Below are 57,671 nucleotides of genomic sequence, written 5' to 3'. Positions count from 1 at the left end.
GCGATTTTTACAGCGAAGGCGTGGCGCAGCTGGATCTGTTTGCCGAAACGCAGCCGAAGGCCAACAGCGCGGCGTTAATGACCGCCATTGATACGCTGAACCGCTCCGGCAAGGGGAAAGTCTGGTTTGCCGGCCAGGGCATTGAGAAAAGCTGGTCGATGAAGCGGGAGATGCTCTCTCCCGCCTGGACCACGCGCTACAGCGATTTGCCGACGGCGAAGTAAACCGAGCGACGGGCCAGCCCGGCAAACAGCGCCGACAGCACCAGCAGCGCCAGGCCGAAGGCGAACGGACTCCACCAGCCGGCCGCGTCAAACAGCAGGCCGCCCAGCCCCGCGCCAAGCGTGATCGCCATCTGGATCACCGCCACCATCAGGCCGCCGCCCGCTTCGGCATCGTCGGGCAGCGCGCGGCTTAGCCACAGCCCCCACGCCACCGGCGCAGGCGTCGCTACCAGCCCCCAAAGCGCCAGCAGCACGCCGGTCAGCAGCAGAGAATGCCCCAGCGCGATCAGCAAGGCGGCCAGCAGCGCCATGCCGAGCGGAATGGCGATCAGATAAGCGTAGAGGCGGCGCTCAAGCAGCGTACCGATAAGCCAGGTGCCGATGAGTCCCGCCCCGCCCAGCAACAGCAGCAGCAAAGAGAGCTGGTTGACGTTGGCGCCGGTGACGGTTTCCATAAACGGGCGCAGATAGGTAAAAATGCCAAACTGTCCCATAAACAGAAACATAATGCCCGCCATGCCCAGCGCCACGGGCGGCCGAACAAGCAGGCGCAGCGGGTTGGCGGCTTTGTTGCGGCCGTTGCCGGGCAATGATGGAATGCTGCGCCATTGCCAGATAAAGGCGATAACGGCCAGCGGCACCACCATAAAGAACGCCCCGCGCCAGCCAATATACTGCCCAAGAAAACTGCCCAACGGCGCGGCGACGGTAGCGGCCAGCGCGTTACCGCCGTTGATCAGCGCCAGGCCCTTCGCTACCGCGTGAGCAGGCACAAGGCGCATCACCGTCGCCGTCGACATCGACCAGAAGCCGCCAATGGCGATCCCCAACAGCGCCCTGCCGACCATAAACATCAGGCCATTGGTCGAAAAGGTTACCGTCAGCCCGGAAAGCGTCAGCAGCAGCGTAAAGGCGATCAGCACTTTTTTACGATCGAAACGCCCGGTCAGCGGCGTGTTAAGCAGGCTGGTGAGCACGGCAAAAAAACCGCTGACGGAAATTGCCTGTCCGGCATGGCCCTGACTGATCCCTAACCCCTGCGCGATGGGCGTCAGCAGGCTGACCGGCATAAATTCTGAGGCGATCAGCACCACTACGCCAAGCGCCATCGAAAAGACGGCGCCCCAGGCAGGGTGATGACGAGATTGTTCCGCTACAGCACTATTCATGAACGATTCCGATATTATTAACACTTGCGCTATTTTGCACGCTGGCCGGGTTAATGATTAGACGGGCGTAATCGCATGTAATTGTGAATTTTTTGCATCAATCAACGAACGCAAAGCCTCAGAGCCCCGTGAGCACGCATAAAGAGCGGCACTGCAGGGCTTTGGAGTTTTGTGCGCCGCAGGCAGGCGAAGCGGTAAAAGAGATAGAGTAATGCGATCGGATGGGGTAATTTTTACGCGCTTGTGAAATTTAATCAGCAATTCTGCGTGGATACTATGAACGATATCGTGGCCTTTCTGGCCGTTGCCCGGGCGCAAAGCTTTACCAAAGCCGCCGCCGGTCTTGGCGTCAGCCCTTCGGCGCTGAGCCATACCATTCGCAATCTGGAAGAACGGCTGGGCGTGCGCCTGCTGGCGCGCACCACGCGCAACGTTGCGCCTACCGAAGCCGGCGAGCGTCTGTTGCAGTCGGTTGGGCCGCTTTTCGATCAGATTAACAGCGAAATTGACAGCATTGGCGAGCTGCGCCATACGCCTGCCGGTAATATTCGCATCACCTGCTCAGACGACGCGGCGGAAAATTTGCTGCGGCCGATACTGCCCGCGTTTTTCAACACCTATCCTGATATCAGCGTAGAGATCTGCATTGATTACGGCTTTACCAATATTGTCAGCGAGCGTTTTGATGCCGGTATTCGTTTAGGCGAATCGATCAGCCGGGATATGATCGCCGTGCGCCTCGGGCCGGACTGGCGTCTGTCCGTGGTCGGCGCGCCGGACTATTTCCGCCGCAATCCACACCCTGTCGTTCCGCAGGATCTGACCGCCCATCGCTGTATTAATATCCGGCATTCGGTCGGCGGCAGTATTTACGCCTGGGAATTTGAAAAAGACGGGAAAAAACTGAATATCAAGGCCAACGGCCCGCTGTTGTGCAACAGCAATATTCATATCCTGAACGGCGCGCTGGACGGTATCGGCCTGGCCTGCATCCCGGATTTTATGGCGAAACCCCATATTGAGGCGGGTCGGCTGGTAGAGGTACTGGCGGACTGGTGCCCGACGTTTGAAGGATTTCATCTTTATTATCCCAACCGTCGCAACACTTCTTCGGCGTTTTCCGCCTTTGTGGAAGCGGTCAGGTATCGCGGGCCGCGCTGAGATGCGGTTATCCGGGCAGAACAGGCAAAACCCGTCCTGCCCGGTGATTAACCCTGGTGGCTAAAATGAAGCGCTACGGTTACAGCAGGTTTTTCTCGGCCAGATCCAGCGCAAAGTAGCTGAAGATCAGATCGGCGCCCGCACGCTTGATGGCGCCCAGGCTTTCCAGCACCACTTCGCGCTCGTTGATCGCCCCCGCCTGCGCGGCGAACTTCAGCATTGCGTACTCGCCGCTGACCTGGTAGGCCGCCAGCGGCAGCTCGGTACGTTCGCGCACGTCACGGATGATATCCAGATAGGCACCCGCTGGTTTTACCATCAGCGCGTCCGCGCCTTCGGCCTGGTCGATTAACGACTCGCGGATCGCTTCGCGGCGGTTCATCGGGTTCATCTGATAGGTTTTGCGATCGCCCTTCAGCGAGGTGCCTGCCGCTTCACGGAACGGGCCATAGAAGGAAGAGGCGAACTTGGTGGAGTAGGACATGATAGCCGTATCGGTAAAGCCCGCTTCATCCAGCGCGTGGCGGATAGCCGCGACCTGACCATCCATCGCGGCGGAAGGCGCGATAAAGTCGGCACCCGCGCGCGCGGCGGCAACCGCCTGCTTGCCCAGGTTAATCAGCGTGGCGTCGTTGTCCACGCCATGATCGTGCAGCACGCCGCAGTGCCCGTGCGAGGTGTATTCGCAAAAACAGGTATCGGACATAACGATCATTTCCGGGACGGTCTCTTTACAGATACGGGACATGCGCGAAACCAGCCCGTTTTCCTGCCAGGTATCGCTGCCGTCGGCGTCGGTATGATGAGAGATGCCGAAGGTCATTACCGAACGGATGCCCGCTTTCGCGATGCGCTCGATCTCATAGGCCAGACGTTTTTCCGGAATACGCATCACGCCAGGCATGGCCTGAATCGCTTTATAGTCGTCCAGACCCTCTTCAACAAAGATCGGCAGCGCCAGATCGTTAATGCTGAGCGATGTTTCCTGAAACAGCGAGCGGAAGGAAGGCGTTTGACGCAGGCGTCGTGGACGAAGAATTGGGGATAGAGTCGACAAAACAACCTCGGTTTAGCAGATAGTCAGCGGCAGAGAGGCGCCGCAGGGATAAAAAGAAAGTCCGTTAACAGTATACCCACAGGCGCTTTCTGACAATGTCTGTCGCTTTTCTTCACTGGCGAACGGCACAGAATGCCTGGGTTGTTATCCGCGACGCCGCCTCTGTTGGCCGCGCTGAAATAAGTAACAGACAGGCGGTAATCCTGGTGAGAATTTTCATGATCGGACGCCATGACATCCTGAAATTTTGCCCGGCCTTGTAAAGCCTCTGGCCGCTAACGCTAATCGTTTTTCGGGTGTGGTTCAGCACTCAGTCATTTTGTGGGCTTATCAGTTCAGGCACGGCAAATGAAGGCGGACAAAAAGCAGCCCCAGCCCTGAGCCGTAACGCTCATCCCGGAAATTGCAGTTCCAGACGGACGTTGCGCAGAACTGGCGCTAAAGACGTTTCGCCACGGACGGGTTTCCGCCTGACGGCCCATTTGCGCAAGCGCCCCTTTTTTTAGGTCTATACTCAGTGAGCCAGGTATATGATTTAAGTAGACAATTTGCTGTCACCGGGAAAAGGGAAACCTTAAATTTATAATATATATGCTTGTTTTTGTTGTATTTTTTTCTGTGGCGCTTTGCATGTTAAGTCAGCGTCCATATCACCCCTGACGACTATGGAGGCGTATCGATGGATTTTCTTGGCTGGACAGCCGCAACGGGCGGGCTTTTATTACTGATGTCGCTGGCATCAGGCTGGATCAATCGCGGCCCGATCACCACGTTTTCTCTCTACCTGATTGCCGGCGTAATTTGTGGCCCCTGGGTGCTGGATCTGCTGCATATCGATATTGCCGCTCATGCCGAACTGACCGCTCACCTTACCGAGATCGCAATGGCGGCCTCGCTGTTTATCACCGGGCTGAAACTCAGGCTGCCGTTCCGGCATCAGGGCTGGCGGCTAGGGATGCGGCTGGCTTTCCCCGGCATGCTGCTGACCGTGCTGGGTATGTCGCTGGCGGCACACTATCTGGTCGGCCTTTCCTGGCCGTTTGCCATCGCCTTTAGCGCCATCGTCGCGCCGACCGATCCCGTACTGGCCAGCCTGATTTCCGTCAACGACGCCCGCGATGACGACAACCTGCGCGTGTCGCTCTCCAGCGAGGCCGGGATGAACGACGGCACCGCCCTGCCGCTGCTGATGCTGGCGGTGACGCTGCTGACCACGCAGCAGGAAATGACGCTGGATCTTTTCCGCCACTGGGCGTTAAAGGACGTGCTCTGGGGGATCACCGGCGGGCTGGGCATCGGCTTTGTGTTTGGCCGCTTTGTCGGCCAGTACGTCACGCACCTGCGCTACGCGCATAAAGATGTCGCCCCGAATGATTTCCTGGCGCTGGCGCTGATTGCGCTGAGCTATGCGGCGGCTCAGGCGCTGGACGCCTCCGGCTTCCTGGCCGCTTTTGCCGCTGGCGTGGGTCTGCGTCGGGCGGAAGTCAACGTTATCCGCCGCCAGCCTGCCGATGCGTTTGACGACAGCGACCATCGCCCACCGGCGGAGGTGCTGGTCAATCCGCATATCCGTCATGAATCTCTTGATCCGGATCCGGCGCGCTCGGTAGGCCTGGTCGTCGGCGATGCGCTGTCGTTCGGTGATACCGTGGAACGCCTGTTTGCGGCCGGCATTATTATCGTGCTGGGCGTGACGCTGGCGCATCACTGGGATCCGGACGGGCTGCTGATGGCGCTGGTGCTGTTTGTATTTATCCGCCCTGCGGCAGTATGGCTCGGCACGACAGGCATTAAAGTGCCGTGGCAGCAGAAGATGATTATCGGCTGGCTGGGGATCAGGGGGATTGGCAGTATCAACTATATTGCCTGGGCCTATACGCACGGCGTGGCGGGCGAAGAGATGACGCGCATGGCGAATATCGCCTTTACGTTAATCGTTGCCAGCGTCATCGTGCATGGGATTTCGGTCACGCCGCTGCTCAACTGGCGGCAGGCCAAAATAGCCGCCGCCAAAGAGCAGGACGAATAAGCGTTATAACGCGCTGGAGAGTTTTTTCTTACAGTAGACCAGGCTGCTGTAAAGCGGGTTCAGATACCAGATAACCATCAGTTTGATATTGTTTCGCGTCAGTTGGCGTACCAGCGCGTTTACCCTGGGCTGGTACTCCTTCGGCACGGTCATATCATGCTCGCGCAACATTTTCAGGCAGCCGCTCATCACCGGAAAATAGTAATCATCCACCAGCGAACGTTCCACCGGCACGTTGGCGGCGCGGATAGCCTCTTCGGTACCTTCACGAGCGATAAAGTAGTTCTTCACCCAGGAAAAATCGCGCGTACGGACGGAAAGCGACGTCGTGGTATAGCGCTTAAAGTAGTAGGCTTCTGGCGTCACGAAAACCTGTTTTGCCTGCAAATAGAGGGTAAACATAAAAGGCGCGTCTTCGTGATTCTGGATCGGCAGAAAGCGGCTTTTGGTCCGGACAATCAGCTCGCGAGAGATAATGCTGGACCAGAGCACGCGATGCGCGGAGCCGCTGCTGTTCAACTGCTGAATAAAGGCCGTGCCGCCGCTGTACACCCCTTTCAGGTTACGGGCGTGCGTGATCTCAGGCTTGCGCTCTGCCACCGGCACGTCCATAAACATTTTGGCGGCGAAGCAGAACATCTCCAGCTCCGGACAGGCGCGCTTTTCACGCAGGAAGTCGGCAAACAGCGTCGGGCCGGTGAGATCGTCGGCATCCATAAAGTAGATGAAGTCGCCGGTGGCCAGCTCCAGCCCTTTATTCCTGGCGGCGCTGACGCCGCCGTGCGCGTTACGCACCAGCTGAATGCGCGGATCGCGCTGGCAATACTCTTCAATCAGCCGATCGGTACCGTCGGTCGAGCCATCGTCGATAATAATAATCTGCTGCGGCACTACCGTTTGTTGCAGCAGCGAATCAACAGCCTCGCTCAGATCGGCCCGGCCATTATAGACGGGCATAATCACGGACAGCGTAGGCTGCGCCAGATCGTCCTGGTTACTCATCTTTCACCTCGCAGGTTCAGCCGACGGAAAGTTACGTTTTTAAGGTAGTCGCCTACTTTACTGTGCAGCAGGCAGCAGATAACCAGGTTCACAAAACCAATCAGCCCCAGGTAGAGCAGGTTCAGCCAGCGGTTATCGTTCCACTCGAAAGGGATCGACAGCGTAAGGAAGGTCACGCAGGCGGAAACGGCCCAGATCAGCAGCACATCGCGGGTCAGCCACTGCATATGGATCGTCGGCGCAAACTTCCTGTGCACAATCCATGACCAGACCAGCAGGTAGAAAATGTTTTGCGCAACCCACACGATACCGGTACCCAGCGCGCCATAGTGGATGGCCGCAAAGATATTCAGCGGGATCAGGATAATGGCAAACAGCGTAAAGCCTTTCATATGCAGCGACAGGTTGCCGTTCACATACTGCAAATTATAAAGCAGGCCGACAATCGCCTGCACGCCGCTGCCCAGCGCATACAGCGTCATTACCAGCGACATCTGCTCGCCAATCTGCGCGTTCTGCGTCCAGGCCCAAATCAGCTGGGTTGGATAGAAAGCGATGGTGAGGCTGAGCGGCGCCATAAAGATGCTTACCGCCTGGGTTGTCCAGCGATACAGCTTCAGCGTTTCCTGCTCGCCGTTCTCGCTTTTGGTACGCATCCCCGTCATGCGCGGCACAATCGCCTGCATAATCGGGCTGCTGAGCATCACGATGCCGGTTGCCGCCGTCGCCACCACGGTAAAGGAACCGTAGGTCGCCAGCGGCAGCGTTTTGGACAGCACCAGACGGTCAATCTGCGAGATAAACGTCCAGATGGCGCTGGAAAAAGCCGCGCCGACGGCAAAGCGCAGGAAAGGCTTCAGCACGCCTTTCAGGTTATCCACCCTGGTGTTGCGATCGCTTTTAGGCACCAGCTGGTAGGATTTGCGAATGCAGAAGAAGGCCTCGCCCAGTGAAATCAACAGCTGCCAGCAGAAGAAGAAGATGACCGGGTTCGACGCGAAACGAATAACGAACACCGCGCCAAAGGTGCGCAGCGTAATCACGACCAGGTTCAGCGCGTTCAGCCAGACCTGATGTTCATAGCCGACAATTACGCTGCGATAAGGCCCGATACGCCAGCGGATAGCGGCGGTCAGCACCATGATGCCGACGGCAATCACCAAATCCTGATGCGGGATAGTTTTCGCATGCAGCCAGTGCGAGGCGACATAAGGCGAGGCGAACCAGCCCATCACCACCAGCACGGCGGAAGAGATCAGAAAGAACTTACCCAGCGTAGCGAACAGCGAGGGAAACCACGGGTTTTGCTCCCGATCGGCGCGATAGCGGGCCGCCTCACGCAGCAGCGTGGTGGAAATCCCCACGTCCAGCAGCTGTAGCCAGGTCAACAGGATCGAGAAAAAGCCGATAAGGCCGTAAATCTCCATGCCCAGTTGATGAATATATAAGGGTACGACCAGTATCCCGGCAAGCGTGATATAAATCTGACCGACATAATTCGCAACCGCATTACGCTTAATCGACATAATCTCTTCTATCGTGCTCGGTTTATCATTTATCAATAACGCAGACTAACAAATCGCTGCCCGAACTACATCCGGGAAATAGTCTTAAAAGCGCGATGCGCGGTGCCCGAAGCCACGCCTGAATAGTACCGCCCGGCAACAGGTTGTTATAAAAGAATGCGGCAAGTTTGTATCTTTAACGTCCAATACAGGCTATTAAAAAAATAGTAAGTCTGAGATAAAAAAGGCTGAACAATCATTATCCGCTTTTTACATTCTGCCGGGCCATTTTTATCTGGAGCGATGTCGTGAGCATGGCGAAAGTCATGGCCGACAAGGTTTAGCGGGTGGCCCTGATGCTGAGACAGGCTTTTAGTTTCTTCTGGCCCTTGCCGGCTGCCCGACGCGGCAGCCTCGTCCGCCAACAGAAAAAGGCGGCTTATGGATAGCGAAAAGCTGCGCGGAGTGAAGCCTGAAGCCAACCGGCAGCGCGCGCAAATTCAGCCTCTGGCGAAAAATCCCCCCAATCGGCCCTGATGGGGATCCTGCCCTGTCATAAGCGCGGACAGTTAACCCGTTTTCAGCTCACTATTCCACCGGCTTATTTTCTATTCGGACCAATGAATGCTGAGCGCTTTAAGGCACAGAAAAACCGATGCTAACTCAATCGTTATTTTTTATGCCTCGTTTTATTAATTAGTTTAAAAAAACCTGGACGACCGTGATAAAAAAACACACCAATACGATTAAAGATAAAAATAAATATCATCTTCTTTACTATTTTACCCGCATAAAATAAAAATGACCTGAATAAGAAAATAAAAATGTGAATCAGCTTGTTGTAAGATGGCGACAATAAAAATCACGATCCTTTTAATTTAAGCACCGTATCCGTGCTTTTCCCTGCCGTTCCCGAGGTTTTTTTCTCGCCACGCGGAAATTCTCAACCTACTGTTTTTACTGTGATTTTATCAAAATAACGGTTTTATCCCTGCCAGGAGCTGGCCTGGCGCAACCGTGATGGGGCGCATAAAAAGCGCGGTCGGCCGTCTCTTTTTCCGCTGTTTCTGCCACAGAGAGGCAGGCTGCCACGACTAACGTGACAGAGATCACATTCAATTTTCTGACGCATAATTCCGCCTCTGCCACCTCAGCCAACCGCGGCCGGGATTTATGCTAGCCTCAAAGTAGAGGGAGTGTTGCCGTCCTGAGAGTGGGTTGATAAAAAACATGAAAATATCAGAGAGTTTTCGCAGCCATTTTATCCGCGAAGTGCTTATACCTTTGGTGCTGGTGTTATTAATTATTTTTACTGCGGCAACGTTTACGGTCTGGTGGGCCACGGCGAAAACCAATCGCGACGCCGCTCACCAGCAGCAGCAGATTATCGAGACTTCGCTGACGCAAAGCCTGACGGAAATGATCAAACAGAATCGCAGCCTGGCGCTGTGGCAGCCGCTTGGCCGTCGTCTGGATCGCGCGCTACAGGATACGCCCTGGCTGAACCAGAACGTCGGCACCTGGCTGTCGACCATGTTCGGCCACCAGCTTATCTATATTCTTGATGAGGAAGATCGGCCGGTGTATCGCTGGGAGTGGGATAAAAACGTCCCTGTGGCGCAGTTCGAACATCTGCGTCAGCCGATCAATGAGCTATCGGCCCGGCTTAAAACCCCTTTTGCCAGCGGCGGACACGCCGAAGCGATCGACTTTACCCTGATCGATAAACGGCCCGCTGCGCTCGCCATCAGCGTTATTGACGACGGCTACGGCGGCAGCGGGCGTTTTCGGCTGGTGAGCGTAAAATATCTGGACGCCAGCTATCTCAATTCCCTCTCTCAACGCAGCCTGCTGCACGATCTGCACTACGCCGACGGCAAGCCGATGAAAACGGGCGCTAACTATTTGTTAAAAAATCGCCTCGGCGACGCGCTGGGCTATATCAGCTGGCGCCCGGCCGCGCCCGGCACGCAAATGTTTCAGGTTATCGGCCCGGTCGGGCTGGCAATGGTGCTGATTATCACGCTGATCTGCGGAGTGATGATCCGCCGCCTGTGGCTGTCCTCGCTCAAACTCTCACAGTCGCTGCTTCAGCTGAGCGCCAGCGAGGCGCAGGCGCACCATCTGGCTTTCCACGACGTGCTGACCGGCCTCCCTAATCGCGCGCTGGTTGAGGAACGGCTGACGCAGGCGCTGGGCAAGCTGAACCGCAGTCCTGAACATGTCGCGCTGCTGCTGCTGGATCTCGACCGTTTTAAACAGGTTAATGACACCTATGGGCACCATGCGGGAGACGAGCTGATTATCGACGTGGGGCATCGCCTTAGTCAGGAGGTCAGAGAAGCCGATACCGTAGGCCGGCTTGGCGGCGACGAATTTGTGGTTATCGTGGAAGGGATCACCGCGTTCAGCGATATTCAGAAGCTGTGCGAGCGGATCATTGCCTCGCTGGCGCGGCCTTTTACGCTGCTGGGCAGTGAAACCTGGATAGGCGTCAGTATTGGCGTGGCGATGGCGCCTCAGGATGCGAGCGATCGGCTGGAAATGATGCGTAAAGCGGATATCGCGCTGTACGAGGCCAAAAGCCAGGGGCGCGGTCAGTATCGCGTGTTTGATAACTCGATGGATGAACAGGTCAAAACGCGCCAGCTGATTGCGGCTGATTTACGCGCCGCGCTGCAAAACAAGCGCGATCTGGCCGTTTACTATCAGCCGCTGATGGATATTTCCGGGCAGCAAGTCGTGGGTCTGGAAGCGCTGATGCGCTGGCATCATCCGCAGCGCGGCGTGATTTCGCCCGGCGAATTTATTCCGCTGGCGGAGGAAATGGGCCTGATTATCCAGATTGGCGAATGGGTGCTGCGTGAAGCCTGCCGCGTGTCGCTGGCGTGGCCCGATATCTCCATGGCCATTAATGTCTCCCCTTTACAGTTTCGTTCAGCGGGCTTTGTGGAGCGGTTTAAAGCCATCGTCCAGCAGGAAAAAACGCTGCCTTCCCGTATTGAGCTGGAAATTACCGAAGGCGTGCTGATTGAGGATGAGAAAGGCGCGCAGGAGATTATGCGCGCGCTGCGTGAAGCGGGTTTCCGTATCGCGCTGGATGATTTCGGCACGGGCTACTCCAGTCTGAATTACCTGAGCCATTTCTCGGTGGATAAAATCAAAATCGACCGCTCCTTTACCCAGTCGCTGGGCGTGACGGAGAACTCAACCGCCATCATCGAATCGGTGGTAAGACTGGGCCAGGCAATGGGGCTGACCGTAACCGCAGAAGGCGTGGAAACCAACAGCCAGATGGCGGCGCTGGCGGAGGCGGGTTGTAATGAGCTACAGGGCTACCTTTTTTCGCAGGCCGTATCGGAACAGGAAATTGCTGCGCTGCTGGCTCCAGATAAAGCCAGCTAACGCAGCGTGACAACGTCACCTTCTTATTGACGCCGCGCCCGTTCATTAACGACGCGCGGCGCAGGATGTTAAAAGAAACCCAGCGGTTCGGTGCTGTAGCTGACCAGCAGGTTTTTGGTTTGCTGATAGTGATCGAGCATCATTTTATGCGTTTCCCGCCCGATGCCGGACTTTTTGTAGCCGCCAAACGCCGCGTGTGCCGGATACAGATGATAGCAGTTGGTCCAGACGCGCCCTGCCCTAATCGCCCTGCCAACCCGATAAGCGCGGTTGATATCGCGCGTCCAGACGCCCGCGCCCAGCCCATAGATCGAGTCGTTGGCAATGGCGATAGCTTCCGCCTCATCTTTAAAGGTCGTGACGCCTACAACAGGCCCGAAAATCTCCTCCTGGAACACGCGCATACTGTTGTTGCCCTTGAGCAGCGTGGGCTGAATGTAATAGCCGCCGGCCAGATCATCGTCCAGCTTCTCCACGCCGCCGCCGGTCAGCACCTCTGCGCCTTCCTGCCGCGCAATGTCCAGATAAGAGAGAATTTTATCAAACTGCTGCTGCGAAGCCTGCGCGCCGATCATGGTGTCGGTATCCATAGGATCGCCGCGCCTGATGGTTTTAATTCTTTTTAATACCGCTTCCATAAAGGGCGCATAAATGGATTCCTGCACCAGCGCGCGCGAAGGACAGGTGCATACCTCGCCCTGATTCAGAAAGCCCAGCACCACGCCTTCCGCCGCTTTCTCTATAAAAGAAGGCTCGGCCTGCATGATGTCCTCAAAGAAGATGTTCGGTGACTTGCCGCCCAGCTCAACCGTTGAAGGAATAAGGTTTTTCGCCGCCAGCTCCAGGATATGGCCGCCGGTAGCGGTAGAGCCGGTAAAGGCGATTTTGGCGATGCGCGGATTGCCCGCCAGCGCCTCGCCCGCTTCACGACCAAAGCCATGCACTACGTTCAGCACGCCTTTCGGCAGCAGGTCGGCGATCAGCTCGACAAACAGCGTGATTGACAGCGGCGTCTGCTCCGCCGGTTTCAGCACCACACAGTTGCCCGCGCCAAGCGCCGGTGCCAGCTTCCAGGCCGCCATCAGCAGTGGAAAGTTCCACGGGATAATCTGGCCGACCACGCCCAGCGGTTCGTGAAAATGGTAGGCGGCGGTAAACTCGTCGATTTCCGCCGCCGTGCCTTCCTGCGCGCGCAGGCAGCCCGCGAAATAGCGAAAATGATCGACCGCCAACGGCAGATCCGCCGCCAGCGTCTCGCGTACCGGTTTGCCATTGTCCCAGCTTTCGTTGACGGCCAGATATTCCAGCTTCTCTTCCAGCCGATCGGCGATTTTCAGCAGCGTCAGCGAACGCGACTGGACGGAAGTTTTGCCCCAGGCTTCCGCCGCCGCGTGCGCCGCATCGATGGCGTTTTCAACATCCACCTTATCTGAACGTGGGAACTCGCCGATGGTCGAGCCGTTAACCGGTGACGTATTGGTAAAGTAATTACCGTTTACCGGCGCAACAAACTCGCCGTTGATAAAATTGCCGTAGTGCGATTTCAGCACGATTAAGGAATCCTGACTGCCCGGATATGCGTAGCGCATGATCGTCTCTCCGCGATAATTAACAATTAAACAACTTGAAATTAACATTAACAGAACAGGAGAAATTGACAGCCGGGCCGGGCGGAAAGTGTGACCGCGCCGAAAGGAAAGCGCTAAAGCGAGGAAAGAGGACGGCAAAGCCGCCCCGTTGCGTCAGGCGAGGCGCGCTATCGCGCGCGGCTGCTGACAAAAATTCTGCAAAAGCCGCAGCGGCCAGCTGGGTTCGGGGAGCGCTTCGCCAGCGGCTTCGGGCCTTGAGCTGTTTTGCTGACAGACCGCCATAATCGCCGACGTAAACTCGGGATGGAACTGCACCGAGAGCGCCTGTGGGCTGTAGCGAACGATCTGACACGGATCCATCACGGAAGAGGCCAGCACCCGCGCACCGGTCGGCGGTCGCAGCACCGACTGACGATGGGAAAGCCACGCGGAAAACTGCCCCGGCAGCGCGCCCAGCAATACATCTTCAGCGCCCTCTTCGTGACGGGTGATCTGCTGCACTCCCCCTTCCCAGCCACGCGGATTATCGCCCACCTTGCCGCCCAGCGCATAAGCCATAAGCTGATGACCATAGCAGACGCCCAGCAGCGGCAGCTGATGATCCATAGCGCTGCGTATCCAGGCGGCCGTACGCTCGCTCCACTCCGCATGATCGGTGACCATCGCCCAGGAGCCGGAGAGAATGGCCCCCGACAGCAAAGCGGGATCGGGCAGCGCTTCGCCCAGATCGGGACGCACGATTAGCCAGGCATCCGGCTGTAAACCCGCAGCGGCGATAAACCAGTGCTGCTGCTCGCCCACCTGCGCCATGACGCCCGCAGGCGGCGTTTCAAACTGGATAATAGCGAAAGGAAGCGCGTTCATTGTCTGGCAATCTCCTTATGCGGCTGATTCGGAATCTTACAAGAAAAAAGAGCCTTCACGCTTAACATCATGGCGATTCGTGCCATCATAGGCTAATGATTAAACACACTAAAGGATTGCGTTGTGGCTGTACGTCATTTTTTCCTGATTTTGCTGGTGGTCACCACCTGGGCTTTCAATAACGTTGCGGTAAAATGGGGGCTTGGCGAGGTGCCGCCGCTGTTTCTGACGCTGATGCGCTTTGTGGTGGTGGCGCTGATCCTGGTTCCTTTTACCCGCGTTACGCGTGAACAGCTGCGCTATCTGGTGCCGCTGGCCTTTACCTTTGGCTTTATGCACTTCTCGCTGCTGTTTCTCGGCCTGAAATATACCGACGCGGGCACAGGCGCCATCGTGGTGCAGCTGGGTACGCCTTTCGCGATGATCCTGGCGATGATTTTTTTGCAGGAAAAACTGTCGCTGGTACAGATGTTGGGCATCGCCATTTCGCTGAGCGGCGTGGTGGTACTGGCGGGCAGCCCGACCATTCCAACATGGTGGGTGCTGTGCCTGCTGCTTTGCAGCGCGGTGGGCTGGGCCGTCAGCAACCTTATTGTGAAGAAATCCCCGTCGATCAAGCCGCTTACCATGACCGGCTGGCTCTCTTTTCTGGCGATCCCCATCGTGGGCCTCTCGTCCTTCTTTATGGAAAGCGGTCAGCTGACCAGCCTGGTTAACGCTTCATGGCGAGGCTGGTTCGCGATTTTGTACAGCGCAATCTGCTCTTCCATCGTCGCCTATTCGCTGTGGTATGGCCTGCTGCGCACCTATAACGTCAATCTGATTATGCCCTATTCGCTGCTGACGCCGGTGCTGTCGGTGATTATGGGCGTGCTGGTGCTGGGCGACAGCATGAATATCTTTAAGGTTTTCGGCTCGCTGCTGGTGGTGGCCGGCACGGCGATTGCGGTGATCAACCTGCGCAACCTGAGGATGCACGCCCGCCTGCCAAAGCTGAAGCGGCTGCGCTAGCGACCGCCGATCTTCATTGCTATGGTTAAATTAAAGGAGGAAGCAATGACGACCCGGTTAACCGCACAATGCTGGCAACAGCTCTGGCAGGCATTACGCAATGACGACGCGCCCGATGTCCATTTTATCGGCGAGCAGCGTCTCCCTTCCGCCTTTCCGGTCACCGAGCTGGCGGCCACCAGCATGGCGCTGGCGATGCAGGCGGCCGCAGCCCTGACCGGCAATCCCGCCCGTCAGCGCGTCGATATGCGCCTGGCGTCCCGCTGGTTTCAACACAGCTTTCAGCCCGTAAACCGCTCTGCGCCCTCGCTGTGGGATGCCTTTGCCGGAGACTACGCCGCCGCAAACGGCTGGATCCGCCTGCACACCAACGCGCCGCATCACCGGGCGGCGATGGAAAACGTGCTGGGCACGCACGCCAGCCGCGCCGATTTGGCGCAGGCCGTCAGCCGCTGGGACAAAACCGCGCTTGAACAGGCGGTGATTGACGCGGGCGGCTGTGCGGCAGAGATGCGCAGCGTGGAAGCCTGGCGGCAGCACCCACAGGGGCAAAGCGTACGGCACGAGCCGCTGATAGCGCAAAGCGTACAGCCGCAGGCCGCCGCGCCGGGCTGGGCGCTGCCAGGGCTGCGGCCGCTGCAAGGCGTCAGGGTGCTGGATCTGACCCGAATTATCGCCGGGCCGGTCGCCACGCGCTTTCTGGCCGGGCTGGGCGCCGACGTGCTGCGGCTCGATCCGCCGGGCTGGCAGGAGCCGACGCTGGAGGAGGAAGTCACGCTGGGCAAACGCTGCGCGCGCCTCGATTTAAAGTCGGCGGCAGGCAGGCAGATTTTTGCACAGCTGCTGGGCCAGGCGGATATTCTGATCCACGGCTATCGTGCCGATGCGCTGAGCGCGCTGGGGTATGATACGGAGGCACGACAAAAGCTTTCTCCTGGCCTGATCGACGTCAGCCTGAACGCCTGGGGCTGGACGGGGCCGTGGCGCAACCGGCGCGGTTTTGACAGCCTGGTGCAGATGGGCTGCGGCATAGCGGAAACCGGCAGTCAGTGGCAGCACAGCGAGAAACCGGTGCCGCTGCCGGTACAGGCGCTCGACCATGCTACCGGCTATCTGATGGCCGCCGCCGCGCTGGAAGGCATGCGGCTCAGGCTGCAAAACGGCACGGGCTTCAGCGCCAGGCTGTCGCTGGCCCGCACTGCCTGCCTGCTGACCGATAATCCTTATCCCGAGGCGATGCAGCCCAAAAGGCTGGTTAGCGCACAACCGCATGATAACAATGTCGAAACGGAGATAAACGCCTGGGGGATCGGCCTGCGCCTTAAACCGCCGGTGGAGCTGCCCGGCACGCCGCTGGTTTGGTCTGCTTCCGCCTCGCCGTTGGGTTCTGCGCGCGCAGCGTGGCGGGATTAACCCGCTGGCTACGCGCCTGTTAGCTAATAAAGTAAAGCCAGATGACCGGGCCGTTTCGCGCACCTGTTAACTGACAAAGTACAGCAAGACGATCGGCCCGCTTTGCGCACCTGTTAACTGATAAAGTAAAGCCAGTATCGCCGGGCGCGGTACTGGCTTTACTCAGTGACTACCGGCAGGCCAGCCGGATTGTCCGCAGCTTTACGCTTCGTCTTCTTCCGCCAGCTCGTCGCGCATCGCCTGAATCGCTTCGCGACTTAGCGCGGCCAGCGTACGGTAAAACGGCGTATCGGCCCAGGCTTCCACCTTGCCCAGGAACTGACCGCACCACGGCAGCAGATAGTCGTCGAACAGCGTAATTTGCGCCTGTACCTCATCCTCCTGCGACTGATCCTCCAGCCAGGAAGCGGCCAGCAGCAGCGAGCCAAACCGATCGGCCGGGCCTTCGCCAAGCGGCATGCCACGGCTCTGCAAAAACGCCCGCACTTCGCTCTCCTGCGGGCCGTTTTCCCACTTTGAACCCTCCGGCGACACCTTGCAGTCGCTGCCGACAAACAGCGCGTTATAGTCAGCGGCCAGCGCCTGCGGATCGCTGTTCTGCTGCAAACGCGTCAGCAACTCGTCCTGCTCCAGCGGCCACTGCTGCTGCAGCTTACCCTCGCGCAACAGCGTAAACAGCGGCACCAGCAGCGGATCCTGCGGCTGGCGGTTATAGAGCGAGCCAAGGATGCGGCAGATAATCGAAAATTCATTCATCGGGATGGGTCCATAGCGTTAAGCGTGACAACGTCACAGGTCAGCAAATTCTGTAATGGTCGTGCCGGTTCTGCGCTGTAAAAAATCCAGCAGGCGGCGCGGCGTGACATTTAATACGCGTTCTTCAGGAAAATCCACTTCCTTCATGATCCGCAGACAATGCTCAAAATTGCCCAGCGTAAAGGCAGTATGGGAATCCGAGCCGCAGGCAATCCAGCCGCCGGCATCGCGTACTGCGGCTGCAATAGCACGACAGTTAGGCTCGCTGCCCTTGCGCGAGTGGGTAAAAGAGGAGTTGTTCAGCTCCAGTGCCACCTCATATTTTGCGGCGGCCTTGGCAATAGCAGGAATATCAACAGGGTATTTCGGGTTGCCCGGATGGCTGATGATATGCACGTTGCCGCTGGCCATAGCAGCGATCATCGCTTCGGTATTGGTCGCCTTGTCGCGCGGTGCGAAAACCGGCTCGTGAAAGCCTGCCACCACGATATCCATGGCCTCCATCATCGGCCCGGTACAGTCGATATCGCCCGCCAGGTTTTTAATATTGGCTTCAATACCGCGCAGGATGCCAATGCCGTCCACCACGCGCGGCCAGACCCGCATATTGATAAAATGCCAGTGGTGCGGCGCATCGGCCATATCGGGGCCGTGATCGGTGATCGCCAGCAGTTTGACGCCGCAGGTTTGCGCCTGCTGGACGTAGTCACGCAGCGTGCTATAGGCATGGGTGCTGGCAACGGTGTGCATATGAAGATCGACAGGGTACATAATTTCTCCTTGTTGACGGGCACTCGGCCCGGACGAGTTAGTAGCCTCGCGCCAGATCGACCTGACCGGCGGGCATATCACCCGCTTCACGCTGGCGGATGGCGTCAGCAATGTAGTCCATAGCTTCCTCCGGCAAGGTGACAGCCGCATTATGCGGCGTGATGGCGATAGCCGGATGCGTCCAGAAAGGATGATCCTGCGCCAGCGGCTCCTGCGCAAAAACGTCCAGCGCCGCCGCCTTGATTTCGCCCGCCGCCAGCGCCGCCAGCAGATCTTCTTCCACCAGATGCGCGCCGCGCGCCAGATTAATCAGATAAGCCTCCGGCTGAAGCTGACTCAGTAAACCACGGTTCAGAATGCCGACGGTTTGCGGCGTGTTCGGCAACAGGTTAATCAGCACGCGGGTGCCGGAAAGAAACTCGCTCAGCTGCGCTTCGCCGTGGAAACTGGTGACGCCCGGCAGCGTTTTCGGCGTACGGCTCCAGCAGCGCACCGGAAAACCCCAGTAGCGCAGGCTTTCCGCCACGCTGCGCCCCAACACGCCCGCGCCCAGAATGCCGATGGTAAAGGCGTCCCGGCCAGGGTTGCGCAGCGGCTGCCACAGCGCCTGGCTTTTCTGCTGCTGGTAGTCGTTAAAGCGGCGGAACCAGCCCAGCACGTGCCAGACCGCATATTCCTGCATCTGGCGACCCATGCCGGTATCCTCCAGACGAAACAGCGGCACGCCAGCCGCCAGCATCTGCGGATGTTCGCGCAGCTGGTTGAGAATATCATCAACGCCCGCGCCCAGCGCAAAAACGCCTTTTAAATCCGTACGGCCCTGCAGCATCGCTACCGGCGGCTGGCGCACCAGCGCGTAATCCGCAGGAGCCCGATCGCCCGGCGTCCATTCACGCACGCGGGCCTGCGGCAAACGCTGCTCTAATCCGGCCTGCCATTTTTTTGCATTAAAGGAAGGATGATAAAAAATGATATCCACGCGGCTTCTCCTGTTTTTCCTTCAGGCTCAGGGAAAATGCAGCCCGTGGCAAGCAAAAAATAAGGGGGCCGTTATGGCCCCCCTGGCTAGCGTGTCGTCTGGATAAGCCTGCGCAGCAGCGGCATCAACAGCAGCAGGATCAGACCTGTGGCGACGCTGCCGCAGCCCAGCAGCATGAAGATATGGCTGTAGCCAGGGTTGGTTAGCGCAGGCGAACTGCCGCTGTTCTCCGGCATCATGCCGGAAACGTGACCGGCCAGCACCGACGCGACGCCTGTTACCATCATCCAGCAGCCCATCATCACGCCCTGATAACGTAGCGGCGCCAGTCTGCCGATCATCGCGTAGCCAACCGGCGAAATCAGCAGCTCGGCCAGGCTTTGCAGAATGTAGCTGATCGCGATCCATTTGAACGCCACCATGCCGTCGCCGCCGGCCAGCATAATACCCACGGGCAAGACCAGCATCCCCAGCCCGATACAGAACAGCGAAGAAGCGAACTGCAAAGGAATATCGATGCGCCAGCCACGCTCGCGCATGTTACGAAAGCCCATTGCCAACAGCGGCCCGCCGAAAACAATCACCAGCGTATTGATGTTTTGCACCCACTGCGGCGCAACCCGGATGCCCCAAACGTTCAGCATAATATTGTGTTCGGTAAACAGCATCAGCCCCATCGGCGCCAGCTGGTAAAGCGTCCAGAACACCAGCGCGCCCAATGCCAGGATCAAGTAGGCGGCCATTCGGCGCTGTTCTTCCCGTGGGCGATGTCGCAGCGTAGTGGCGGCAAGCAACAGGAAAACAACCGCGCCAAGGATCAGGACAAAAGTGCCGGTAAAATCAGCATGGGTCAGCATCAGGCGGATAATCGGCACCAGCACCACCAGGATCAGCAGGCCCGCCAGCATCCGCAGCCGCAGCTGCGATTTGTTGACGTGCAGCAGCGGCGTATCGATATCCGCCAGCGTTTTCCAGCGCAGCAGAGAAATAACGATGGCGACGGCGTTGCCCAGCGTGGCGAACAGGAACAGCGCCTGGTAATGCTCCTGTAGCTGGAAATAGCCCGCGCCAGTGAAGCCGATAAAGAAGCCCAGGTTCATCCCGGCATAGTTCCACAGGAAGGCGCTTTCGCGACGGCTGTCTTCCGGCGTAAAACGCTGGGTCAGCATCATATTGATACAGGTTACGTTCAGGCCGCTGCCGGTGAGGAACATCGCCAGCCCCCAGTACAGCCCGTCCGCGCTTTGCCCGGAGAGGATCCAACAACCAATGACCTGCAACACCATACCCAGCACAAACAGGTTACGGTTGCTGAGGTAGCGTCCGCCGAGGTAGCCGCCAAACAGATGCAGCCCGTAGTTGAAAGCGCCGAACACGCCCATCATGGCGTTGGCCTGCGCCTCGCTGAAGCCGAGTCGTTTGGTGGCATAAAGCACCAGGGTGGAATAGAGCACGGCAAAGCCAAGGGTGGCGAAAATCTGGATAAAGAAAAGCGCGCGCGTACCTTCCTGCCCTGTCGCTCCACCGTTTTTAGTCTGGATAGTCACTGTGGCCTCGTGATTTTTTAGCCTGATAAAGCGAATCATTATGCACATTGTTCGGCCAATTGCGCTGATACCGTTGCGTTTTACTTAAGTAAAGGGTTCTTTTGCCGAATTTAGCAGCAGCCTGCTGCAAAAATGAGTAAACGAGCGGAAAAGTGCAGAAAGGGTGTTGACCCGCGCACGACTTTTCCCTACATTACCGGCCACGCAGCAAGCTTGCGTAACAATATGGTGAGGTGTCCGAGTGGCTGAAGGAGCACGCCTGGAAAGTGTGTATACGGCAACGTATCAAGGGTTCGAATCCCTTCCTCACCGCCATATTTAAAGAAAAAGCCTGAACTCACGTTCAGGCTTTTTTTATGCATGTTCCCCACGAGGAAGGGTGAGAACCCTTGACCGGGTTCGACAACCGGCTTCAGCCGGTTGGACAGTTCGGACGTCCCGCGGCCGAACTGCCCGCAGGGCGAGCAAAGCGAGTCAATCCCTTCCTCACCGCCATATTCAAAGAAAAAGCCTGAACTCACGTTCAGGCTTTTTTTTATGCATGTTCCCCACGAGGAAGGGTGAGAACCCTTGACCGGGTTCGACAACCGGCTTCAGCCGGTTGGACAGTTCGGACGTCCCGCGGCCGAACTGCCCGCAGGGCGAGCAAAGCGAGTCAATCCCTTCCTCACCGCCATATTTAAAGAAAGAGCCTGAACTCACGTTCAGGCTTTTTTTTATGCATGTTCCCCACGAGGAAGGGTGAGAACCCTTGACCGGGTTCGACAACCGGCTTCAGCCGGTTGGACAGTTCGGACGTCCCGCGGCCGAACTGCCCGCAGGGCGAGCAAAGCGAGTCAATCCCTTCCTCACCGCCATATTTAAAGAAAGAGCCTGAACTCACCTGCAGGCTTTTTTTATGCCCAACTTATTTATTGATGTCTGACGGCAGTTGCCACAGCTCGCCAAGCCGGTAATCCCATATTCTTGGCGAAAACTTTATCTTGCCTCTCTCTGGCGTAAAGGTCATTTCACTAAACCAGATATTTTCTTTATGCATAAAGAAATCCACCCGGCAGTAATCAATACCCTCTGCGAGCGTTTCCGCCAGTTCAAGCAGCCTGGCATAGCCAGCGGGCCGGGGAATGTCGCGCGGATTATTGCTCTGCCCCATAGTAAACGGCTGCAGGCGCCAGCCTTCATCATAAATATTGGTCAGCTTATTTCCGGCGGCATCCGTAAAATCCGCCTCTGTAAATTTCGCTTTTTGATGAAAGCAGTGAACGCGGTAAAGTTCCGGTGTAATATCCGGATTGGCGTTCGCAAAAATATCTATATACTGCTCGGCCAGGATAAAGGGTGGGATGTTTTTGTATTGCCATTCCAGCGAGACATAGTAAAAGTTACGATTAAGAAAAAAATCGAGCTTTTTATTATAGCGCGCTATTGCTGCCGCATCTTTGGCAAACACCATCTGGCAGCTGCCGCTATCATGGTTGCATTTGAGTACAAATTTATCGGGTAATGCAGCATAGTCAATATCCGCCGTGCGCCGCCACACGCCCAGCAATGGGATCAAATAGTTTTCGCCGATTTTCTTTGCAACGTAGTCACGGGCCAGGTATTTATCAGCCAGTTGGGTATAAAGATCGTTGCTGGTGTAGAGCATACGGTGGATAATTTTTTCATTCAACGACTCAGGATTGCGGAAAACATCTGCTCCACAGTGTCTTTTGCGGTAGGTCGTTAGCAAATATTTTTCTTCTTTCTGTAAAAGGTGACGAAAAATTTTACCCTGATGCTCAATCTTCTTAAATAAATACACTTCCCCGGCCCCTTATTAACAACCTGTCCTGATACAGGAATAATGGAGCCAGCCTGGTCATTATTACGCCAGGAAGAAATAAACCCTAAGTAAACAAGGCAAATAAAAAAGCACCGTTACCTTTCAGCAACAGTGCTTTTATATAATCAATCAGTTTTTATAAAGACTACTTAATTTCCATCGCGGCCTTCATGGTATAAAACAGATCGGTCTGATCGGTCAGCCCGACCACGTTAGCGGCGTGTGGCCCATAAGCGGCGATGCGCAGCTGCGTGCCGGTATGCTCCTGCGAGTCCTCTTCCGAGTTACCGTAGCTGATAGTCATCAGGCCGCCCTCTTTAGTTGCCAGCTTTTGCGTCAGGCCGGGAGCCTTACTGTCATTAGGGATAATCTGGCTGGAATGCGCATGGTCCGCCGTGACAATAACCAGCGTGTTGCCGTCTTTACGGGCAAACTCCAGCGCTTTCTGTACTGCCTCATCCAAATCTACCGTTTCGCCAATCTGGCCGCAGGGGTTTGCTGCATGATCCTGCTTATCGATCGACGCGCCTTCCACCTGTAAGAAGAAACCGTTCTGATTTTTGCTCAGCAGCTGGATAGCCTTATCGGTCATCTGCGCCAGCGTTGGCGTGGAAGCAGAACGATCGCTGTTTACCTCGCAGCTGATGGGGTTGCCTTCCAGATTACCGTGCAGGGTCGCTTTCGGCCCTTTCCAGCGCACCGACATATTGCCATCCGCGAACAGGCCCAGCACGGGTTTATCCTGCGTGGCTTCGGTAATAGCGTTCATGCCGTCAAGGTTATCAATCAGCTGGTAGCCGCGCAGCTTCGCCTGCTCGCTCAGCGTCTTGCCCTGCCACTCGCCTGCCTTAGCGCTTTCGGCAAAGGTTTTGCCGCCGCCGCCGAAAGTGACGTCAACACGGGCGTTCAACAATTGTTCGGCAATAGATCCTTTGCCGCCCTTTTCCAGCGCGTTGCCTGCGCACAGCTCGCTGGTTTTCTCCGGGCCATAGCATTTACGGGAGGTCACATGCGCCATCTGCGCGGCGGGCGTAGCGTCTTCCAGCTCTGCGGTAGAGACGTTGCCGGTCGCTTTACCTGCTGCCTTTGCCCTTTCCATAATCGTCTGATGATCTTTACCGTTCACATCCACGCCGATCGCCCCGTTATAAGATTTTACGCCGGTGCTCCACGCCGTTGCCGAAGCGGCGGAATCCGTAACGTAATCGGGCTTATGCGTTTTTTTGTCCAGCGAGTAATGCGTATACTGACCGGTCAGCGGCAGCGCATCGATGCCTTTGAAAAAGCCACCTGCGCCTTCAGCATAGTTACGCGCGGCGGTAATTTCGGAGTCGCCCATACCGTCACCGATCAGCAGGATAACGTTTTTAGCTGTTTTACTGCTCAGTGAAGCTTTCAGCGCTTCGGTCTGATCCTCGCTTAAACGGCGAGCCCCGCCGGGCTGTGTAATATCTCCCTGTGCGGCACGCTGATAATCGGCGGCCTGGGCGCAAAGCGTGATGGATAACAGCGTGGCGGTAAAGGAAAGCGTAAACAGGCTTTTTTTCATCAGACGGCTCCATGAGAAAACGTTTCTAAAAATTTCAGGCGTTTAGTTTGCGACACAATCGTGACGCTTTTGTGTCGGCCGCATGGCAACTTGATGACTACACCTGTGCGTTTCTCAATCGACAGCGAGCGCGGCCTGCTTACCGCTTAACCTGCCAGAATAAAAAGAGAAAATTCCCTTGACCGTTCGGCCCGGACTCCCTATAGTAGCGCCCCGTCGCCCGAGAGGGGGATGAAGTTTACAATATGGTGAGGTGTCCGAGTGGCTGAAGGAGCACGCCTGGAAAGTGTGTATACGGCAACGTATCAAGGGTTCGAATCCCTTCCTCACCGCCATATTCAAAGAAAAAGCCTGAACTCACGTTCAGGCTTTTTTTTATGCATGTTCCCCACGAGGAAGGGTGAGAACCCTTGACCGGGTTCGACAACCGGCTTCAGCCGGTTGGACAGTTCGGACGTCCCGCGGCCGAACTGCCCGCAGGGCGAGCAAAGCGAGTCAATCCCTTCCTCACCGCCATATTCAAAGAAAAAGCCTGAACTCACGTTCAGGCTTTTTTTTATGCATATTCCCCACGAGGAAGGGTGAGAACCCTTGACCGGGTTCGACAACCGGCTTCAGCCGGTTGGACAGATCGGACGTCCCGCGGCCGAACTGCCCGCAGGGCGAGCAAAGCGAGTCAATCCCTTCCTCACCGCCATATTCAAAGAAAAAGCCTGAACTCACGTTCAGGCTTTTTTTATGGCCAATCTCTTTTTTACCGCCTGGCCATATGGCATCAGGCAACTTTAAATACGGCAATAGCACGAGTCAGCTGCGCAGCCTGATCTTCCAGCGAAGCGGCCGCAGCGGCGGCTTCCTGCACCAGCGCGGCGTTCTGCTGGGTCACTTCGTCCATCTGGCTGACCGCAATGCTTACGTGCTCAATACCGTTGACCTGCTCGCCCGACGCTGAAAAAATCTCCGACATAATGCCGGAAACATTGCCGATGGAAGCAACGATGTCATCCATAGTTTTTCCGGCATTGGCCACCAGCTGGCTACCTTCTGTAATACGCAGGCTTGATGTTTCGATCAGCGTTTTAATTTCTTTAGCGGCTACCGCGCTTCGCTGGGCCAGCGCCCTGACTTCCGAAGCCACGACGGCAAAGCCCCGGCCCTGTTCACCAGCGCGAGCAGCTTCCACCGCGGCATTAAGCGCCAGAATGTTCGTCTGGAACGCGATGCTTTCTATCGTGCTGATGATTTCAGCCACGCTGTTCGAGCTGTCATGAATAGCGGACATGGTGGACACGACTTTTCCTACCACTGCGCCACCATGCTCCGCCACGCGTGACGCGTCAGAAGCGAGGCTGCTGGCATGTTGTGCGTTAGAAGAGTTCTGGCGCACTGTGGCGGTCAGCTGTTCCATACTGGCTGACGTTTCTTCAAGCGACGCGGCCTGCTGTTCAGTTCGGCTGGACAGATCGGTATTGCCCATAGAAACCTCTTTTGCGGCGCTATCGATAGAAGCGGCGGCGTTCTGGATCTCCGAAACGACTTTTCTTAGCTGCTCCTGCATCTCTGCAAAAGTAGCAATCAGCACGCCGGTTTCATCTTTTGACTGCGGGATCAGTACCGATGTTAAATCGCCATCCGCGATAGAGCGCGCCGCTTTAACAGCCTGGCGCAGAGGGACGGTAATCGCACGCGACAGCAGATAGCCCAGCAGAGAGGCGATAGCCAGCCCGGCAAGCGCGCCAACGATCAGGGTCAGCTTGGTTTGCGCTTCGGTAGCATCAACGGTGAGTTGCCTTTCCGCCAGTAAGCCCTTCTCTTCGGCAGCAAGTTCATCGATGATCTTCCGCATTCCGTCCATCTGCGCTTTGCCCGTGTTGGCATTAAAAGCCGCCAGAAACGTTTCATAAGAGAGCGCGCCGGTGTTCAGCGCCTGGCGATTTTTCATCAGCGGCGTAACAAAAGAGGCTTCCCACGCCTGTTCCTGCGCGGTCAGTTTGCTCAGCCTATCCTGCTGTCTTTCATTATCCGACGTCAAAGAGCGCGCCTTCTGCACGTGCTGAGAAAAGGCTTTCTGACCTTCCTGCCACGGCGCCAGCATCTCTTCTTTACCGTTTACTGCATAGCCGCGCAGCCCGGTTTCCATATTCACCAGGCTTTGGGTCAGCGATCGGCTTTCATCGATGACACGCCAGGTATGCACGTTCCAGTTATTGGAGTTTACAATGCGCGAAAAGTTAACGTAAAAAGTGCCGCACAGCAGCAGTAATAAGGCCGCCACGACGCCAAAAGCCGCTATAAATTTCGTACTGACCGAAAAGTTTTTAAACATCTTTTCCACGCTCTCAGAAGATTAAAGGTGCAAACATCGTTTCTGTTATACCCGTGCTTTATCGGCCTGCCTTTCGTAAGCTTTAGTAAATCTGCTTATTTTTTTGCTGTTGAACACGCAGACATTCATATAAGTGATTAATAAAACAGTTAAAAAACAAGAAGGCCGTTAAAAACAGAAAAAAAGAAAGCAAAAAACCCTTTTTAATTATGATGATAGCGATTTAATTCATAAAAAAACCGTTTCCGGTGCAAGGTGAAAAGCTTGAGCCACGCTAAGGTATTTGCAGGAATTTTGAAAAAAGCATCAACCATAAGGATATAAAACAAAAAGGACCCGGCTGATAAGGCTGTATCCCGACCTTAGCTTTTACCCTTCAGTAAGACTGTCGCTTAACCATGGTCATGCAGTCGATCGCAGGCAGCACCACTCCGCCAGCGTGGTGCTGCCTGCGATCGACTGCTTCCAGGGATAAAACCCGATGCCGTCATCAGCAAAGCAGCAGCCTGCCTGTACGTTAATAAAATTTTACAGTTGGCGATAAGCCAAATCCAACAGGCTATATAATAAAAGTCGCGGCGGAGTTTTCCGCCCGGTATCTTTATTTTAAAAACAGCAGACCTGACACAAAATATTAACTCGATTTTTACCCGGCAAATTCTGCCATCCGCATGTCAATTTTTAACCTTGAAGAAATACGTCACCTGTAACACTATAAAACAGTCATCTTAATAGTTTAAATTTAAATTCCGCTGACCATAAGATAACCCGGAAATATTCTGGCGTACTACCATGGAAATTTTCAGCTGACAATAAATAACGACCACCTTATAAAGGTTCTAAACGACTAATAAATAAGACCATCCGTATATAAATCCAATAATAACTCCTTTGACTAATAGCAGGAAAACATGAAGCGAATTTTATCGCACCTTGTCAGGTGCATCACTCTTATATTATTTATGTGCGGCAGCGCCTCGCATGCAGCAGTGCTTAAGCTTGCTGTCTTACATAACACCAACGAAAAATCGATTGTATCGCACAACCGTTATTTACGTAATTTATCCGCCTCCCCCATTACGGAAAAAATGGCGCTGCTTAAGAGTACGGACAATATCCCCCCGCAGGATATTGACAGCGTCAGCCTGACGCTGCCGGATGGCGGGCACGTCACTTTTCAACGCTGGTCTGAAAAGAAAGACGAAGACGGCAGCCTCACCTGGACAGGTGAAATTGCCGCCCCTATTACCAATCGGTTATCCAACGGCAATCCCGATCCGGAAAATACGGCGATCCTGATTATCAAACAGGGCAAAATCTATGGTTCGCTAACGTTCAAAGGTGACACCTTTCAGATCCTGCCGCTGGCTCAGGAAAAAAATTCACTGGTTATTATTAAAGTGGATGCAAATAAAGTCGCTGAAAAAGAAAAGCATGACGAGGTCTTCAGCGCCCCGGAAACCAGGGTTAACTGCCCGGCACCGGGAAATTATGAGGATCCGGCCCCTTCGCAACAGGTGGTTATCCGGGTGGGTCTGGTGACCACCAATCAGTCCCGTGCGGCTTTCTCTTCATTAGATTTTGATGCGCTGGCCAAACTTGCTTTTGAAAAAGTAAATCAGGGTGCCTTAAACAGTAACGTTCGCATCACTTTTGTTAACGCTGGCGTACTGAATCCTGATTACAACGAGAAAAGTACCCAGAGCCAAATGCTGCGAGATATGAATGGCGAATTGCGCAACGCTATCCTTGCCTTCAGACAACAGCACGAGGCCGATCTGGTAGTTCTGTTGGCAGTTCGTAGAGATCTCAACGGCATAGCCTGGGTCAATGCGACCAGAGAAAGCGCTCATGCCGTAGTCAACTATCTTGCCTTCACCGAAACCAATACGTTTGCCCATGAAATGGGTCACAATATCGGGCTGCAACACGACAGAGCCCAGAATGGCGGTAACCCTTATGGTTCCCCTTGCTATCAACATGGCTACCGGCGTCTGGGCACAGGGATGGACAGATGGCGCACCATCATGGCCTACAACTGCTCCCCTAACTGTAGCCAGGTCAATATGTTTTCCAACCCGCGCGTTCTCTTCCGCAATACGCCTACCGGAACTGCACAGTATGAGGACAACGCTCGTCGGCTCAATGAACGGCGTGGAATGATCTCAAGGTTTTACAGCAACGTAACGCCGAAAGCCGTGGTGCCGGGTAATTTCAGCATCCTTTCGCGTAGCAATACTACGTTAATCCGCGAGCTGGACGGCAGATCCAGTGACGGTTACGGCCACGTCTGGAAAGTATTAAGCGACGGCCCCATGGGCTTGCAGGAAGTCCCTTCTGGTCCTGTCGTCAGAGAAATCCACAACGTCGCGAACGTCAGAGCCGCCTTCCCTGCCAACTCTTCCGGCCAGGCTGTTTATGAACTGACGGTGCATGGCTCCAACGGCCGGGTGGATAAAAAAATTGTTACCGTTACCGTTACCGCTCCACGTGCGCAAATTCAGGGTGCGGCCAGCGTTAAACAGGGCGATACCGTTACCCTGAACGGTCAGGTAAACTTTACCGCTACCCGCTGGCAGTGGCGCCTGATAAACGGCAGCCAGACGATTGCTCAAAGTACATCGCGCCAGTTTACTCTGAATACACGGGGCTATGCGCCTGGGAACTATGCGGTCGAGCTGGAAGCGACCAGCGCAGACGGTATGCATACCGGCAGAAGCACCCATGTGTTAGAGATCACCTCTACCACACCAGTCGTGAAGCCGGTTGCCGTAGTACCTGACGATTTCAGCCTTATCTCCCGTTCCACCACCGCCGCCATCCACCAGCTGGACGGCAGCAGGAGCACAGGTAAAAGTTTTGTCTGGCGGGTGACCAGCGACGGCCCTTCCGGCCTGCAGGAAGTGGCGTCAGGCCCGATCGTAAGAGAAGTACAGGGTGCCGTGGCCCGCGCCGCTTTTCCTCGCAATACCTCAGGCATAGTCACCTATGAGCTGACGGCAACCGGTTCAGACGGCTCGGTGGATAAAAAAACCGTGACCGTCACCGTAACTGCGCCGCACGCGCAGATCCAGGGCCCGGCCAGCGTTAAGCATGGCGACAGCGTAACGCTGACAGGCCAGGACAACTTTACCGCCACACACTGGCAGTGGAGCCTGAAGCAGGGTGAAAAAACCGTGGCGGAAAGCAATGCGCGCGAGTTTGTCCTTGCGACAAATAACCATGCCGCCGGTCACTATCAGGTGGTGCTTGAAGCCACCAGCGCAGACGGCCTGCGTACGGCAACCAGCACCCATGCTTTAGAGATTATCGCTCCCGAGCCTGCCGTTGTGCCGGTAGCCGTGGTGCCTGAAGACTTCAGCTTCGTATCTCGTTCTACTACCGCCACCATCCATATACTGGACGGCAGCGGAAGTACCGGGAAAAGTTTTGTCTGGCGGGTGACCAGCGACGGCGCTGCCGGTTTGCAGGAAGTGGCGTCAGGGCCGATCGTAAAAGAAGTACAGGGTGCCGTGGCCCGCGCCGCTTTTCCCCGCAACACCTCAGGCATCGTCACCTACGAGCTGACGGCAACCGGTTCAGACGGCTCGGTGGATAAAAAAACCGTGACCGTCACCGTTACTGCGCCGCACGCGCAGATCCAGGGCCCGGCCAGCGTTAAGCATGGCGACAGCGTAACGCTGACAGGCCAGGACAACTTTACCGCCACACACTGGCAGTGGAGCCTGAAGCAGGGTGAAAAAACCGTGGCGGAAAGCAATGCGCGCGAGTTTGTCCTTGCGACAAATAACCATGCCGCCGGTCACTATCAGGTGGTGCTTGAAGCCACCAGCGCAGACGGCCTGCGTACGGCAACCAGCACCCATGCTTTAGAGATTATCGCTCCCGAGCCTGTCGTTGTGCCGGTAGCCGTGGTGCCTGAAGACTTCAGCCTCGTGTCCCGCTCCACAACCGCCACTATTCACCAGCTGGACGGCAGCAGCAGCACCGGTAAAGGCTTTATCTGGCGGGTAACCAGCGACGGCCCTTCCGGCCTGCAGGAAGTGGCGTCAGGCCCGATCGTGAGAGAAGTGCACCAGCAGAAGATAGTCAGGGCCGCTTTCCCTCGTAATGCCTCAGGAAAAGTGACCTATGAGCTTCTGGCTACCGGTACAGGCGGCGTTGTGGACAGAAAAACCGTCACCGTAACCGTGAGCGCCCCGCACGCGCAGATCCAGGGCGCGGCCAGCGTTAAACAAGGTGAAAGCATCACGTTGACGAGCCAGAGCAACTTTACCGCCAGCCACTGGCAGTGGAGCCTGAAGCAGAACGGCAAAACGCTGGCGCAGAGCACGGCGCGCGAGTTTACAATCGCGGCGCAAAATTATGCAGGCGGTCATTACCAGGTCGACCTGGAAGCAGCCAGCGCGGACGGAATGCGTTCAGCCATCAGCACTCATGCTCTGGAAATTATTTCCGTTACGCCGCCGCCGGCACCGCCAGCACCGCCAGCACCGCCAGCACCGCCAGCACCGCCAGCACCGCCAGCACCGCCAGTCTATCCGGCCTATGTGGAAGGCACAGCCTATAAAGCAGGCGAACGGGTAAGCGCAGCGGGCGGCATCTATGCCTGTAAATCGGCACCTTACACCGGCTGGTGTGCGGGCGCGGCCTGGGCCTATGCGCCGGGCACGGGCCTGCACTGGCAGCAAGCCTGGGATAAGGTGGAATAAGGCATGATACTCAGGCGTTTTTCGCCCGGGAGATCCCTCTGAAAAGGGAAAAACCGGCCTCGCAGGAGGCCGGTTTTTTATTATCAAAATGAGCGGTTAATTAACTGCGTTGTCTTCAGACGATATTTACATGCACCCGTTTTAGCCGTAGGCCATCAGCGTATGCTGGCACAGCTCCGAGCGCACGCAGTGTTGTTTACCAAAACGCACCACCCCAATCATCTCGTCCTCTTTAAAACGGGCCAGCGCGTCGCTAAGGCCGGACTGAACATGCGATGGCAAATCACATTGCGTGATATCGCCATTGACGATGACGGTGACGTTTTCCCCGAGGCGGGTCAGAAACATTTTCATCTGGGCGGCGGTGACGTTTTGCGCCTCATCAAGGATCACCACGGCGTTTTCAAAGGTACGTCCGCGCATATAGGCGAAAGGCGCAATCTCCACCTTGCCGATTTCGGGACGCAGGCAGTACTGCATAAAGGAAGAACCAAGACGTTTAACCAGAACGTCATAGACGGGTCGAAAATAAGGAGCGAACTTTTCTGCGATATTACCGGGTAAAAAGCCCAGATCTTCATCTGCCTGTAGTACCGGCCTGGTGACGATGATCCTGTCGACATCCTTATTGATCAGGGCTTCGGCCGCTTTGGCGGCGCTAATCCAGGTTTTTCCGCAGCCCGCTTCGCCGGTAGCGAAAATCAGCTGTTTACTCTCTATGGCTTTAAGATAGTGCGCCTGAGCTTCATTACGGGCCTCAATGGGCGAATGGTCGCGGGTATCGCGCGCCATGCCGATTGCGTCCAGCCCACCCATCTGCACCAGCGAGGTGACCGATTCTTCTTCACGCTGACGATGACTGCGTGAATCGCTACGAAGCACGCGCTTGGCTTCACGACGAGCTTTGATCACTGCTTTCTGTCTTCCCATAGTGGCACCTTACAGTTGGTTTCATTTCCCGCACCTGGAACGGCAGTGCGATTACGTGAACGCTTTAGAGGTTTTGCTGGCTTCCTTGTAAGCCTTGTCTGGCCGTAGAAATGGTACGCGGAGTGACGATGCCGGGCACCGGAGGGTGTTAATAAACTGGCTGAAATGGCAAAGGGAAGAGGAAGTCATTGGGGCGATAAAGCCCTCGCGCCGGGAAGCTGTCACGCTATTTGTCTGACGCTTATGTCCGTAAAAGGACTTGTCCATTCGCGATCTCCGTGTTGCACACTGGAAACAACTGACGCCTGATAATTAAATTTCAACAGATTCCTGGAATAATGCAACATTAATTTTACCTGACGGCAAGCGAAAAGTACCAAATAAGCGAACGCGTACGCGGCAGGTTAATTAGGATCCTAACAGGATCAAAGAGATAACAATTTATTTTATGCTGAGTGCGGTAATCTGAAATGTTTAACAGCCGGCTGAACGCCTCTGGTTAAAAAACAACCTCCCGCACGAGGCGCGGGCGGGAGGCTGAAGAAAGGCTCAGGCCTGAAGTAAAGCCTGCCCGAGATAATGTTTTTCGTCAATGACGCCAGGCAGCACAAAGAAATATCCGCCGCCGACGGGTTTGATATATTCCTCCAGCGCCTCGCCGTTGAGTCTTTTTTGTACGGTAAGAAAACCCTTTTCCAGGTCGTGCTGATAGCAGACAAATAACAGGCCCATCTCCAGCTGACCGGCATTGGATACGCCCAGCGAGTAGCTGTAGCCACGGCGGAGCATCAGGCTGTCCTGCGTTTGCGACGTGCGCGGGTTAGCCAGGCGAATATGCGCGTCTAACGGCGTAACGAGGCCATCGGGATCGCTGGCATAGTCCGGTACATCATGTTCGTGCGTCATTCCCAGCGGCGCGCCGCTCTGCTTCACCCGGCCAAAGATCGTTTCCTGCTCGCGCAGTGGCGTTCTGTCCCAAAACTCTACGTGGAACTGAATGATGCGCGCGGCCTGATAGCTGCCGCCGATCGCCCAGGCAGGTTCATCCTGATCCGCCGTGACCCACAGGATTTTATCCATCATCGCCGCGTCGGCCGTATCGGGATTGGCCGTGCCGTCCTTAAAGCCCAACAGATTGACTGGCGTCTCCCTGCCCTGACTGCGCGCTGCATGATCGGAGATAAAGCCTTCCCGCCGCCAGCGCACGCTCAGCAAATCCGGCGAATGCTTGATGATATCGCGCAGCGCGTGGATCACCGTATCGTTGGTATTGGCGCAGATTTGCAGCAGCAGATCGCCGTGGCACAGCCCGGCATCCAGCGCATCATTGGGAAAGCGCGTCATGGTTTGCAGCCTGCGCGGCTTTTGCGCCTGCAATCCGTAGCGATCGTCAAACAAGGCGCGGCCGACCGATACCGTAATGGTCAGATTATCCGGGTAGATATGACCGCCCAGAATGCCGGAATCCATCGGCGGCAGACGCGGATTAACCGTTTGCGGCGCTTCTCCTCCCCTGGTCAGAAAAGCGATACGGTCGGTCAGCAAACGAAATAACCGCTCCAGATCGGCCTTGTCCGTTGCCAGTACGTCAAAAGCCACCAGCATCATCGACGCCTGCTGTGGCGTGACGATCCCCGCCTGGTGCGGCCCGTAAAAAGGCTGTCTCTGCTGGCGGGCATTGGGCGACAGCGCGCCGGGCGAAAAGGCCGCCGGCGCGCCATGCGCCGGACAGCCTCCTGCTAACGCCAGCGCGCCGCCAAGGAGGCCCATCCCCTTCAGCAGACGGCGGCGTGAAGGCTGAGCCGCCTCGTCATCAGCTTGCTTCATAACTCAATCCAGCCCCAGCGTTCCGCGCAGCAGAGCGAGATCTTCCGCCAGCGCCGTGATCGGGCCTTTCATCGCAGTGCGATCGGCATCGGTAAGCTTGTCATAGGAGGCAAAGCCGTCGCCGCTGCGGTATTTCTTCAGGATAGCGTCTACCTTTCTGAAATTACGGTCGATTTTTGCCAGCAGCGCCGGATCGGCCTGTTGCAGCATCGGACGCAGCAAATTCACGATCTTCTGCGCGCCATCAACGTTGGCCTGAAAATCCCACAAATCGGTGCGGCTGTAGCGGTCTTCTTCGCCGGAGATTTTGCTGGAAGCCACTTCTTCAATCAGACCGGCCGCGCCGCCGACCACTTTACCCGGTGGAAATGCCAGTTCGCTGACCCGCTTTTGCAGCGCCTGCACGTCTGCATAAAGCCTGTCGGCATAGGTTTCCACACCTTTGGTCGAGCCGTCGCCCCACAGCGCTTTTTCCAGACGATGGAAGCCGGTGAACTTAGGATCGGCGGCTTTCTGCTCATAATCATCTTCGCGAGCGTCAATGCTGCCGTCCAGATCGGAGAACAGTTCCGCTATCGGTTCGATACGCTCATAGTGAGCGCGCGTCGGCGCATAGAGGGCTTTCGCCTTATCGATATCGCCCGCTTTTACCGCCCCGGTAAAGGCTTGCGTGCTGGTAACCAGCGCGGCGACTTCCTGCATCACGTAAGCTTTGTAGTCGGTAACAGGGCCGGTCAGCTGCATCAGCGTTGGCTGCGCGCTTGCTGCATCCTCTGCGCCCTGCACAATCAGCTTACCTTTGGGATTGCTCAACAGGCCGCAGGTCATCTCATACTCGCCCGGTTGCAGACTGGCCGTCAGCTTTTGCGTGAAGCCCGGCGCGATATTTTCGCGCTCCTCCACTACCATCACCCCTTTCAGGATCTCCCACTCCAGCCCTTTCTGGCTGTGGTTCTGGATCACAAACTGCGTTTTACCGGCTTTAACGGTAACGCTCATCGGCTCGCACTGTTTGTCGTTAACGACAATTTTTACCTGCGGCACGTCGGCAGCCTGCACGGCAGAAAAGCTGGCCAGTAACGCCGCCGCCAGCGGTAACATTGAAAAACCACGAATCATGATAAATCCCTTAAATAAGAAAGCGGAAAAGCGTTAAAGACGGACTGCCGTCGTTGGCGGGCGTCCGGGCAGGAAAAACAGGATCAGCGCAGGAATGAGATAGCAGAACCAGACCACCACTTCACTGACGCTGGGCGCTTCCTGATAGCCGAAAAGGCCTTCCAGCAGCGTGCCCATCAGCGTGCTGGTGGAGAGCACCTCGCTGAAATCGAACGCCTGGCTCTGGAAGGCGTTCCACAGTCCGGCCTCATGGAAAGCACGGATGGCGCCAGCCGCCAGGCCCGCTGCGACCAGCAGAATAAACAGGCTGGTCCAACGGAAGAAGAGCGCCATATTCAGCCGCACGCCGCCCCAGTAGATCAGCATACCCAGCACGATAGCGGTAGCGAGGCCCAGGATGGCGCCGACCGGCGGCGCAATGCCCACGTCCTGCTGGAAGGCCGCCAGCAGGAAGAACACGGACTCCAGCCCTTCCCGCGCGACGGCCAGGAAGACCATAAAAATCAGCGCCCAGCCGCCGCCTTTGCCGCGCTGCAGCGCGTTATCCACCGCGCCTTCCAGCTGCGCTTTAATATTGCGCGAGACTTTGCGCATCCAGAACACCATCCAGGTCAGAATACAAACGGCCACCACCGCCACCATGCCTTCGAACAGCTCCTGCTCTCTTTGCGGGAATTCGCCGGTGGTTTCATTAATCACATAGCCCAGCACCAGGCAGAGCGCGGCGGCGATGAAGACGCCAAGCCACATTGCGCCGAACCACTCGCTGCGCTGCGTGCGCTGTAAATAGCTGGCAATCAGGCTGACGATCAGCGCGGCTTCCAGTCCTTCGCGTAACATAATCAGGAACGGCACAAACATAGGCACCTTCAGACATATAAGGCGTTTTCACGCGGGTAAAGAAGTGTAAATCTAAACGATACCGATTATCATTATCGCCAGAAGAAATACAAGAGGCTGGACGGTTATTTTCATCGGGCGTGGCAAGGGATTAAAGGAAAATGCGCTATCAAAGGGCGTCGGAAACTTCCCTACCTGTTTATTTCTGTACCCGAAGACTATCCGAAAGGAAAGGAGCTGGTTTTGGCAGAAAGCCCCGCCTGGACGGGGCTTTTATTATGCGTGTCTGATTCGCTCTTCCAGCGTTTCAATGATGAAAGTATTTACTGACATATCGTTTTCAGCTGCCACATGACTTAATTTTTCAGCAAGCGTCTCGTTATAGCGTAAAGTAAATGTCTTCGTTTTTTCCTGTCGGGCATAAGGATCTATCCCCTCTTCCCGACAATCTTTCAGATATTCCTTTAAGGAAATTTCGCCTTCTCTCCGCAGCCCTTCTACGCTGTCAGCAACAAAATCACAATAACCACTGAGCCCCAGGAATTTGCCGCGAAACGCGTTCAGTTCAGGTACGAAGCTGACAACAACCGGCTGCCCGGCTATCTCATATTTGTTGGGTTTTGCTTTGCTCATGGTTCAATCCCTATACTTTCTAACCATTCTTTAACGCTGTTAACTGCGCCTTTGTCGGTATCAGGGGCAGGATGTGGGCGGTGGAATCTTGCGATACTGCCATTTAGTTTGAATCGGCACCGGGATCCGCTACCTTCGGTAACTTCACCACCTAAAGCCCGGATAAGCGACTCGATTTCTGCCCACTTAATGTTGGCAGGAACAGGCAGCGCAAAAATTTTAGTCAGTATGAGTTTATGCTTCTTCCTTAATGCAACCATAGCTTTATCCCTGCCATAGCTTCACTCTATGAAGTCATTTTATTAACCCTGGTTTTCGAAGTCAATTTATGAAGTCATCGAGAAGATTATTTGTAATCACGTTATTGGCCGATGACGACAGACAGTTTGGGGCTCAATCACCAACTAAAACCAATTGTCCGATCGCCTGTCTGGACGTTCGTCCGGCCCCGAAACTGATGCGTGCCGCATGTCAGGACGTTCGCCTCCCATTGATGCGTAACACGTTTATTGCAACGGCTCAGCCAGCGTATCGTCCCAGGGCCCAGGCGGTGCGCTCAGATCCGCCTTATCGCCACTGGTAGCAACTCACGTCCCGTTTTTATTCCTGTTGCGGTTTGTTTGCCGTGGGGACAGTAATTGCCACGAATCGAACAGCAGAAAATTTAAGATAACCAAATATGCGCGCCGTTGTACCGGGGCCAACTCAGGCAGCGTCGCTGGCTTTTTTGGCCGGGAAATGTGCGGTGTGGATAACGAACTCGGTGTAAAGCGCCACCGGTTTCATACAGTTTTTCCCTTTTACTTTTTTCACGAAGCCGTGTTTTTCCAGCGTCGACAGCGTGGCGGAAAGATTGCTCACCGCCCGCCCGGCCAGCCGGGCCAGCTGAGAGATGCTTTCCGGTTTCTCCCGATCCATCATATCCAGCAGCGCCAGATTTTCAGGACTTAAAATCTGCGCGACCGCGTTTAGCGAGGAGAACCAGATTTTGGGTTCGTTTTCTTCAGGAAGGTACTCATTGCTGACAATCGCCATGACCCGCTGGCGAAACTCATTTTCTGGCATTACGCCGATCAGTGCTTTCATCATCATCCCTTTTTATCTGGTTGCTTCAGCCACGATTTTATCTACCGCGGTGAAAAAATGATCCATAATTTCATACCAGTAGCCGCAGGCATAAATATAGCGGGTGCCGTGCAGGCTCAGCAGGGTCGCTAATCCATAATCCATTTAACTCATCCTTGATTTATGAGCAGATCATAACCTTATCGCAAGAGGATGACAAGCCATGATGGCTTTATGCCGTCCTCCCTGACCAGGTTTTCCGTTCTTAAAAAAAAGGCCCGCCGAAGCGAGCCTGTCGTAGTTATCAGCGTGATTAACGCGAATGGAACTCGGCTTCGGCTGCCTCAAATCGTTTTACGGCCGCAGTGGAAGGCTTGCTGCCCACCAGGCTGAACAGCACGATGGCGATGCTGGCAAACAGGAAGCCCGGAATAATTTCATACAGATCCAGCCAGGCGTACTGTTTCCAGATCAGCACGGTAGCCGCGCCTACGATAATCCCGGCCAGCGCGCCGTTACGGGTCATACGCTTCCACACCAGCGAGAAGATCACTACAGGCCCGAACGCCGCACCAAAGCCGGCCCAGGCGTAGCTTACCAGCCCCAGTACGCGGTTGTTCGGATCGGAAGCCAGCGCGATAGCTACGACCGCCACCAGCAACACCATCAGACGCCCTACCCATACCAGCTCACGTTGGCTGGCACCTTTACGCAGGAAGTTTTTATAGAGATCTTCCGTCAGCGCGCTGGAGCAAACCAGCAGCTGGCAGCTCAGCGTCGACATCACCGCCGCCAGGATAGCAGAAAGCAGGATACCGGCGATCCACGGATTAAACAGAATACGAGCCAGCTCGATAAAAATACGTTCGCTGTTGTCGGTGACGCCTGTTGCCTGCTCGGGATGGTTCTGGAAGTAGGCGATACCAAAGAAGCCGACCGCTACCGCACCGCCCAGGCACAGGATCATCCACGTCATGCCGATACGGCGCGCGCTGCGGATAGAATGGTGCGAATCCGCCGCCATAAAACGCGCCAGGATATGCGGCTGACCAAAGTAGCCCAGTCCCCAGCCGAGCAGCGAGATCACCGCGACAAAGTTCAGGTTTTTCAGCATATCCATATTTTCAATGCTCTTCGCCTGGATAACCGCCAGGGAATCGCTCAGGCCGCCTACTGCAATAATAACCATCACCGGCGTCAGGATCAGAGCGAAGATCATCAGGCTCGCCTGCACGGTATCGGTCCAGCTTACGGCCAGAAAACCGCCGACAAAGGTATAGATAATAGTGGCGGCTGCGCCAGCCCACAGCGCCGTTTCGTAGCTCATGCCGAAGGTGCTTTCAAACAGGCGGGCGCCGGCTACGATGCCGGAAGCGCAATAGATAGTGAAGAAAACCAGGATGACGACCGCAGAGATAACGCGCAGGATTTTGCTTCTGTCTTCAAAACGGCTGGCGAAAAAATCGGGCAGCGTCAGCGCATTATCATGGTGTTCAGTCTGCACGCGCAGGCGTCCGGCGACGATTTTCCAGTTAAGGTAAGCGCCCAGCGTCAGGCCGATAGCAATCCAGCTTTCGGAGATGCCGGAGATGAAAATGGCGCCCGGCAGGCCCATCAGCAGCCAGCCGCTCATATCAGATGCACCGGCGGAAAGCGCGGTGACCACGCTGCCCAGACTGCGTCCTCCCAGGATATAGTCATCAAAATTTTTGGTTGAGCGCCAGGCCAAAAAGCCGATAAACACCATGCCAAGAATGTAAACGCAAAAGGTCACCATCATAGGTGTGCTTACTGTCATTCAGGTTCTCCACTTATTATTGTTAATGCGCAACCCTGCCCCGCCGCCGGAACGTTGCGGCGCCACTTTTAACCACCCAGGGCGGGGTATCCTGCCGCAAAGCACTGACGGGCACAATACTCGCCAATGGTTTAACACAATCGTTACATTAATTTCACCTTGCATCTGGAAAGAAGATTCGACAGGTTGCACTGGATCACAGTGTCACCGGTTACACCTCTCAAAAAACCTTTTCAGAACCCAGTTTTACTGCAATCTGTAAAGCTGGCCGGATTTTTGCAGCAATATCCATGCCGCTTTTTAAAAAAGCGTTTTTACACTCTGCAATCAGCCTCACATTTAACAAGGTTGCACAAAGTTGCAACTTAAGTGATATTGCTTGCCAGATCTGTTTTGACTATTTGCAAGGAGTTTTAAGGCATGGGCACAACCACTATGGGCGTTAAGCTGGACGAGGCCACGCGTGACCGCATTCGTCAGGCTGCGGGCCAGATCGATCGCACACCTCACTGGCTGATCAAACAGGCTATTTTTAACTATCTGGAACAGCTGGAGAGAGGCGACGCCCTGCCGGAATTCCCCTTGCAGGCTACGGCTCAGGAGAGCGAAGACGCGCCGGTCGAGGAGCTGCATCAGCCTTTTCTGGAGTTTGCCGAACATATTCTGCCGCAATCGGTAACCCGCTCCGCCATTACCGCCGCGTGGCGTCGCCCGGAGACGGAAGCAGTGCCGATGCTCCTTGAACAGGCACGTCTGCCGCAGCCGCTGGCGCAGCAAACCCAACGTCTTGCCCACAAGCTGGCTTCGGCGCTCAGGCACCAAAAAGGGGCAGGCGGCCGCGCCGGTATGGTGCAATCGCTGCTTCAGGAGTTTTCACTTTCTTCACAGGAAGGCGTTGCGCTGATGTGCCTGGCGGAAGCGCTGCTGCGTATTCCAGATAAGCCAACCCGTGACGCGCTGATCCGCGATAAAATCAGCAACGGCAACTGGCAGTCGCATCTGGGCCGCAGCCCTTCGATGTTTGTTAACGCCGCCACCTGGGGCCTGCTGTTTACCGGCCGCCTGGTCGCCACGCACAACGAGGCGAATTTGTCGCGCTCGCTGAACCGCATCATCGGTAAAAGCGGCGAGCCGCTGATCCGCAAAGGCGTGGATATGGCGATGCGCCTGATGGGCGAGCAGTTTGTCACTGGCGAAACCATCGCGGAAGCGCTGGCGAACGCCCGCAAGCTGGAAGAGAAAGGCTTCCGCTACTCTTACGATATGCTGGGCGAGGCCGCGCTGACGGCAAAAGACGCTGAAGCCTATCTGGTTTCCTATCAGCAGGCGATCCACGCTATCGGTAAAGCCTCCAACGGTCGCGGCATCTATGAAGGGCCGGGCATTTCCATCAAGCTTTCCGCGCTGCATCCGCGCTACAGCCGCGCGCAGTACGAGCGCGTGATGAACGAACTTTACCCCATTTTGAAATCGCTGACGCTGCTGGCACGCTCTTACGACATTGGCATCAACATCGATGCGGAAGAAGCGGATCGCCTGGAGCTGTCGCTGGATCTGCTGGAAAAACTCTGCTTTGAGCCGGAGCTGGAAGGCTGGAACGGCATCGGCTTTGTTATCCAGGCCTATCAGAAGCGCTGCCCGTTTGTGATCGACGCGCTGATCGACATGGCCCAGCGCAGCCGTCGCCGCCTGATGATCCGCCTGGTGAAAGGTGCCTACTGGGACAGCGAGATCAAGCGCGCCCAGATGGACGGCCTGGAAGGCTATCCGGTGTTCACCCGTAAGGTTTACACCGACATCTCTTATCTGGCCTGCGCCCGTAAACTGCTGGCCGTACCGAACCTGATCTATCCGCAGTTCGCGACGCACAACGCGCATACGCTGGCGGTTATCTATCAGATGGCGGGCAATAACTACTACCCTGGTCAGTACGAGTTCCAGTGCCTGCACGGCATGGGCGAACCGCTGTACGAGCAGGTGGTCGGCAAAGTGGCGGATGGCAAGCTTAACCGCCCGTGCCGGATCTATGCACCGGTCGGCACGCACGAAACGCTGCTGGCCTACCTGGTGCGCCGCCTGCTGGAAAACGGTGCCAACACGTCGTTTGTGAACCGCATTGCCGATAACACGCTCCAGATTGAAGATCTGGTCGCCGATCCGGTCGATGAAGTGGAAAAACTGGCCCGCACCGAAGGGGCGATTGGTCTGCCGCATCCGAAGATCCCGCTGCCGCGCGATCTCTATGGCGCAACGCGTCAGAACTCCGCCGGTCTGGATCTGGCTAACGAACACCGCCTGGCTTCGCTCTCCAGCGCCCTGCTGAACAGCGCTATCCAGCCGTGGTACGCCGCGCCGGTTATCGATGGCGAAACGGAAGCCAGCGAACAGCTGCCGGTGCTCAATCCGGCGGAGCCTGCCGATATCGTGGGCTATGTGCGCCACGCTACCGGGAAAGATGTTTCGACCGCGCTGGACGCCGCCGTCAATGCCGGCCCGATTTGGTTCGCCACGCCGCCTGCCGCCCGTGCGGAGATCCTGACCCGTGCCGCCGAGCTGATGGAAGCTCAGCTACAGCGCCTGTTGGGGATCCTGGTGCGTGAGGCCGGAAAGACCTTTAACAACGCTATCGCCGAGGTACGCGAAGCGGTCGACTTCCTGCACTACTATGCAGGCCAGGTTCGCGACGATTTCGATAACGAAACGCACCGTCCGCTTGGCCCGGTGGTTTGCATCAGCCCGTGGAACTTCCCGCTGGCAATCTTCACCGGTCAAATTGCCGCAGCGCTGGCAGCAGGCAACAGCGTGCTGGCCAAGCCTGCCGAGCAGACGCCGCTGGTGGCCGCTGCCGCCGTCGCTATTCTGCATGAAGCGGGCGTGCCGGTTGGTGCCCTACAGCTGCTGCCGGGCCTGGGTGAAACCGTCGGCGCTCAGCTGACCGGCGACGACCGCGTACGCGGCGTGATGTTTACCGGTTCGACTGCCGTAGCAACGCTACTGCAACGTAATCTGGCCGGTCGTCTGGATCCGCAAGGCAGACCGACGCCGCTGATTGCGGAAACCGGCGGCATGAACACCATGATCGTGGACTCCTCCGCGCTGACGGAACAGGTCGTGGTCGATATCGTGGCTTCTGCCTTTGACAGCGCCGGTCAACGCTGCTCTGCCCTGCGTCTGCTCTGTATTCAGGATGATGTTGCCGACCACACGCTGCAAATGCTGCGCGGCGCGATGGCCGAATGCCGTATGGGCAACCCGGAGCGCCTGTCTACCGATATCGGGCCGGTGATCGACAGCGAAGCGAAAGAAAATATCGAACGCCATATTCAGGCGATGCGCAGCAAAGGCATGAAAGTGTATCAGGCGGCGTTTAACGATAAGCACGACAGCAAAGAGTGGCAGACCGGCACCTTTATTCCGCCAACGCTGATTGAGCTGGAAAACGTCGCCGATCTGGATAAGGAAATTTTCGGGCCGGTGCTGCACGTGGTGCGCTACAACCGCAGCACGCTGCCGAAAATTATTGAGCAGATCAACGCTTCCGGCTACGGCCTGACGCTGGGCGTGCATACCCGTATTGATGAAACCATCAATCAGGTCACCAGCCGCGCCAAAGTCGGCAACCTGTACGTCAACCGCAATATGGTAGGGGCCGTCGTAGGCGTCCAGCCGTTCGGTGGCGAAGGCCTGTCCGGCACCGGTCCGAAAGCGGGCGGCCCGCTCTATCTCTATCGTCTGCTCTCGCATCGCCCGGAAGGCGCGCTGAAGGTTACGCTGGATCGCCAGGACGTCGAGCGTCCGGTTGATGCGGCGCTGCGTCCGGTGCTGCTGACCACTCATCAGGCGCTGACGGAGTGGGCGAAAGACAAGCCGGAGCTGGCTGCGGTCTGCAAACAGTTTGCCGAGCTGGGCCAGAGCGGCACCGTTCGCCTGCTGCCCGGCCCGACGGGCGAACGCAACACCTTTACCCTGCTGCCGCGCGAGCGCGTGGTCTGCCTGGCGGATAACGAGCAGGATGCGCTGGTGCAGCTGGCGGCGGTCACCGCCGTGGGCAGCCGCGCGCTGTGGCAGGATGATGAACTGCATCGCGCGCTGGCGAAGAAACTGCCCACAGCCGTGCAGAGCCGTATCGACTTTGCGGTCGAACCGCTGGCGCAGCATAACGAGTTTGAGGCGGTGATTTACCACGGCGATGCCGATCAGCTCAGAACAGTTTGCGAAACGGTGGCCGCTCGTGAAGGCGCGATTGTTTCCGTCCAGGGCTTTGCCCGCGGCGAAACCAATCTGCTGCTGGAACGCCTGCTGATTGAGCGCTCGCTGAGCGTCAATACCGCAGCGGCAGGCGGCAACGCCAGCCTGATGACCATCGGCTAACGCGCCCGTCGGCCTGCCCGACAGGCTTAAAGCAGCGGATTCCGTACAAGGGGCGAAGCAGTTCGCCCCTTTTTTGGTTTAGCCGCGCGGCTGACCGGAAAAAGTAGCCACCTGATGCGTTTAAAGTCATAAGAAAAAGGCCGCTAATAAGCGGCCTTCTTACGCCTGGTGTTTTCTGTCAGGCATCAACTTTGACGCGCAGCAGCCGTGGATAGATAAACAGATTTTTGCCGATGCCCCGATTAAGCAACGTCCACACGCCTACCGAACAGCCCGCGCACAGCGCCACCATTACCACCGGGAAAGCTGTCGCCCACAGCATGGAGAACGCTTTGTTAGCGAACAGCTGATGATGTTCCGCGAACAAAATGGCGGACATGCCAAAGAATTCGATAAAGATGCGGTGCAGCACGTAAATTTGCAGCGTGTTTCTGCCCAGCCAGTTTAGCCAGCCCAGCGTAAAGTAGCGATTCAGCGTCCGGCAGGCGGCGACGGAGATTAAAACAGCGAGCGCACACAGGAACAGGCTATGGGGAATACCGAGCTTAGCGTGGATCAGCGACAGCGCTATCAGCGCGGCCCAGGGCACCAGATTGCTGCGACGCCATTCGCTCCAGCGCAGCAAAGTGCTGCTGTAAAAGGTACCCAGCAGGAAGAAGATCAGATACTGCGCGACGCTTTCCGGTCCCCAGCCTGGGATGATTTTCATGACGGCGGCGTAATTCAGCAAAACCGCAATGGTCATCATCGCAAGCCGCTGCTCGCGGAACAGTTTGGCGAACACAAAAAACAGGCCAAGCGCATAAAGATACCAGGAGGAGCTCATCGCCAGCAGCATTAATTTAACCGACTCCACCGGCGTGGCCGCCCAGGCCGCGTTGGTGTTTTTGGAGAGCTGTTCGCCCATCACCTCATTGGAGACGCCCCGGATCATCAGCCATTGGATCACGCCCCAAAGGAAATAGAGATAGAAAAGATTGGTAACGCGACTGGTAAAAACCTGCTTCCATGGACGGTTAATAATGCCGTTGGTCGCCAGCAGGCCAGAGACAAAGAAAAAGGCGGGCATCCTCAGCGGCGAAAGATAATTATTAAAGGCCAGCCATAATTTAGCAGGCATAAAGCCAGCAACCAGATGGCCAATCATTTCGGCATAGCCTGGCAGGACAACATGATATAAAACCACGAGTAAAATGCAGAGGCCTTTTAAACTGTTTATCCAGGCAATATCCTGCTTTTGAGTCGTATTCATTATATTACTCCGACCGTCATAAACTGGGATAACATGAGGTAGCGATACCTCCCCGTAGCCGAGATATTTAATATTATCTGGCCCTGACCGTACGCTGACAAATATATACAATGTGGCTGCTGCTGGCCCTGAATACTTAGTCATGCCCGGCATCATGCATATTCAGAACATTCCTCTTCTCGCGAAGCGAATTTACCTTACCCTGGAAATTTGCAATAAGTTAATAAATTATTCCTCTTTTAAGAGACTGACGTCTTAAGCAACTTCTCCAAAACGAAGGCGGGTAAGGGAAAGCACAGGCGGGAGAGCTGTTTACGCAGGAAGAACGGCTATTTTATAACGAAGCGGCATGAAAGATATTTAAGAAAAAGCTTATTCAGCTGGCGCGCTGAAAATTGCCGGAATTAACCGGCAATTTTACAGGGTTATTGCGAAAGAAACTTTTCCAGGAACTGACGGGTGCGCGGGTGTTCGGGATGGCTGAACAGTGCTTTTGCGCTGCCCTGCTCCACGATGCGACCCTGATCCATAAAGATGGCGCGATCGGCAACGTCACGCGCAAAGCTCATCTCATGCGTGACGATAACCATAGTGCGCTTCTCCTGCGCCAGCGCCCTGATGGTATTGAGCACTTCGCCTACCAGCTCGGGATCCAGCGCGGAGGTCGGCTCATCGAACAGGATCACCTCCGGGCGCATCGCCAGCGCACGGGCGATAGCCACGCGCTGCTGCTGGCCGCCGGAAAGCCGACGCGGATAGCTCTCTTCCCTGCCCGCCAGCCCAACCTTCTCCAGCAGCTGACGCGCACGCGCCACCGCTTCGGCTTTTGGTTCGCCTTTCACGATGGTTGGCCCTTCAATGATGTTTTCCAGCACCGAACGATGGGGAAACAGATTAAAGTTCTGGAAAACAAAGCCTACCTGCTGGCGCAGACGGCGTACCTGCTCTTTCTGACGGTTCATGCCGGCGGCGGCATCAATACGGATATTGCCCACTTTAATGGTGCCGCTGTCCGGGGTTTCCAGCAGATTGATGCTGCGCAGCAGCGTGGTTTTGCCCGAGCCGCTTGGGCCGATTATCGCCACCACTTCGCCCGAAGCGACCTCCAGATCGATATCGTGCAGCACCGTGTGGCCGTTAAATTTCTTCACCAGCCCGCTGACTTCAATGGCGCTCATTTTGCCTCCCGATCCTGGCGGTTAACGTGGTTTTCCAGCCTGCTTTGCAGCATGGAGAGTAAAGTCGCCATCACCCAGTAAATCAGCGAAGCCGCCAGATACATGGTAAAAACTTCCAGCGTGCGCGAGGTGATCAGCTGCGCCTGGCGGAACAGCTCCGGCACCTGAATGGTGGCGGCCAGCGAGGTATCTTTCACGAGGCTGATAAAGCTGTTGCCTAACGGCGGCAGCGCGGTACGGGCGGCCTGCGGCAGAATAACCCGGCGCAGCGTCTGCCAGCGCGTCATGCCGATACTGGCCGCCGCTTCCCACTGGCCGCGCTCGATGGCGGCGATAGCACCGCGCAGCGATTCGGAAGCGTAGGCCGCCGTATTCAGCGACAGGCCAATCATGGCGGAAGGGATTGGATCCAGCTCAATGCCGAACTGCGGCAGGCCGTAGTAGATCATAAACAGCTGGGCGATCAGCGGCGTGCCGCGAAATATCGACACGTAGAAACGCGACAGCCAGGCTATGGGCCAGAAGTGGGAAAGACGCATCATCGCCAGCACGAAGCCCAGCAGCAGCCCGAAGAACATGCCGCCGATGCTGAGCTGGAGGGTGAAAAGCGCGCCTTTCAGTAAAAATGGTGCTGAATCCAGCACCAGTTGTAAACTTTCCTGCATTATTTAGTTACGTCCACGCCAAACCATTTGTCGGAAATCTTAGCCAGCGAACCGTCTTTCTGCATGTCCGCAATGGCTTTATCGACCGCCGCCAGCATTTCCGGGTTGTCTTTGCGCAGCGCCACGCCCGCTTCCTGACGAGAGAAGGCCGGGCCGGCTACCGCCAGCGTTTTACCGGTTTTCTTCACCAGATCCAGCGCGGCCAGACGGTCAACCAGGATCGCATCAATTCGGCCAACGCGCAGATCCTGATATTTAGTTGGATCGTCGTCATAAGTACGGATATCGACGTTCTTCACGTTTTCACGCAGCCACTGCTCGTAGTTGGTGCCCAGTCCCAGCCCCACTTTTTTGCCGCTGAGATCGGCAGGCTTAGTGATGCTGTCGGCCTTATCGGCTTTGGTCAGCGCCTGGATACCGGAAACGGTATAAGGCGTAGAGAAGTCATACTTCTTTTTGCGCTCGTCGGAGATGGTGACCTGGTTGATCACCACATCGATGCGCTTTGAGTCCAGCGAGGCCAACATGCCGTCCCACTTGGTCGGTTTCAGGCTGGCCTTGACGCCCAGATGCTGTGCCAGGGCGTTGGCGAAATCGACCTCAAAACCGGCCAGTTTGCCGTTTTCGTCCTGGAAGCTGAATGGCGGATAGGTTCCTTCCAGGCCCACCAGCAGCGTGCCGCGTTCTTTTACTTTATTCAGCAGGTTTTCCGGGGCAGCAGTAGCCTTGGTGGCAACGCCAGCCACCAGCGCCAGCGACATCATTCCCGTTACCAGTTGGCGACGAACCAGAGAAAAATTCATAAGCGCTCCATGTTGAGATGCAGATTAATAGTGTGTAGTCAGCTTTCTTTCCGAAGGCCTGCGGATCACCGCAGAGGATGATAAGCAAACAGCGCCGGCGAACCACCCGTGTGAACGAACAGTAGCGGGCCTTCGCGGCGAAAACGCTTTTGTGCGATGCCGTCAATCAATCCGGCCATTACCTTGCCAGTATAGACCGGGTCCAGAAATATCCCTTCAAGCCTGGCCAACAGTTTGATCGCCTCCGTGCCCTCTTCGCTCGGCATCCCGTAGCCCGGCGCGAAATAGTCGTCCCAGAGCGTCACGGGCGCCTGCGCTGTTAGCTCAAGCTGCGCGGCGAGCGCCTGTTGAATAGCGACCACTTTAGGCTGCTGTTCAGCAACGCTGCGCGAAACGGTTACGCCAACCAGCTCGGTGTCCGGCAGCAGCTGCTCCAGTCCTACGGCGAGACCGGCATGGGTTCCGGCACTGCCGGAGGCAACAACGACAGCGGCAAAATCTACCACGCCTTCGCTCTGATGAGCAATTTCCTGAGCACATTCTACGTATCCCAGCGCGCCCAGCGCGTTGGAGCCGCCAACCGGCACTACATAAGGCCGAAAGCCCTGCGCTTCCAGCCGCGTGCATTGTTCAGCCAGCTGCGCGGCGGGATCGTGCAGCGCATCGACCATCACCACTTCCACATCCATCAGATCCAGCAGCAGGCGATTGCCGTTAGTGGCGTAATTTTCAAGATGGGTAATGCCCGGATTTTCCAGCAGCGCCACGCACTTCAGGCCCAGCTTTGCGGCCACGGCGGCGGTTTGACGGACATGGTTAGACTGGATAGCGCCGGCGGTCAGCAGCACGTCCGCGCCCTGGCGCAGCGCATCCGCCGCCAGGAACTCAAGCTTGCGCAGTTTGTTGCCGCCCAGGGCTACGGGCGTGAAGTCGTCGCGTTTGATAAAAATATCGCGCCCCAGATAGTCGGAAAGACGAGGCAGATGCTCAAGCGGCGTCGGCGCGCCAAGCAGTTCCAGCCGGGGAAATGAGTGTAAAAGATGTAAGGACAACGTAGCCTCCACAGCAGCAAAAAGTCATCCTTACTGTTGCGAAGGCAAGGATAACATATTGAAAAAAATGGTTTTAAGCCAATACCACACACTGACTATATAAAAAAAACCCGCTTCCAGGCGGGCTTGTATATTATAAGCTATCAGGGATCGCAAAGCGCTAACGCTCTCCTCTCAACAGTCCAGGTCCAGGTGAAAGCAAAGCGCTAACGCTCTCCTCTCAGCAGTCCGAGTCCAAGTGAAAGCAGGTATCCCAAAACAAAGAAGCCGACAAAGCCAACTGTTTTCATTACACCACCCTCCAGCAGAAACAACGACAAAAAAGCAGCTATTGAGCAAAGTCCGGTAATCATGGCCTCAAGAAAATGAGAAGCGCCCCAGCTGGCAATTTTGCCCAATTTACTTAGCGAGGATTTTGCAGAGTTCATGCTGAACCGCCTTACAAATCATTGGGCTACTGTTGATATATTTCAGATAAGGTTCAAGCGCAGGCTCGACCAAAAAATAAACCATATCAAGATTTTCATCAGAAATTTTATAGTACGTTTGCGGGTAATCGCGTCGCAGGCACCGCGAAGCTTTAGCCGCCTCCTCTATTAATCCTTGCGTCATCAGCATGTTTAATGAGAATGACGTACCGTAGCGGATAAATTTTTTCCAGATATACGTTGACGTTGATTTGCGCAATATAAGATTTGCGGCCGCATGGGCAACTATAAATTGCGTTGCCGTTTTGCCTGCCAGCCGCCCAGCGCCATAATTTAGTTTTTTATTCACAGCGCCTTGCCCGTTATCGTCCAGCTTTTCATAAAAGTCTGTCATAACGATGGTGATCAGGCGGCGCAATGGTTCCTCCTTGTTTCCCAGCGATTTAACCACCCTAAAAAATCTTTCCGTCTCCCTTTGGTTTCGATCTTTTAACCGCTCGCCAGCCAAACCACTCCCTTGCCAGGTTCTGATTACGCCGTCATACATCCCAGAAGGTACTGACGAGATACCGTCAACCACCCCACGGGCAATAGATTTTGCATCCATACATTTTCCCTTTCGTCCAATAAACCGTGTCAAGAATAACTAATAGGGATAGCTATTTCTATCCGTAAGGTATTTAATTTAGCCAGAACACCCAAAAAATAATTTTTTAATTTTTAATAACTTACTTCAGCATTAGCTTATAACCTGATGCCAGTTCATCCCGGATAGTTTGCAAAAAATGAAAATAATCCCTTTTTTATCCACGTGTTATGTCTTTAAACAATCTTTACCCGATCCTTTTTCTGAAAAATGAAATTTGCTTTGGCTGTTTGCCTGGGGGATCCGCCAGCGGCGCGGGCTGCTGATACCGATTGAAGAAAATCCAAACTGGGAAGTTTTTTCGAGCTGAATCGTGCGGGCGGGTGCGGTGTAGCGCCGATTTTGTCTGCGGGATAGTAGTGATGCTGTAATGCCATGCCGCCAGGCCAATCACTCCACATATTGCGGCATATATTTACTGGTCACGTCATGATGAACGAGGGAAATATCATGTTTTACAGCAAATGTGTGGGCTCGCAAGCATAGCGCTGACGATAAGTTATGCGCATATAGCTTTGAGATCGGGAAAATACCATCGCGCTGGGGCCGTTGGCTGGCAGGTTAACAGTTCAGGACTGCTGATACTGTAAATTCAGGGCAGCGATATTGCGCTGCCCTGATGTCCACGTCATGCCCACATTCAGACATGTCAGAAACCGTTACAAACCGCTGTAACTTTTTCAGAGGTATATTTTTTATAAGTTTATCTTGTAAGCCTTTACTTAACCAATCCCTTAACAACGCAGGAAAAGTTATTACAGTTTTACAAAACATAGCTAAAAGGTAACGTAAAAGAGGCTGTCGTCCCAATCTAATTGCGCTGCCAGCCTAAAAACTGATCGTATTTGCGCAGGGCGATGCGGTAATTATTGTTGCCCGCATCGGGAAGATCGTTTTCCAGACATTCGTGCCAGCTGTTGCCGGCCAGTCTTTCCGCCGGAAAATTACGGGCCGACAGCATCCCGTCAAGGCGACGCAGGCGAACAACATATTCGCGGATCGTGCTGTGGCTCATCTCGGTCTGCTCAAACAGATACTGTTTAAACGCCATGATGTCAAAATAGGTAGGATTCGTATTGCAGTAAATATCACTGCAAAAACGACACAGCGCGGTCAGCTCAAGCTGGAGCTTTGACCAGACCTGGTCGTCAATCGGCTGGTCCATGCGGGCGATCGCCTCTTTATTGATGATCTGCCCGCGGAAAACCAACGCCATACGATCGAGAACTTTACTACAGTGTGAACAGTTAGTCTGGCTGTGCTTAAAATCTTTCAAATAGCGGCTCAGCGGCCTCATTTTAATTTTGGATCCCATTTGGAGTCCCCGGTTGGTGTTGAGAGTGCAAAACTGACTCCGTCAGCGCGCTCCCGTTAACCGGGCGCGCAGGCGTTTTATCGCCTGACTGTGCAGCTGGCTGACACGGGATTCCCCGACCTCCAGCACTGCGCCAATCTCTTTCAGATTCAGCTCTTCCTGGTAATAAAGCGTCAGCACCATTTTTTCGCGTTCGGGCAGCGCCTCGATCGCTTCAATGACGCGTTCGCGCAGATTCCCTTCCATTAACTGGTGTAGCGGGTTAGCCTCTTCGTGGCCTTCCGTCACCAGCTCCGCGCTGTCGCCATGTTCCTCACGATATTCGTCGTAAGAGAACAGCTGGCTATTATTGGTATCCAGCAGGATCTGCCGGTACTCTTCTAATGACACGTCAAGCTGTGCCGCGACTTCCTGCTCGCTGGCCGGCCTTCCAAGACTTTGTTCGACGCGATGCATGGCGGTGGCAACTTCGCGCGCGTTACGACGCACGCTGCGAGGCGCCCAGTCACGGCTACGTAATTCATCCAGCATCGCGCCACGTATGCGCTGTACGGCATAGGTAGTAAATGCCGTGCCCTGCAGCGCATCGTAACGTTCGACGGCATTCAGCAGCCCAATGCCACCCGCCTGCAGGAGGTCGTCCAGTTCAACACTGGCTGGCAACCTGACCTGTAAGCGCAGCGCCTCATGACGCACCAGCGGCACATAGCGCTGCCACAGCGAGTTTTTATCCATCACGCCACCGACGGTATATAGATCGTTCACTATGACTATCCTGCGTTAGTTAAGTTATCGGCATGATTATCTGTTTCTGTAGTGCGGATTGATTGGAGGAATAGCGGTAAAAAAGGCGGGTTATTTCATTTTTGTGGAAAAAAGCGGCGTCGGGCACCGCTTTTTACGGAAAGCTAACGCAACCTTAGCAGTCTCTGCCGTGTCGCTGTGGGCACCTGCTCCCATAATGCACAGGTTTTACCGGCAAGATCCTGATAAGCAGAGCTTAACTCTTCATCGGCTGGCAGGCTGTGTCGAAAAGAGATCCTGCCCGTCTCGCCATCAATCAACAGCAGATGGCTGGCGAACAGCCGTTGCAGGTCGCTACGCAGAAAAAGCCCGTTATCCACGTTATTGTCTTTCAGAAAACCGCTTTCGTTCTCTTCCGTCACAATATGGCAGGCCTCTACCCACGGGTAGCTGGCATTTTCATGCACTTTGGTGCCGGTGATCACGCAGGCGCCGTAGCGTTCACGCACCGCCGTGCTGAAAGACTGCTGGCTGATGCGCTGCCAGAGACGCGCTTTGACGCGGCGCCCTACCTGCGTGCCGGGCATTACGCCTGCCGTAGGCGGCAGCAGCGGCGAGCTGAGCACCACCAGGAACTGGAGCTGTCTCGCATATTCAAAACAGGGCCGCGTCTGGCTGTCGTACAGCTGCCAGTACTCGTCTTCCTCATCGGTGCGCAGCAGGCTAAGCGTAAAACCACGCTGTGCCATCAGGCTTTGCGCCATAATCGAGGCCGGATCCAGCATCGCCACCACCTTGCTCTCGCCCATCACCTTCCAGACGTTCCACGGCGCGGGTGCGGGCGGGCGACGAAAATAGAGAAAGCTCTCCTGTTTTTGCAGGTAGTGCTCAAAGCGCTGCAAATAATTTTTACGTTCGTTATCGTTAGAGATAAAAAGCACATCCTCCAGCGCGCCGTGGATATCCCTGCTGGCGAAAATCGCCCGGATAATCCAGTTCTTGCTGGAGGTAGAAGGACTGAGTAATCCATGAGGGGTTAGCGATTTATCCTCAGGGTATTTCTGGCCATAGCGTTCGGCAATTTCATCGAACGGCAACAGTTCGCCAGGCAGCAGGTCGTAATTGAAGCGCATGTCACACTCCGCAAGAGGATCAAAATGAATTGTTATAAAAAAGAGTTATCGGCCTGGCGCATTTTTTCTCCAGTGCCGCAAGGGCAAAACCTGAGTGTGATAACAAAATAAGCGGCTTTTGGATACGGGCCAGACGGCAAGTTTCAGGCAAAAAAAACAGGCGAGATAAAAAGACACGCTTCGCCAGAAAAGCGAAGCTTGTCAGAGAAGCAGAAGTGAATAAAGCAGAAAACGGTTAGCTAACCAGGCTGGCGCTAATGGCATAACGCTTTTTCAGCGTAGCCAGCTCTTTTTTCAATGCCTCGGTCGATACCGCAGGAATTTTCGGCGGCAGGCAGCCATGCTTTTCCTGGAAGTACGTTGCGGCGACCAGGCTTATGGCCCGGGAAGAGAGCTTGCCGGAAATCGTTGACTGCTGCGGGCTCCAGCCTTCATCGCCCAGATACTGGCCTGAATTATCCAAATCCGGGAAATAGTGATAGGACGGATGCAGTCCCGCTTTAATAACGGCATAGGTGTGGTCGAGATGCTCCACGGCGTTATAGTAAATTTCATCCATCAGCCCGACTTTTTCCAGGCAGGCTCTGGAGTAATAGCAGAATGCGCCCACGCAGGCCGGATACAGCGGCATAACAAAATCGCCGTAATCCATAATATAGCAAGGACGCGGCGTACCGTCCGGCTGCACATTTTTATCGCCATGCTGGCTAAAATTAAAATGTTGAATGCCGGTGCGGGCAGATAATTCGATATAACGGGCAAAAACGGACGGATCCTTAACGAAAATATCATCTTCGATCAGAAAGAAATGGTCGACTTCCTGAGCCTGAAGATAGCGCAGCGCAATATTTTTGCTGCGGCCAACGCCCTGATTCACTTCGTTATGGTGAAGATGGCAATCCAGCTCGCCGAGTTCGGGATAATAAGCGCCGTCGTTAACCACGACTAACGCGTCGATAATATCGCGAGGCAGCGACTGATAAAGTTTTATCAGTCCGGCTTTGCGATTATAGGTCACGATGCCTACGCCAATTTTTTTTCCGCCAATCATCCTGCCCCCTTGCGAGCCGTACTTTTTAATTAGAGCGGGCTGACCAGGCGCTCCCGGTCAGCCATAAAAATCACCTGAAACTAGCCTCGCGGCAGCCAGGCGTTCTGCCAGTCCGTCAGGCCTTCGTCACGCAGCATCCAGTCGCGGAATACGCCGGCGCGCAGCGCGTCGCCCCTGGCCGCCAGCGCGTCCATATCGGCCAGATGTTCGCGAATGGCGTTCATCCAGTCTTTGTAGCGGTTGGTTACGCGGGTGACCGGCAGATCGCAGCGGTAAGGCTCAATATCGGTACAGATCACCGGCACACCGCAGGCGCCAAGCTCCAGCAGACGCAGGTTACTTTTACACTCGTTAAAGAAGTTCATCTCCAGCGGCACCAGCGCCAAATCCAGGTTCAGCGTCGCCAGCTTTTCGGGATAAAACTCGAACGGCACGCCGTAGTGGAATTCGCACTTCACGTTCTGCGGCTTCATGCCCATAAAGACCCACTCGACCTCGTTCTCCAGCTCTTTCATAAAGGGCAGAAGGATTTCCAGGTCGCCGGTATGGCTGCTGCCGCCCGCCCAGCCGACGCGCGGCTTTTTCCCCTGACGACGCAGGCTGTTAAGCGCGGCCCACTGATCGTCCAGGCGGTTCTGCGCCACGCGAATGTCGTGATGGAACGGCGCATAGGCTTCGGCCAGCGGCACGGTGGAGACCACCAGCCAGTCCGCCTGCTCTACCGAACGGCGCAGCTGGCGCACGATATCCTTCGGCAGCTGCTTGCGGAAGACGCTTTTCAGCGGCAGGTTTGGAATGTAGTCATCGTATTCCATAATGATTTTGGTATTGCTGACCTGACGATACTGCTTCACGCGCTCGGGGATGGAGACGTCGGTCACCAGCTCCAGCAGCAGCGTATCGGGTTGTATTTCCGCCACCTCCATCACCGCAGGCAGGCCGTGCGTCAGGCCGCCTTCCAGTATCAGATTGCCTTCCAGCGCCTTGAACGGCTTGATCACGCGATAGTTGCCGCAGCCGGTCAGGTTTTTATGACAGGCCATCATTACCGGCAGCGGTCGGCCCGGCAGCGGCTGATGATAGCGCGACTGACGCGTGCCCAGCTGGAAGTTGCCGCCAACCTTGGTGAGTTGACGGTTATAGCTGACATCCACGCTGAGCTGCCCGCGCCATTTTTCACGCAGCGTATCAAACATCTCCGGCCCGACATGGGACGCAATGCCGACTTCTTCGCCCAGCACGCGGGTTGCGCCGCCCATATGCAGCAGACGCGCATAAGGCGTCCATACGGTGAGATAGCCGCTGGCACGCGCCTTCAGCGCAAAATCCACGTCGCCCAGGTAGACCGGGAACTCATCGACGCTGAAGCCGCCCAGCTCGACAAAGACCTCTTTCGGCACCATCATGCAGGCCGCGCTGACGGCGGTCACGTTCAGGATCGATTGCAGGCGCTGCATATAGCCGGTGTTATCCACGCTGACGCCGTCGTAAACCGGCGAGACGCCGAGGCCCACGCCCGCGACGATGCCGGCATGCTGGATGCGCCCGTCGTGGTATTCCAGCCGCGCGCCCACAATGCCCACTTCGGGACGCGTGGCGTGTTCGACCATCGCCGACAGCCACTCGCCCTCGACGATTTCGGTATCGTTATTTAAAAACAGCAGCAGATCGCCGCGCGCCTGCTCGGCGGCAAAATTATTGATCGCGGAGAAGCTGAACGCCTGCGGCCAGCGCAGCACGCGCAGCTGAGCGATATTCAGCGCCTCAAGCTGCGCCAGATAGTCACAGGTTGCCTCGTCCTGAGAATTGTTGTCCACGATCAGCAGTTCATAATGTGGCCACTGCGTTTTTTCCATCAGGCTTTCGATGCAGCGGCGCAGCAGCGGCAGGCGATCGCGCGTCGGGATGACGATGGAGACCAGCGGCTGCTGCTGATGAGTAAAGCGTACGCGATGCAGCCCCGGTAGCAGGCCCGGCTCGACCACGGCGGGCAGATTGCAGCGCGCCAGATGCGCAGCGGTCACGGCCGCGCTTTCCGCCACGATTTCCGGCAGCTGTAGCCAGCTTTCCGCCGTTTCCGGCACCAGCATCAGCGCGTCGGCGATATGGCCGATGGACTGCGCGCCGCGGGTTTCAATAAATTTCCACGCCAGATCGATGCCGCCCAGGCGCGTAAAACCAGCGTCGAAACCGCCCGCCTCACGCGCGGCCGCGACGTTAATCAGCATCTGTTCGCCAATATAGGGCTGGCTGCGCAGTAGATCGATATTCAGATCGGGTTTAAACAGGCTTTCGGCGGCCAGCAGGGTTTCGCCCGTGACGCTGTCGCAGTACCAGAGCGCGGCGTCAGGCTGGCGCAGACGGTGCTCGGCAAAGACCAGCAGCGCCCACGGCATCAGCTCGCTGCCGGCGGTGACCAGCAGCAAGGAATCGGCCTGCGTCTGGCTGAACAGCCCGGCCAGCTGCTGGCTGTCGCGCACTTTTTCCACCAGGGCCGGCTGTAGATACTGAGCCTCCAGCGAGGCAAGCGTCTTCTCAACGGCGGCGCTGTCGCCGTGCGGATCGAGGATCGCCAGGCCGATATTGCCGGTTTCCGGCATCTGGTTAATAAAGGAGAGCAGCACGCTGATGCGCGCTTCGGAAGGCTGGCGCGTTTTCAGCCAGCTTTCCAGCACGCGGGATTTTTCGGCGTCGTCGGCAATCACCTTGCGGTGCAGCGTCAGGCTGGCGGCTTCGGCTTCGGTAACCTGCAGCCTGTCCGCTTTCGGCAAGCGGGCCAGCACGGCCTCGATCTGCGCGCTGAGCGACCACTGCCGGAAAGCTTCTTCGCGGAAGTCCTGCGTCCACTGCCAGGCATCGGCATAAGGCTCAACGATATCCTGTACCCACTCTTCAGGGCTTTGATGCGGTGCACTGCCGTAATCGGCAAGGAAATGCGAATCCAGCCCCGCTTCCAGCGTTTCGCCGTTTACATAGCCCGCGCCGGAAACCGTATCGGTAAGATAAACAGGGACACCGGCAGCCAGCGCCTGGACCACCGGACGAGTCTGTGCCATCACCAGCTGATAGGTGGAAAGGAATTCAGGCGTCAGCTCAACCTCACGACGTCGGGCGTTGATATGGTCAAGGCTGATGCCCTTCGCGGCCAGCAGCGTCCGCAGCTCGCCAATGGCGTCATTTTGTTCTTCAGAGATCAGCAAAATGCGCGACAGCGGCGGCATAGCCTGCGGTTGTACCTGAGCGAAGCTGTCGCTAACGGAAAGAGGAAATATATGGAGTTTGCGTTGATCGATGCCTTTCAGCGCGAGTTTCGCATAGGAGATGGCGGAAACGGCCAGGCTGTAGGCCGCCAGTTTGTTTTCCAGCGCCGCGCCATAGGGCAGGTCCTGGTCCGCATAGGCGTAGTAGTGCTGAAAAACGCAAACGCCAGATATTTCGCCTTTCTGCAGAGCCGAGATCATTTTCAGACTCATGTAGCCCTGGCAAATCCAGATCAAATCGTAGTGGGCCGCCAGCGGATGCTCATCTTCCATAAAGCACTGCACGTTGCCGCTTCGCTGCAACGCCTTCAGCCGCCGTAAATAGGTGCCTTCCACCAGCCGCGTGACCAGGTCAATCTGCCAGCCCTGCGCGTGAAAATGCTCGACCACATCCATCAGGGTCGTTTCTGTATCAGTTAACCGGTTAAGTTGATCAATAGTAATTAAAAGACGATTCATACTTTTTCTCCGCGCCATCTTATGTGGGCAAGACAGAAAAAACCCGGCCGTAGCCGGGTCGACGAAACGTGTCGTGCGAGATTACTGCAGCAGAGACAGAACGCCCTGTGGAACCTGGTTGGCTTTTGACAGCACGGAGGTACCAGCCTGCTGAAGGATCTGCGCCTTCGACATGTTAGAAACTTCAGTTGCGTAGTCAGCATCCTGG

43 protein-coding genes and 2 tRNA genes (1 of these 45 running past the window's edge) are annotated in these 57,671 nt (G+C 55.9%); 10 read left to right on the top strand and 35 right to left on the bottom strand.

All coding sequences use genetic code 11. The features are described 5' to 3' along the window. Positions 1-224: the 3' portion of a translesion error-prone DNA polymerase V subunit UmuC gene (gene umuC / locus QZH36_RS00225; RefSeq protein WP_301729428.1), read on the top strand. It extends 1,039 nt beyond the left edge of the window; only the last 224 of its 1,263 coding nucleotides appear in the window; its start codon lies beyond the left edge, outside the window; the stop codon is at positions 222-224. Here the strand turns inward: umuC and QZH36_RS00220 are convergent. Then, complete coding sequence (locus tag QZH36_RS00220) at positions 197-1,393, bottom strand: MFS transporter (RefSeq protein WP_301729427.1); 1,197 nt, start codon at positions 1,391-1,393, stop codon at positions 197-199. The two genes, umuC and QZH36_RS00220, sit on opposite strands and share 28 nt — an antisense overlap. Positions 1,394-1,669: 276 nt before the next feature. Between QZH36_RS00220 and QZH36_RS00215 the strand changes: the two genes are divergently transcribed. Further along, the gene (locus tag QZH36_RS00215; RefSeq protein ID WP_253461292.1) at positions 1,670-2,554 is read left to right on the top strand and encodes a LysR family transcriptional regulator; all 885 of its coding nucleotides are present in this window, start codon (positions 1,670-1,672) and stop codon (positions 2,552-2,554) included. 79 nt (positions 2,555-2,633) lie between these two features. On the opposite strand, the gene hemB is transcribed toward QZH36_RS00215, so the two are convergent. Next, positions 2,634-3,611, bottom strand: coding sequence for a porphobilinogen synthase (gene hemB, locus QZH36_RS00210; protein WP_253460606.1), 978 nt, complete (start codon positions 3,609-3,611; stop codon positions 2,634-2,636). A 679-nt stretch (positions 3,612-4,290) separates the two neighbouring features. Between hemB and QZH36_RS00205 the strand changes: the two genes are divergently transcribed. Next, positions 4,291-5,640: a cation:proton antiporter gene (locus QZH36_RS00205; protein WP_253460603.1), complete on the top strand. Its 1,350-nt coding sequence runs from the start codon at positions 4,291-4,293 to the stop codon at positions 5,638-5,640. A 3-nt stretch (positions 5,641-5,643) separates the two neighbouring features. Here the strand turns inward: QZH36_RS00205 and QZH36_RS00200 are convergent, their stop codons facing one another. Further along, the gene (locus QZH36_RS00200) at positions 5,644-6,642 is read right to left on the bottom strand and encodes a glycosyltransferase (protein ID WP_301729426.1); all 999 of its coding nucleotides are present in this window, start codon (positions 6,640-6,642) and stop codon (positions 5,644-5,646) included. Further along, the gene (locus QZH36_RS00195) at positions 6,639-8,168 is read right to left on the bottom strand and encodes a lipopolysaccharide biosynthesis protein (protein WP_253460597.1); all 1,530 of its coding nucleotides are present in this window, start codon (positions 8,166-8,168) and stop codon (positions 6,639-6,641) included. Before QZH36_RS00195 ends, QZH36_RS00200 begins: the two co-directional genes overlap by 4 nt. A gap of 1,209 nt (positions 8,169-9,377) precedes the next feature. Between QZH36_RS00195 and QZH36_RS00190 the strand changes: the two genes are divergently transcribed. Further along, positions 9,378-11,552 carry a putative bifunctional diguanylate cyclase/phosphodiesterase gene (locus QZH36_RS00190; protein WP_301729425.1) on the top strand — a complete coding sequence of 725 codons (2,175 nt, stop codon included), beginning with the start codon at positions 9,378-9,380 and terminating at the stop codon, positions 11,550-11,552. 68 nt (positions 11,553-11,620) lie between these two features. On the opposite strand, the gene exaC is transcribed toward QZH36_RS00190, so the two are convergent. After that, complete coding sequence (gene exaC / locus QZH36_RS00185; protein WP_301729424.1) at positions 11,621-13,141, bottom strand: acetaldehyde dehydrogenase ExaC; 1,521 nt, start codon at positions 13,139-13,141, stop codon at positions 11,621-11,623. A gap of 153 nt (positions 13,142-13,294) precedes the next feature. Then, entirely contained in the window at positions 13,295-14,005 is a 711-nt protein-coding gene (locus tag QZH36_RS00180; protein WP_301729423.1) for a glutamine amidotransferase, read from the bottom strand. Positions 14,006-14,128: 123 nt separating this feature from the next. Between QZH36_RS00180 and QZH36_RS00175 the strand changes: the two genes are divergently transcribed. Beyond that, the gene (locus QZH36_RS00175) at positions 14,129-15,016 is read left to right on the top strand and encodes a DMT family transporter (protein ID WP_253460585.1); all 888 of its coding nucleotides are present in this window, start codon (positions 14,129-14,131) and stop codon (positions 15,014-15,016) included. Between the two features lie 45 nt (positions 15,017-15,061). Beyond that, the gene (locus QZH36_RS00170) at positions 15,062-16,429 is read left to right on the top strand and encodes a CoA transferase (RefSeq protein ID WP_301729422.1); all 1,368 of its coding nucleotides are present in this window, start codon (positions 15,062-15,064) and stop codon (positions 16,427-16,429) included. A gap of 201 nt (positions 16,430-16,630) precedes the next feature. On the opposite strand, the gene QZH36_RS00165 is transcribed toward QZH36_RS00170, so the two are convergent. From QZH36_RS00165 to QZH36_RS00150, 4 genes are all read right to left on the bottom strand, one after another. Continuing rightward, complete coding sequence (locus QZH36_RS00165) at positions 16,631-17,185, bottom strand: TorD/DmsD family molecular chaperone (protein WP_253460579.1); 555 nt, start codon at positions 17,183-17,185, stop codon at positions 16,631-16,633. 33 nt (positions 17,186-17,218) lie between these two features. Next, entirely contained in the window at positions 17,219-17,956 is a 738-nt protein-coding gene (locus QZH36_RS00160; RefSeq protein WP_301729421.1) for a phosphatase, read from the bottom strand. Between the two features lie 37 nt (positions 17,957-17,993). Further along, positions 17,994-18,935 (bottom strand): glyoxylate/hydroxypyruvate reductase GhrA, encoded by a 942-nt coding sequence (gene ghrA, locus QZH36_RS00155; protein ID WP_253460573.1) that lies wholly within the window; start codon positions 18,933-18,935, stop codon positions 17,994-17,996. A gap of 86 nt (positions 18,936-19,021) precedes the next feature. Beyond that, on the bottom strand, positions 19,022-20,482 hold the full coding sequence (locus QZH36_RS00150; protein WP_301252253.1) for a peptide MFS transporter: 1,461 nt from the start codon (positions 20,480-20,482) through the stop codon (positions 19,022-19,024). Positions 20,483-20,709: 227 nt separating this feature from the next. Here QZH36_RS00150 and QZH36_RS00145 point away from each other — a divergent pair. Then, a tRNA-Ser gene (locus QZH36_RS00145) sits at positions 20,710-20,797 on the top strand. Positions 20,798-21,389: 592 nt separating this feature from the next. Here the strand turns inward: QZH36_RS00145 and QZH36_RS00140 are convergent. Further along, entirely contained in the window at positions 21,390-22,286 is an 897-nt protein-coding gene (locus QZH36_RS00140; RefSeq protein WP_301729420.1) for an ATP-grasp fold amidoligase family protein, read from the bottom strand. A gap of 166 nt (positions 22,287-22,452) precedes the next feature. After that, a complete protein-coding gene (gene phoA / locus QZH36_RS00135; RefSeq protein ID WP_301729419.1) occupies positions 22,453-23,856 on the bottom strand; it encodes an alkaline phosphatase in 1,404 nt (467 codons plus the stop codon). A 247-nt stretch (positions 23,857-24,103) separates the two neighbouring features. Between phoA and QZH36_RS00130 the strand changes: the two genes are divergently transcribed. Next, positions 24,104-24,191: transfer RNA gene (locus QZH36_RS00130), tRNA-Ser, on the top strand. A 440-nt stretch (positions 24,192-24,631) separates the two neighbouring features. On the opposite strand, the gene QZH36_RS00125 is transcribed toward QZH36_RS00130, so the two are convergent. After that, positions 24,632-26,182 carry a methyl-accepting chemotaxis protein gene (locus QZH36_RS00125; protein ID WP_301253391.1) on the bottom strand — a complete coding sequence of 517 codons (1,551 nt, stop codon included), beginning with the start codon at positions 26,180-26,182 and terminating at the stop codon, positions 24,632-24,634. Between the two features lie 1,088 nt (positions 26,183-27,270). Here QZH36_RS00125 and QZH36_RS00120 point away from each other — a divergent pair. Continuing rightward, the gene (locus QZH36_RS00120; RefSeq protein ID WP_301729418.1) at positions 27,271-30,894 is read left to right on the top strand and encodes a M12 family metallo-peptidase; all 3,624 of its coding nucleotides are present in this window, start codon (positions 27,271-27,273) and stop codon (positions 30,892-30,894) included. A 141-nt stretch (positions 30,895-31,035) separates the two neighbouring features. Here the strand turns inward: QZH36_RS00120 and phoH are convergent, their stop codons facing one another. From phoH to putP, 9 genes are all read right to left on the bottom strand, one after another. Continuing rightward, positions 31,036-31,824 (bottom strand): phosphate starvation-inducible protein PhoH, encoded by a 789-nt coding sequence (gene phoH, locus QZH36_RS00115; protein ID WP_301729417.1) that lies wholly within the window; start codon positions 31,822-31,824, stop codon positions 31,036-31,038. Between the two features lie 549 nt (positions 31,825-32,373). Then, entirely contained in the window at positions 32,374-33,651 is a 1,278-nt protein-coding gene (efeB, locus tag QZH36_RS00110; protein WP_301729416.1) for an iron uptake transporter deferrochelatase/peroxidase subunit, read from the bottom strand. 3 nt (positions 33,652-33,654) lie between these two features. Next, positions 33,655-34,770 (bottom strand): iron uptake system protein EfeO, encoded by a 1,116-nt coding sequence (gene efeO / locus QZH36_RS00105; RefSeq protein ID WP_369894549.1) that lies wholly within the window; start codon positions 34,768-34,770, stop codon positions 33,655-33,657. 33 nt (positions 34,771-34,803) lie between these two features. Beyond that, the gene (gene efeU, locus QZH36_RS00100) at positions 34,804-35,631 is read right to left on the bottom strand and encodes an iron uptake transporter permease EfeU (protein WP_253460556.1); all 828 of its coding nucleotides are present in this window, start codon (positions 35,629-35,631) and stop codon (positions 34,804-34,806) included. A 255-nt stretch (positions 35,632-35,886) separates the two neighbouring features. After that, positions 35,887-36,243 carry a type II toxin-antitoxin system HicB family antitoxin gene (locus QZH36_RS00095; RefSeq protein WP_253460553.1) on the bottom strand — a complete coding sequence of 119 codons (357 nt, stop codon included), beginning with the start codon at positions 36,241-36,243 and terminating at the stop codon, positions 35,887-35,889. Next, positions 36,240-36,503 carry a type II toxin-antitoxin system HicA family toxin gene (locus QZH36_RS00090; RefSeq protein WP_125290934.1) on the bottom strand — a complete coding sequence of 88 codons (264 nt, stop codon included), beginning with the start codon at positions 36,501-36,503 and terminating at the stop codon, positions 36,240-36,242. Before QZH36_RS00090 ends, QZH36_RS00095 begins: the two co-directional genes overlap by 4 nt. 445 nt (positions 36,504-36,948) lie before the next feature. Further along, the gene (locus tag QZH36_RS00085; protein ID WP_125290933.1) at positions 36,949-37,329 is read right to left on the bottom strand and encodes an HVO_A0114 family putative DNA-binding protein; all 381 of its coding nucleotides are present in this window, start codon (positions 37,327-37,329) and stop codon (positions 36,949-36,951) included. Between the two features lie 12 nt (positions 37,330-37,341). Then, positions 37,342-37,473, bottom strand: coding sequence for a hypothetical protein (locus tag QZH36_RS00080; RefSeq protein WP_255416553.1), 132 nt, complete (start codon positions 37,471-37,473; stop codon positions 37,342-37,344). A 148-nt stretch (positions 37,474-37,621) separates the two neighbouring features. Further along, on the bottom strand, positions 37,622-39,106 hold the full coding sequence (gene putP / locus QZH36_RS00075; protein ID WP_253460546.1) for a sodium/proline symporter PutP: 1,485 nt from the start codon (positions 39,104-39,106) through the stop codon (positions 37,622-37,624). Between the two features lie 420 nt (positions 39,107-39,526). Here putP and putA point away from each other — a divergent pair, with 420 nt between their 5' ends. Next, entirely contained in the window at positions 39,527-43,477 is a 3,951-nt protein-coding gene (gene putA / locus QZH36_RS00070) for a trifunctional transcriptional regulator/proline dehydrogenase/L-glutamate gamma-semialdehyde dehydrogenase (RefSeq protein ID WP_253460544.1), read from the top strand. Between the two features lie 178 nt (positions 43,478-43,655). Here the strand turns inward: putA and QZH36_RS00065 are convergent, their stop codons facing one another. The 13 genes from QZH36_RS00065 to QZH36_RS00005 form a co-directional block, all read right to left on the bottom strand. Beyond that, positions 43,656-44,729, bottom strand: coding sequence for an acyltransferase family protein (locus tag QZH36_RS00065; protein ID WP_301729415.1), 1,074 nt, complete (start codon positions 44,727-44,729; stop codon positions 43,656-43,658). 425 nt (positions 44,730-45,154) lie between these two features. Beyond that, positions 45,155-45,907 carry an L-cystine ABC transporter ATP-binding protein TcyN gene (tcyN, locus tag QZH36_RS00060; RefSeq protein ID WP_253460538.1) on the bottom strand — a complete coding sequence of 251 codons (753 nt, stop codon included), beginning with the start codon at positions 45,905-45,907 and terminating at the stop codon, positions 45,155-45,157. Next, entirely contained in the window at positions 45,904-46,572 is a 669-nt protein-coding gene (gene tcyL, locus QZH36_RS00055) for a cystine ABC transporter permease (RefSeq protein ID WP_253460535.1), read from the bottom strand. Before tcyL ends, tcyN begins: the two co-directional genes overlap by 4 nt. Beyond that, positions 46,572-47,375, bottom strand: coding sequence for a cystine ABC transporter substrate-binding protein (tcyJ, locus tag QZH36_RS00050; RefSeq protein ID WP_125290927.1), 804 nt, complete (start codon positions 47,373-47,375; stop codon positions 46,572-46,574). Before tcyJ ends, tcyL begins: the two co-directional genes overlap by 1 nt. A 65-nt stretch (positions 47,376-47,440) precedes the next feature. Then, positions 47,441-48,427: a D-cysteine desulfhydrase gene (locus QZH36_RS00045; RefSeq protein ID WP_253460532.1), complete on the bottom strand. Its 987-nt coding sequence runs from the start codon at positions 48,425-48,427 to the stop codon at positions 47,441-47,443. A 206-nt stretch (positions 48,428-48,633) separates the two neighbouring features. Continuing rightward, positions 48,634-48,855, bottom strand: a complete 222-nt coding sequence (locus tag QZH36_RS00040; protein ID WP_301253397.1) for a hypothetical protein — start codon at positions 48,853-48,855, stop codon at positions 48,634-48,636. Next, positions 48,827-49,462, bottom strand: a complete 636-nt coding sequence (locus tag QZH36_RS00035) for an Ssp6 family T6SS pore-forming effector (protein ID WP_301729414.1) — start codon at positions 49,460-49,462, stop codon at positions 48,827-48,829. Before QZH36_RS00035 ends, QZH36_RS00040 begins: the two co-directional genes overlap by 29 nt. Before the next feature lie 850 nt (positions 49,463-50,312). After that, on the bottom strand, positions 50,313-50,816 hold the full coding sequence (gene fliZ / locus QZH36_RS00030; protein WP_253460520.1) for a flagella biosynthesis regulatory protein FliZ: 504 nt from the start codon (positions 50,814-50,816) through the stop codon (positions 50,313-50,315). A 42-nt stretch (positions 50,817-50,858) separates the two neighbouring features. Continuing rightward, positions 50,859-51,581, bottom strand: coding sequence for an RNA polymerase sigma factor FliA (locus QZH36_RS00025; protein ID WP_253460517.1), 723 nt, complete (start codon positions 51,579-51,581; stop codon positions 50,859-50,861). Positions 51,582-51,724: 143 nt separating this feature from the next. After that, positions 51,725-52,693, bottom strand: coding sequence for an HNH endonuclease signature motif containing protein (locus QZH36_RS00020; protein ID WP_301729413.1), 969 nt, complete (start codon positions 52,691-52,693; stop codon positions 51,725-51,727). A 235-nt stretch (positions 52,694-52,928) separates the two neighbouring features. Continuing rightward, positions 52,929-53,744 (bottom strand): glycosyltransferase family 2 protein, encoded by an 816-nt coding sequence (locus tag QZH36_RS00015; protein WP_301729412.1) that lies wholly within the window; start codon positions 53,742-53,744, stop codon positions 52,929-52,931. Positions 53,745-53,824: 80 nt separating this feature from the next. Continuing rightward, positions 53,825-57,463: a glycosyltransferase gene (locus QZH36_RS00010; RefSeq protein ID WP_301729411.1), complete on the bottom strand. Its 3,639-nt coding sequence runs from the start codon at positions 57,461-57,463 to the stop codon at positions 53,825-53,827. Between the two features lie 81 nt (positions 57,464-57,544). Next, positions 57,545-57,671: flagellin (locus QZH36_RS00005; protein ID WP_301729716.1), on the bottom strand; the 127-nt coding region annotated here is incomplete at its 5' end.

The organism is Erwinia wuhanensis, from assembly GCF_030484085.1.
Classification (GTDB): Bacteria; Pseudomonadota; Gammaproteobacteria; order Enterobacterales; family Enterobacteriaceae; genus Erwinia; species Erwinia aeris.
This window is presented reverse-complemented; position numbering and strand designations above follow the sequence as displayed.

What these genes read in the sequence shown, in the direction of transcription:
- QZH36_RS00220 (WP_301729427.1), bottom strand. Translation starts at nt 1,393, where the DNA reads ATGAATAGTGCTGTAGCGGAACAATCTCGTCATCACCCTGCCTGGGGC.
- QZH36_RS00215 (WP_253461292.1), top strand. Translation starts at nt 1,670, where the DNA reads ATGAACGATATCGTGGCCTTTCTGGCCGTTGCCCGGGCGCAAAGCTTT.
- QZH36_RS00205 (WP_253460603.1), top strand. Translation starts at nt 4,291, where the DNA reads ATGGATTTTCTTGGCTGGACAGCCGCAACGGGCGGGCTTTTATTACTG.
- QZH36_RS00200 (WP_301729426.1), bottom strand. Translation starts at nt 6,642, where the DNA reads ATGAGTAACCAGGACGATCTGGCGCAGCCTACGCTGTCCGTGATTATG.
- QZH36_RS00195 (WP_253460597.1), bottom strand. Translation starts at nt 8,168, where the DNA reads ATGTCGATTAAGCGTAATGCGGTTGCGAATTATGTCGGTCAGATTTAT.
- QZH36_RS00190 (WP_301729425.1), top strand. Translation starts at nt 9,378, where the DNA reads ATGAAAATATCAGAGAGTTTTCGCAGCCATTTTATCCGCGAAGTGCTT.
- exaC (WP_301729424.1), bottom strand. Translation starts at nt 13,141, where the DNA reads ATGCGCTACGCATATCCGGGCAGTCAGGATTCCTTAATCGTGCTGAAA.
- QZH36_RS00180 (WP_301729423.1), bottom strand. Translation starts at nt 14,005, where the DNA reads ATGAACGCGCTTCCTTTCGCTATTATCCAGTTTGAAACGCCGCCTGCG.
- QZH36_RS00170 (WP_301729422.1), top strand. Translation starts at nt 15,062, where the DNA reads ATGACGACCCGGTTAACCGCACAATGCTGGCAACAGCTCTGGCAGGCA.
- QZH36_RS00165 (WP_253460579.1), bottom strand. Translation starts at nt 17,185, where the DNA reads ATGAATGAATTTTCGATTATCTGCCGCATCCTTGGCTCGCTCTATAAC.
- QZH36_RS00160 (WP_301729421.1), bottom strand. Translation starts at nt 17,956, where the DNA reads ATGTACCCTGTCGATCTTCATATGCACACCGTTGCCAGCACCCATGCC.
- phoA (WP_301729419.1), bottom strand. Translation starts at nt 23,856, where the DNA reads ATGAAAAAAAGCCTGTTTACGCTTTCCTTTACCGCCACGCTGTTATCC.
- QZH36_RS00125 (WP_301253391.1), bottom strand. Translation starts at nt 26,182, where the DNA reads ATGTTTAAAAACTTTTCGGTCAGTACGAAATTTATAGCGGCTTTTGGC.
- QZH36_RS00120 (WP_301729418.1), top strand. Translation starts at nt 27,271, where the DNA reads ATGGCGCTGCTTAAGAGTACGGACAATATCCCCCCGCAGGATATTGAC.
- phoH (WP_301729417.1), bottom strand. Translation starts at nt 31,824, where the DNA reads ATGGGAAGACAGAAAGCAGTGATCAAAGCTCGTCGTGAAGCCAAGCGC.
- efeB (WP_301729416.1), bottom strand. Translation starts at nt 33,651, where the DNA reads ATGAAGCAAGCTGATGACGAGGCGGCTCAGCCTTCACGCCGCCGTCTG.
- efeO (WP_369894549.1), bottom strand. Translation starts at nt 34,770, where the DNA reads ATGATTCGTGGTTTTTCAATGTTACCGCTGGCGGCGGCGTTACTGGCC.
- efeU (WP_253460556.1), bottom strand. Translation starts at nt 35,631, where the DNA reads ATGTTTGTGCCGTTCCTGATTATGTTACGCGAAGGACTGGAAGCCGCG.
- QZH36_RS00095 (WP_253460553.1), bottom strand. Translation starts at nt 36,243, where the DNA reads ATGAGCAAAGCAAAACCCAACAAATATGAGATAGCCGGGCAGCCGGTT.
- QZH36_RS00090 (WP_125290934.1), bottom strand. Translation starts at nt 36,503, where the DNA reads ATGGTTGCATTAAGGAAGAAGCATAAACTCATACTGACTAAAATTTTT.
- QZH36_RS00085 (WP_125290933.1), bottom strand. Translation starts at nt 37,329, where the DNA reads ATGAAAGCACTGATCGGCGTAATGCCAGAAAATGAGTTTCGCCAGCGG.
- QZH36_RS00080 (WP_255416553.1), bottom strand. Translation starts at nt 37,473, where the DNA reads ATGGATTATGGATTAGCGACCCTGCTGAGCCTGCACGGCACCCGCTAT.
- putP (WP_253460546.1), bottom strand. Translation starts at nt 39,106, where the DNA reads ATGACAGTAAGCACACCTATGATGGTGACCTTTTGCGTTTACATTCTT.
- putA (WP_253460544.1), top strand. Translation starts at nt 39,527, where the DNA reads ATGGGCACAACCACTATGGGCGTTAAGCTGGACGAGGCCACGCGTGAC.
- QZH36_RS00065 (WP_301729415.1), bottom strand. Translation starts at nt 44,729, where the DNA reads ATGAATACGACTCAAAAGCAGGATATTGCCTGGATAAACAGTTTAAAA.
- tcyN (WP_253460538.1), bottom strand. Translation starts at nt 45,907, where the DNA reads ATGAGCGCCATTGAAGTCAGCGGGCTGGTGAAGAAATTTAACGGCCAC.
- tcyL (WP_253460535.1), bottom strand. Translation starts at nt 46,572, where the DNA reads ATGCAGGAAAGTTTACAACTGGTGCTGGATTCAGCACCATTTTTACTG.
- tcyJ (WP_125290927.1), bottom strand. Translation starts at nt 47,375, where the DNA reads ATGAATTTTTCTCTGGTTCGTCGCCAACTGGTAACGGGAATGATGTCG.
- QZH36_RS00040 (WP_301253397.1), bottom strand. Translation starts at nt 48,855, where the DNA reads ATGAACTCTGCAAAATCCTCGCTAAGTAAATTGGGCAAAATTGCCAGC.
- QZH36_RS00035 (WP_301729414.1), bottom strand. Translation starts at nt 49,462, where the DNA reads ATGGATGCAAAATCTATTGCCCGTGGGGTGGTTGACGGTATCTCGTCA.
- fliZ (WP_253460520.1), bottom strand. Translation starts at nt 50,816, where the DNA reads ATGGGATCCAAAATTAAAATGAGGCCGCTGAGCCGCTATTTGAAAGAT.
- QZH36_RS00020 (WP_301729413.1), bottom strand. Translation starts at nt 52,693, where the DNA reads ATGCGCTTCAATTACGACCTGCTGCCTGGCGAACTGTTGCCGTTCGAT.
- QZH36_RS00015 (WP_301729412.1), bottom strand. Translation starts at nt 53,744, where the DNA reads ATGATTGGCGGAAAAAAAATTGGCGTAGGCATCGTGACCTATAATCGC.
- QZH36_RS00010 (WP_301729411.1), bottom strand. Translation starts at nt 57,463, where the DNA reads ATGAATCGTCTTTTAATTACTATTGATCAACTTAACCGGTTAACTGAT.